Below are 55,601 nucleotides of genomic sequence, written 5' to 3'. Positions count from 1 at the left end.
GTCCACCGCGCCCCGGCCTCGGCGTCCCCGCCGCCGAAGCCCCGAGCCCGCCCCCGCCCCAACCCCCGTCCCGCCCGGCTCCCTCCGACGAGCACGGCCCCTGACTGTCGGTCCCCGACAGTAGGGTGGGGAACATGGCCGACCCCTCCAGCTACCGCCCCAAGCCGGGACAGATCCCCGACTCGCCCGGGGTCTACAAATTCCGCGACGAGCACCGCCGGGTGATCTACGTCGGGAAGGCGAAGTCCCTGCGCCAGCGGCTGGCCAACTACTTCCAGCCGCTGACGAGCCTGCACCCGCGCACGGCCACGATGGTCACCACGGCCGCCTCCGTGGAGTGGACCGTCGTCTCGACCGAGGTCGAGGCGCTGCAGCTGGAGTACTCCTGGATCAAGGAGTTCGACCCCCGGTTCAACGTCAAGTACCGGGACGACAAGAGCTATCCGTACCTCGCGGTGACCATGAACGAGGAGTTCCCCCGCGTCCAGGTCATGCGCGGCCACAAGAAGAAGGGCGTGCGCTACTTCGGTCCGTACGCGCACGCGTGGGCCATCCGCGAGACGGTCGACCTGATGCTCCGCGTCTTCCCCGTCCGCACCTGCTCCGCCGGTGTCTTCCGCAACGCCGCCTCCGCCGGACGCCCCTGCCTCCTCGGCTACATCGGCAAGTGCTCGGCGCCCTGTGTGGGCCGGGTCACGCCCGAGGAGCACCGGGAACTGGCCGAGGACTTCTCCGACTTCATGGCCGGCCGCACCGGCACGTACATCCGCCGCCTGGAGAAGCAGATGATGGCGGCGGCCGAGGAGATGGAGTACGAGAAGGCGGCCCGGCTCCGCGACGACATAGAGGCGCTGCGCCGCGCCATGGAGAAGAACGCGGTCGTCCTCGCCGACGCCACCGACGCCGACCTGATCGCGCTCGCCGAGGACGAGCTGGAGGCCGCCGTCCAGATCTTCCACGTCCGCGGCGGACGCGTGCGCGGCCAGCGCGGCTGGGTCACCGACAAGGTCGAGGCCGTGTCCACGGCCGGGCTCGTCGAGCACGCGCTCCAGCAGCTGTACGGCGAGGAGAGCGGCGACGCGGTCCCCAAGGAGGTGCTCGTCCCGACCCTCCCCGAGGATCTGGAGGCCGTCGCCCAGTGGCTCTCGGGCCGCCGCGGCTCGGGGGTCTCGCTGCGCGTCCCGCAGCGCGGCGACAAGAAGGACCTGATGGAGACGGTCGCGCGCAACGCTCAGCAGGCGCTGGTGCTGCACAAGACCAAGCGCGCCAGCGACCTGACCACCCGCTCCCGTGCCCTTGAGGAGATCGCCGAGGCCCTGGACCTGGACTCCGCGCCGCTGCGGATCGAGTGCTTCGACATCTCGCACCTCCAGGGCGAGGACGTCGTGGCCTCCATGGTCGTCTTCGAGGACGGGCTCCCGCGCAAGAGCGAGTACCGCCGCTTCCAGATCAAGGGCTTCGAGGGGCAGGACGACGTCCGCTCGATGCACGAGGTGATCAGCCGCCGCTTCCGCCGCTACCTCGCCGAGAAGGAGAAGACGGGGGAGTGGGGCCAGGAGGGCGTGCTCGTGGACGCCGAGGGCGACGCGGTCGACTCCGGGGGCGAGGCGGTGGGCGCCGGGAGGGGTGTGAACGGCAGCGGCCCGGCCGCCTCCGGTGAGGTGCCCGCGGACGACGGCCGCCCCAAGCGCTTCGCCTATCCGCCCCAGCTGGTGGTCGTCGACGGCGGGCAGCCCCAGGTCGCCGCCGCCCGCCGGGCCCTCGACGAGCTCGGCATCGACGACATCGCCGTCTGCGGCCTCGCCAAGCGCCTGGAGGAGGTCTGGCTGCCCGGCGACGACGACCCCGTCGTCCTGCCCCGCTCCAGTGAGGGTCTGTACCTCCTTCAGCGGGTACGTGACACGGCTCACGACTTCGCCATCCGCTACCAGCGCTCCAAGCGGAACAAGCGCATCAGGAACAGCCCCCTGGACGCGATCCCCGGCCTCGGGGACACCCGGAAACAGGCGCTCATCAAGCATTTCGGCTCGGTGAAGCGGCTCCGGCAGGCGACAATCGAGCAGATCTGCGAGGTCCCCGGCATGGGCCGCAAGACGGCCGAGGCCGTGGCGGTGGCCCTCGCGCAGGCGGCCCCGGCCGCACCCGCCGTGAACACGGCAACAGGAGAGATCATGGAAGACGACGGGGGCAGCACCGCATGACCGCGCACGACCGGCACGACGAGCACGACCAGCAGGAACAGCACCATCGAGAAGACGGAGCAGGACACGTGAGTACGGGCACGAAGGAGGCCGGCGAGACCGCCGACGCGGCGGCCATCCCCGAGCTGGTGATCATCTCCGGCATGTCCGGCGCCGGCCGGTCCACCGCGGCGAAGTGCCTGGAGGACCTCGGCTGGTTCGTCGTCGACAATCTGCCGCCCGCGCTGATCCCCACCATGGTGGAGCTCGGCGCCCGCTCCCAGGGCAACGTGGCCCGGATCGCGGTCGTCGTGGACGTCCGCGGCCGGCAGTTCTTCGACGCCCTGCGCGAGTCCCTCGCCGCCCTCGACGCCCAGCAGGTCACCCGGCGGATCGTCTTCCTGGAGTCCTCCGACGAGGCCCTCGTCCGGCGTTTCGAGTCGGTCCGCAGGCCCCACCCGCTCCAGGGCGACGGCCGCATCACCGACGGCATCGCCGCCGAGCGCGATCTGCTGCGTGAGCTGCGCGGCGACGCCGACCTGGTGATCGACACCTCCAGCCTCAACGTCCACGAGCTGCGCGCCAAGATGGACGCCCAGTTCGCCGGCGAGGAGGAGCCGGAGCTGCGGGCCACGGTCATGTCGTTCGGATTCAAGTACGGGCTGCCGGTCGACGCCGACCTCGTCGTCGACATGCGCTTCCTGCCCAACCCGCACTGGGTCCCCGAGCTGCGGCCGTTCACCGGACTCAACGAGGAGGTCTCGGCCTATGTCTTCAACCAGCCCGGGGCCAAGGAGTTCCTCGACCGCTACACCGAGCTGCTCCAGCTGATCGCCGCCGGCTACCGCCGCGAGGGCAAGCGGTACGTGACCATCGCCGTCGGCTGCACGGGCGGCAAGCACCGCTCCGTCGCCACGTCCGAGAAGCTCGCCGCACGCCTCGCGTCGGAAGGGGTCGAGACCGTCGTCGTCCACCGGGACATGGGGCGCGAGTGAAGCCGTACCGCCGGCGTACGTCCACGCTCTCGGTACGTACGCTCCGCAGGCGCGGCGCCCAGCCCAAGGTCGTCGCGCTGGGCGGCGGCATGGGCCTGTCGGCCTCCCTCGCCGCCCTGCGCCGGATCACCGGCGACCTCACCGCCGTCGTCACGGTCGCCGACGACGGCGGCTCCAGCGGCCGGCTCCGGGAGGAGCTGGGCGTGCTGCCCCCCGGCGACCTGCGCAAGGCGCTCGCCGCGCTCTGCGGGGACGACGACTGGGGCCAGACCTGGGCCCGGGTCATCCAGCACCGCTTCCAGTCCAAGGGCGACCTGCACGAGCACGCGGTCGGCAACCTGCTGATCGTCGCCCTGTGGGAGCAGCTCGGCGACCACGTCCTCGCCCTGGACCTGGTCGGCAAGCTCCTCGGCGCGCACGGCCGGGTGCTGCCGATGTCCGCCGTGCCACTGGAGCTCCAGGCCCTGGTCAAGGGGCACGATCCGGCGCGTCCGGAGGATGTCGACACCGTCCGTGGCCAGGCCACGGTGGCGCTCACGCCCGGGGAGGTGCAGTCCGTGCACCTCGTTCCGCACGACCCGCCCGCCGTGCCCGAGGCCGTGGCCGCGGTCAGGGACGCGGACTGGGTGGTCCTGGGCCCCGGCTCCTGGTTCTCCTCGGTGATCCCGCACCTGCTCGTGCCCGAGCTGCTCGACGCCCTGGTGGAGACCAAGGCCCGCCGGGTCCTCTCCCTCAACCTCGCACCGCAGCCCGGAGAAACCGAAGGGTTCTCACCGCAGCGTCATTTGGAGGTTTTGGGACGACACGCCCCTAAACTCGCCCTGGACGTGGTGCTGGCCGACGAGGCCGCCGTGCCCGACCGCGAGTCCCTCGCCGACGCCGCCAAGCGGCTCGGCGCCGCGGTCGAGCTGGCGCCGGTCGCCCGCGCCGACGGACTCCCGAAGCACGATCCGGAGCTGTTGGCCGCCGCGTACGACCGTATTTTTCGGATGCATGGAAGGATCGGCCCATGGCGATGACGGCAGCGGTGAAGGACGAGATCTCCCGGCTCCCCGTCACCCGGACCTGCTGCAGGAAGGCAGAGGTCTCGTCGATCCTGCGGTTCGCCGGCGGCCTGCACCTGGTGAGCGGGCGGATCGTGATCGAGGCGGAGCTGGACACCGCGATGGCGGCGCGGCGGCTCAAGCGGGACATCCTGGAGATCTTCGGGCACAGCTCGGAGCTGATCGTGATGGCCCCCGGCGGGCTGCGGCGCGGCTCCCGTTTCGTCGTACGGGTGGTGGCGGGCGGCGACCAGCTGGCGCGGCAGACCGGCCTGGTCGACGGCCGGGGCCGTCCGATCCGCGGGCTGCCCCCGCAGGTCGTCTCCGGTGCCACCTGCGACGCCGAGGCGGCCTGGCGCGGCGCCTTCCTGGCGCACGGCTCGCTGACCGAGCCGGGGCGCTCCTCCTCCCTGGAGGTGACCTGCCCCGGTCCGGAGGCCGCCCTCGCCCTCGTGGGCGCGGCGCGTCGGCTGTCCATCGCGGCGAAGGCCCGTGAGGTACGGGGCGTGGACCGGGTGGTCGTCCGGGACGGGGACGCCATCGGCGCCCTGCTGACCCGGCTCGGCGCGCACGAGTCGGTGCTGGCCTGGGAGGAGCGGCGGATGCGCCGCGAGGTCCGGGCGACCGCGAACCGGCTGGCCAACTTCGACGACGCCAACCTGCGCCGCTCGGCCCGCGCCGCGGTCGCCGCGGGCGCCCGGGTGCAGCGCGCCCTGGAGATCCTCGGCGAGGAGGTGCCCGAGCACCTCGCCGCCGCCGGCCGGCTGCGCATGGAGCACAAGCAGGCCTCCCTGGAGGAGCTGGGCGCGCTCGCCGACCCGCCGCTGACCAAGGACGCGGTGGCGGGCCGGATCCGCCGTCTGCTGGCCATGGCGGACAAGCGGGCCCAGGACCTGGGCATTCCGGGGACGGAGTCCAATCTGACCGAGGAGCTCGACGACAGCCTGGTCGGCTGAGGCCCTCATTGAAGCTCAACTCCGCGCTGCCGGTGCCTTTCTGAGGCACCGGCAGCGGGCGTTCGGCGTACCGTACGCCTCCTTGACACCCGCTGGGGCGCCCGTGAGCCTGGCGTCTGTTCACCTTCGTGGCAGACAACAGCAAGGGGGGCTCATGAGACGCAGAGCGAGATCGATCCTCGCCGCGGCTTCACTGCTGATCGCGGGACTGGCGATGGCACCCGTCGCCGGAGCGGAACCCCAGGACCCCGCCGGGGGCGCCGGCGACGACGCCCTCTCCGTATGGCATGCCAAGGTCAGCAAGGAGCAGGTGCCCCTGCTCCTCGAAGCGGGCACCGACGCCCATGAGCTGACGGAACAGGTGCCCGAGAAGGGCTCGGCCACCCTGGAGCTCTACCTGACCGACCGGCAGGCCGGGCAGCTGCGCGGCAAGGGTGTCGACATCGCCGAGCACACGCTGACCGCCCAGGCGGAGAAGCGGGTCGCAGGCGCCGGGGACGGCGTCTTCCGCCCGTACGGCGGAGCGAACGGGCTCAAGCAGGAGATCCTGGCCACCGCCCGGGCCCACCCCGGCCTCACCAAGGTCGTCTCCATCGGAAAGACGCTCAAGGGTCAGGACATCCTCGCCCTCAAGATCAGCAAGGGCGCCGAGAGGTCCAGGGACGGCTCCAAGCCCGCCACGCTGTACCTCTCCAACCAGCACGCCCGCGAGTGGATCACCCCCGAGATGACCCGGCGGCTGATGCACCACTTCCTCGACGGCTACGGCAGGGACGAGCGGATCACCCGGGTCGTCGACTCCACCGAGCTGTGGTTCGTGCTCTCCGCCAACCCGGACGGCTACGACTTCACCCACGCCGACCCCGACAACCGCCAGTGGCGCAAGAACCTCCGCGACAACAACGGCGACGGGCGGATCGAAGCGGGCGACGGCGTCGACCTCAACCGCAACTTCGCCTACAAGTGGGGCTACGACAACGAGGGCTCGTCGCCCGACCCGGCGGACGAGACCTTCCGCGGCGCCGGCCCGATGTCCGAGCCCGAGACCAAGGCGCTCGACGCCTTCCAGCGGCGCATCGGCTTCCAGTACGGCATCAACTACCACTCCGCCGCCCAGCTGCTGCTCTACGGCGTCGGCTGGCAGGTCGCCACCGACACCCCCGACGACGTGGCCCTCAAGGCGCTCGCCGGTACGCCGGAGAAGTCCGCCGTGCCCGGCTACCGCCCGCAGGTCTCCTCCGAGCTCTACACCACCAACGGCGAGGCCGACGGACACGCGGCCAACGTCAACGGGATGCAGATGTTCACCCCGGAGATGTCGACCTGCGCCACCGCCTCCCGAGTCGACCCGAACGACGCCTGGGAGCCCGCCGACTGCGCCTCCGTGTTCACCTTCCCCGACGACGAGAAGCTGATCCAGGCGGAGTTCGCCAAGAACATCCCCTTCGCGCTCGCCGTCGCCGAGAGCTCCGTCCGTCCGGACCGGCCCGTGTCCGTCACCGGCCTCGAAGCGCCCGACTTCACCCCGAACGCCTTCACCACCTCCTACGCCCGCGGCGGCGACCAGGAGGTCTCCGTCACCGCCCGCGCGTCCCTGCGCTCCAAGGAGCTCAGGTACCGCGTCAACGGCGGCCGGACCCACTCCGAGCGCCTGGAGGCCTGGGAGGGCGGCGAGACCTACGGCGGGGAGGACAACCTCTACTTCGACCAGTACCGGGCCGACGTCGAGGGCGCCGAACCGGGCGACACCGTCGAAGTCTGGTTCACCGCCCGCACCCGCGAGGGCAGGGCCACCTCCTCCGCCCCGTTCACCTACACCGTGGCCGAGCGGCCCCGCGGCGACGTCCTCGTCCTCGCGGAGGAGGGCGGCACGGCCGCCGCGCAGCACACCGCGGCCTATGTGCGGGCCCTTGCCGCCAACGGCCGCAAGGCCGCCGTCTGGGACGTCGCCACCCAGGGCGTCCCGCACCCGCTCGGCGTGCTGAGCCACTTCCGTACCGTCGTCTGGTACACCGGCGCCGAGCAGCCCTCAGGGCCCGTCACGCTGGCCGTGCGCGACTACCTCAACGAGGGCGGCAAGCTGGTCAACGCCGGCGAGAAGTCCGGCGGCCTCGTCGACATCGGCCGCGCCGACTCCAACGACTTCGCCCAGTACTTCCTCGGCGCCTACCACCGGGCCGGGCTGAAGAACCCGCCGGGCTTCGCGGGCTCGGGCGGTTTCACGGGCGCCTCGGCCGCCCTCGGGCCCGTCGCCGACAACCCGCTGGACAACGCCGGCGCGTACACCGTCACCTCCGACACGCTGAAGCCGGCCGATTTCCCGCACTTCGCCGACAGCGCCTCCGCCGGTGACTACCCGGGTGTCCGCACCCCCTTCGAGCCCTACGAGGGCTCCTACTTCGCCGCCGCGCGCCACTCCGACAACACCTGGAGCCGCCTCACCCGCACCGTCGACCTCACCGGCGTCGACGCCTCGGCGAAGCCCAGCCTGACCTTCCAGGTCAGCTACGACACCGAGCCCGGCTACGACAACCTCGTCGTCGAGGCCCACACCGTCGGCCAGGAGGACTGGACCACGCTGCCCGACACCAACGGCGGCACCTCCACCGCCGCCCCCGCCGACTGCGGCGAGGGCTACTACGTCCGCGGGCATCCCTTCCTCGGCCACTACCTGACCGTGGGCGAGGACGGCTGCGCCACCACCGGGACCACCGGCTCCTGGAACGCGTTCACGGGCCCGTCCAACGGCTGGCAGCAGGCCTCGATGGATCTGAGCGCCTACGCGGGCAAGAAGGTCGAGCTCTCGATCTCCTACGTCTCCGACCCGGGGACGGGCGAGACGGGTGCCTTCGTCGACGACACCAGGCTCGTCGTCGCCGGCACGGCGGCCGACGAGGAGGGCTTCGAGACCGCGCTGGGCGCCTGGTCCGTCCCCGGACCGCCGGCCGGCAGCCCCGGCAACGGCAGCGAGTGGGCCCGCGCCACGGGGCTCTTCCACTCCCAGGCCGCCGTCACCACACGTGACACCGTCCTCCTCGGTTTCGGCCTGGAACACGTACCGAGTGCGGCGCAGCGCACCGCACTGATCAGGAAGGCGCTCGGCGCGGTGCACGGCTGAGCGGCCACCCGCACCTTTGATCACAGTCCGTGATCGGGACGAAAGTCGCACCGTGGCCCGAACCCGTCGGTAGTAACGGGCCACGGTCCATTTATCGGTCTTACGGCTGCACACGATGTCACTCTGAGGCGACGGGAGAGGTAGGGTCGTAAGCGGTCGGGGACATCCCTAAAAGAAACTCGCCGGCGTCGAAACCGGCGTACCTAACGAGGAGATCGGTTCGTGACGATCCGCGTAGGCATCAACGGCTTTGGCCGCATCGGTCGCAACTACTTCCGCGCGCTCCTTGAGCAGGGTGCCGACATCGAGATCGTGGCTGTCAACGACCTGGGTGACACCGCGACCACTGCTCACCTGCTGAAGTACGACACGATCCTGGGACGCCTCAAGGCCGAGGTCACCCACACCGCCGACACCATCACCGTCGACGGCCACACCATCAAGGTGCTCTCCGAGCGCAACCCGGCCGACATCCCCTGGGGCGAGCTGGGCGTCGACATCGTCATCGAGTCGACCGGCATCTTCACCAAGAAGGCCGACGCCGAGAAGCACATCGCCGGTGGCGCGAAGAAGGTCCTCATCTCGGCTCCGGCCAAGGACGAGGACATCACCATCGTCATGGGCGTCAACCAGGACAAGTACGACGCGGCCAACCACCACGTCATCTCCAACGCCTCCTGCACCACCAACTGTGTGGCGCCGATGGCCAAGGTCCTCGACGAGAACTTCGGCATCGTCAAGGGCCTGATGACGACGGTCCACGCGTACACCAACGACCAGCGCATCCTGGACTTCCCGCACTCCGACCTGCGTCGCGCCCGCGCCGCCGCGGAGAACATCATCCCGACCACGACCGGTGCCGCCAAGGCCACCGCCCTGGTCCTCCCGCAGCTCAAGGGCAAGCTGGACGGCATCGCCATGCGCGTCCCGGTCCCGACCGGCTCGGCCACCGACCTGGTCGTGACGCTGCAGCGCGAGGTCACCAAGGACGAGGTCAACGCCGCGTTCAAGAAGGCCTCCGAGGACGGCGACCTCAAGGGCATCCTGTTCTACACCGAGGACCCGATCGTGTCCTCGGACATCGTCAGCGACCCGGCCTCCTGCACCTTCGACTCCTCCCTGACCATGGTCCAGGAGGGCAACTCGGTGAAGATCCTCGGCTGGTACGACAACGAGTGGGGTTACTCCAACCGCCTCGTCGACCTCACCGTCTTCGTCGGCGGCCAGCTCTGATCGCAGGCAGGCACCCCTTGATGTGAGCGCAGGGCTCGGACAGCGTAACGTCGCGCTGTACGAGCCCTGTCTCGTGTGCTCCACCGCGTTCCTAGGAGTCAGTAAGAGATGAAGACGATCGACGAGCTTCTCGCCGAAGGCGTCGCAGGCAAGCGGGTATTCGTCCGCGCCGACCTCAACGTGCCGCTGGAAAACGGCACCGGCATCGCCAGAATCACCGACGACGGCCGCATTCGCGCCGTCCTCCCGACGGTCAAGGCGCTCGCCGAGGCCGGCGCCCGCGTCGTGGTCGCCTCGCACCTGGGCCGCCCCAAGGGCGCCCCGGACCCGGCGTTCTCCCTCGCCCCGGCCGCCGCGCGCCTGGGCGAACTTCTCGGCGCCGACGTGGCCTTCGCGACCGACACGGTCGGCGATTCCGCCACCTCGACCGTCGCGGCCCTCGCCGACGGCCAGGTCGCCGTCCTGGAGAACCTCCGCTTCAACGCCGGCGAGACCTCCAAGGACGACGCCGAGCGCGGCGTGTTCGCGGACCGGCTCGCCGCCCTCGCCGACCTCTACGTCGGCGACGGCTTCGGCGCCGTGCACCGCAAGCACGCCTCCGTCTTCGACCTCCCGGCCCGGCTGCCGCACGCCGCCGGCTACCTGATCGCCACCGAGGTCGGCGTCCTGAAGAAGCTCACCTCCGACGTCAAGCGCCCCTATGTGGTCGTCCTGGGCGGCGCCAAGGTCTCCGACAAGCTCGCCGTGATCGACGAGCTCCTCGGCAAGGCCGACCGCCTCCTGATCGGCGGCGGCATGGCGTACACCTTCCTCCACGCCCAGGGCTACGAGGTCGGCATCTCCCTGCTCCAGAAGGACCAGGTGGAGGTCGTCAAGGAGTACATGAAGCGCGCCGAGGAGAACGGCGTCGAGCTGGTCCTCCCGGTCGACGTGCTGGTCTCCTCCGACTTCCCCGACCTGAAGACCAAGGCCCCGGCCGACTTCGACACCGTCGACGCGGACAAGATCCCGTCGACGAAGGAGGGCCTGGACATCGGCCCCCGGACGCGTGAGCTCTACGCCTCGAAGATCGCCGATGCCGAGACCGTGTTCTGGAACGGCCCCCTGGGCGTCTTCGAGCACCCCGACTACGCGGGCGGTACGACCGCCATCGCGCAGGCCCTCGTCGACAGCGACGCCTACACCGTCGTCGGCGGTGGCGACAGCGCCGCCGCGGTCCGGATCCTGGGCTTCGACGAGAACGCATTCGGCCACATTTCGACCGGCGGCGGCGCCAGCCTCGAATACCTCGAGGGCAAGACGCTCCCCGGCCTCGCCGCTCTGGAGGACTGAGAAAAAGTGAGTTCGCGTACCCCGCTGATGGCGGGCAACTGGAAGATGAACCTCAACCACCTCGAGGCCATCGCGCACGTCCAGAAGCTCGCCTTCGCGCTCGCCGACAAGGACTACGACGCCGTCGAGGTCGCGGTCCTGCCGCCCTTCACCGACCTGCGGTCCGTCCAGACCCTGGTCGACGGCGACAAGCTCAAGATCAAGTACGGCGCCCAGGACATCTCGGCGCACGACTCCGGTGCCTACACCGGTGAGATCTCGGGCGCCATGCTGGCCAAGCTGAAGTGTTCCTACGTCGCCGTCGGGCACTCCGAGCGCCGGCAGTACCACGCCGAGACGGACGAGATCTGCAACGCCAAGGTGAAGGCCGCGTACCAGCACGGCGTGACCCCGATCCTGTGCGTCGGCGAGGGCCTGGACGTCCGCAAGGCCGGTGAGCAGGTCTCCTACACCCTCGGCCAGCTCGACGGCGGCCTGAAGGACATCCCGGCCGAGCAGGCCGAGTCCATCGTGATCGCCTACGAGCCGGTGTGGGCCATCGGAACCGGTGAGGTCGCCACGCCCGAGGACGCGCAGGAGGTCTGCGGTGCGATCCGCGGCCGTCTCGCCGAGCTGTACTCCCAGGAGCTGGCCGACAAGGTCCGGATCCAGTACGGCGGCTCCGTGAAGGCCTCCAACGTGGCCGCGATCATGGCGCAGCCCGACGTCGACGGCGCCCTGGTGGGCGGCGCGGCGCTGGACGCGGACGAGTTCGTCAGGATCGTTCGGTTCCGCGACCAGTGATCCGGCGTGATCGGCCGATGCGGCGACCGGTGAGTATGCCGTAGCGACGATCCGTCGTACCCTTGCGGGGGCCGAGCAGGCGTGCAGCGCCTGTCGGCCCCCGTTGTTCGTCTCCATCCGGGAATTGCAGGAAGTAGGGTCCAGCCGTGGTTATGGGGTTCTCGATCGCCCTGATCGTCTTCAGCGCGCTGCTGATGCTGCTCGTGCTGATGCACAAGGGGAAGGGCGGCGGTCTCTCCGACATGTTCGGAGGCGGTATGCAGTCCTCCGTCGGTGGCTCCTCGGTCGCCGAGCGCAACCTGGACCGGATCACCGTCGTGATCGGTCTGCTGTGGTTCGCGTGCATTGTCGTACTCGCGCTTCTGGTGAAGTTGGACGTGTAACTCCAATCACTGGACGCGCGTTGGGCCTTACGTAGACTGGGGCATCTTCGAGCACCATCACGCAGGGAGTTACGACCGTGGCAAGTGGCAACGCGATCCGGGGAAGCCGGGTCGGAGCGGGGCCGATGGGGGAGGCCGAGCGGGGCGAGTCGGCACCGCGCCTCCGCATCTCCTTCTGGTGCTCGAACGGGCACGAGACGCAGCCGAGCTTCGCCAGTGACGCGCAGGTTCCGGACACGTGGGACTGCCCACGTTGCGGCTTCCCGGCAGGTCAGGACCGGGACAACCCGCCGGACCCGCCGCGCACCGAGCCGTACAAGACGCATCTCGCGTATGTGCGCGAGCGGCGCAGCGACGCGGACGGCGAGGCGATCCTCGCCGAGGCGCTCGCCAAGCTGCGAGGCGAAATCTGAGCGTGGTGTGAAGGTGTGACGAACGGGCCCTGCCCGCGAATTCGGTTCGCGGGCAGGGCCCGTTCGCGTGCGTTCCGCCGGCCGGCTCCGTGGCGTGCGCTGAGCCTTTTGCGCCCTTGTCCCATCAGATCAATTAGGTTGGAGTGGCAGCGGGGCAAGCAGGCAGGAAGAGAAGAAGTAGGCGATGTCCGAGATGAACGCAGAAGGCCGTACGAGGCTCAACCAGCTGCCCGAGTGGGCCGCCCTCGGCAAGCACCGCGAGCAGCTGGGCGAGACCCATCTGCGCGAGCTGTTCGCCGCCGATCCGAACCGTGGTACCGGATACGCCCTGCGGGTCGGCGACCTGTATCTGGACTACTCCAAGCACCTCGTGACCGACGAGACGCTGGCGCTCCTGCGCGAGCTGGCCGCCGCCACCGGCGTGGCCGAGCTGCGCGACGCCATGTTCCGCGGCGAGAGGATCAACACGACCGAGGACCGGGCGGTGCTGCACACCGCGCTGCGCGCCCCCCGCGAGGCCGTGATCGAGGTCGACGGCGAGAACGTCGTCCCGGCCGTCCACGCCGTCCTCGACAAGATGAGCGCGTTCGCCGACAAGGTCCGCGCGGGCGAGTGGACCGGCCACACCGGCCGGCCGATCAAGAACATCGTGAACATCGGCATCGGCGGCTCCGACCTCGGCCCCGCCATGGCCTACGAGGTCCTGCGGTCCTACACCCGGCGGGACCTGACATTCCGTTTCGTCTCGAACGTCGACGGCGCCGACCTCCACGAGGCCGTCCACGACCTCGACCCGGCCGAGACCCTCTTCATCGTCGCCTCGAAGACCTTCACCACCATCGAGACGATCACCAACGCCACCTCCGCCCGCAACTGGCTCCTCACCGGCCTGAGGGCCGGTCAGGGGGCCGTCGCCAAGCACTTCGTGGCCCTGTCGACCAATGCCGAGAAGGTCGAGGATTTCGGCATCGACACGGCCAACATGTTCGAGTTCTGGGACTGGGTCGGCGGGCGCTACTCCTACGACTCCGCCATCGGCCTCTCCCTGATGATCGCCATCGGCCCGGACCGCTTCCGCGAGATGCTCGACGGCTTCCACCTCGTCGACGAGCACTTCCGCACCGCCCCCGCCGAGGAGAACGCCCCGCTGCTCCTCGGCCTCCTCGGCGTCTGGTACGGCGCCTTCTTCGACGCCCAGTCGCACGCCGTCCTGCCGTACTCCCACTATCTGTCGAAGTTCACCGCCTACCTCCAGCAGCTCGACATGGAGTCCAACGGCAAGTCCGTCGACCGTGACGGCAAGCCGGTCGACTGGCAGACCGGACCGGTCGTCTGGGGTACGCCGGGCACCAACGGGCAGCACGCGTACTACCAGTTGATCCACCAGGGCACCAAGGTCATCCCGGCCGACTTCATCGGCTTCGCCGAGCCCGTCGCCGACCTGCTGCCCGGCCTGGTCGCCCAGCACGACCTGCTGATGGCCAACTTCTTCGCCCAGACCCAGGCGCTGGCCTTCGGCAAGACCCCCGACGAGGTACGGGCCGAGGGGGTGCCCGAGGAGCTGGTCCCGCACAAGACCTTCCGGGGCAACCACCCGACGACCACGATCCTCGCCAAGGAGCTCACCCCCTCCGTCCTGGGCCAGCTCGTCGCGCTCTACGAGCACAAGGTGTTCGTCCAGGGCGCGATCTGGAACATCGACTCCTTCGACCAGTGGGGGGTCGAGCTCGGCAAGGTCCTCGCCAAGAGGATCGAGCCGGTGCTGACGGAGGGCGAAGGCGGTGAGCAGCTCGACGGCTCGACCGCCGCCCTGGTCGCCGCCTACCGCTCGCTGCGCGGAAGGTAGGACCCATGACGGGGGAGAACGCGGTACGGGACGAGGTCGGGCTGCGGCCACCGAGGAACGCCGTGGACGTGCGGGCCGTCACCTGGTGGCGGAGTCAACTGCTGCTCACGGCGGCCCTGCCCGTGGTGGTGCTCGGCGTGCTCGGCGCCCTCGTCACGCCCGCCCGGTTCTGGCTGCTGCTCGCCGCCGGAGCCGTGGCGGTCGCGGGACTCGCCTGTACCGCGTTCTTCCCCGCCTGGTGGTTCCGGGTCCACCGATGGGAGGTCACCGAGGACGCCGTCTTCATCCGTACGGGTGCCTTCTGGCAGGAGTGGCGGATCGCCCCGATGTCCCGGATCCAGACCGTGGACACCGTACGCGGTCCGTTGGAGCAGCTCTTCCGGCTCTCCACCGTCACCGTGACCACCGCGTCCTCCAAGGGCGCCCTCCGGATCGAGGGTCTGGACCACGAGCTCGCCGCGGAGCTCGCCGAGCGGCTGACCCGGATCACCCAGGACACTCCCGGGGACGCGACATGACGCCGGCGCCGACGCAGGCGCCGACGCCGGTCCCCACGCCGACCGAGGAGTGGCGGCGCCTGGACCGCCGTACGGTCCTGGTCACCGTCGCCGTCCTCACGGGCGTCGCAGGCGGCGCCGGGCTGCCCACCGCACTCGGCCTGGCCGGCGCCATGCCGCTGTGGCGGGCCGTCGGCTGGGTGCTGGCCGGCACCGCCCTCCTCGTCGCGGGCGGCTCGGCCGCCGACTACGTCCGCTGGCGCCGCACCCGCTACCGCATCGGCGCCGAACGCGCCGAACTCCACACCGGCCTCCTGCTGGTCAAACGCCGGTCCCTGGCCCGCGAACGCATCCGCAGCGTCGACCTGACGGCCCATCCGCTGCTGCGCGTCCTCGGCCTGGTCAAGGTCCGCATCGGCACCGGCGAGAACGGCGGCGGCGAATCCACCCTGGAACTCGATCCCGTCACCAAGGCCGAGGGCGAACGGCTCCGCCGTGAACTCCTCGACCGCCCGGCCCCCGCCGCCCCCGACACCCGTCACGATGGCACCCTCGCCGCCCTCGACCCGCGCTGGATCCGCTACGCCCCGGTCTCTTTCGTCGCCCCGCTCCTCGGCGGCGCGGCGGCCGGGGCCGTGATGCAGGTCAGCGAGTGGTTCGGGGCGCAGGGCGAGGTCATCGCATGGATAGGGGACCGCTTCCAGGACACCTCGATCCTCTGGATGATCGTCGTTCTCGTCCTGCTCGCGACCCTCGCCGGCACCGTCGGCGCGCTCGGCCTCTGGGTCGAGATGTGGTGGAACCACCGTCTGGAGCGCGAGCCCGGCGGCACCCTGCGGGTCCGCCGCGGACTGTTCACCGCCCGCTCGATCTCCATCGAGGAGCGGCGGCTGCGCGGCGTCGAACTGGTCGAACCGCTGGGCGTACGGATGTGCGGGGCGGCCCGTGTCGACGCCGTCGCCACCGGACTGGTGCACGACGACGAGGACAAGCACGCCGACCACAAGACCCTGCTGCCGCCCGCCCCCCGCGCCGTCGCCGAGCGGGTCGCCGCCCAGGTGCTGCGCGAGCCCGAGGCCCCCACCGGAGCCCCGCTCACCGCCCACCCCCGCGCCGCCCGCACCAGGCGGCTGCGCTGGGCCCTGGGGAGCGTCCTCGTCCCGCTCGTGGTCCTCGCCGCCCTGGGAGCCGTCCTCACCCCCGTACTGCTCCCCATCGCGGCGGGCTGCGCCCTCGTGCTGACACCGCTCGCCGTGCTGCTCGCCCTCGACGCGTACCGCAGCCTGGGCCACGGCATCACAGGGGAGTACCTCGTGACCCGCTCCGGCACCGTCCGCCGGACCACCGTCGCCCTCCAGCGGAGCGGTGTCATCGGCTGGACCGTCAAACAGTCCTCTTTCCAGCGCCGGGCCGGTGTGCTCACCTTGACCGCGACGACGGCGGCGGGGGAGGGTGCTTACGACGTCCATGACGCGGGGGTGAGCGAAGGCCTCGGCTTCGCCGCCGATGCGGTCCCCGGTCTGCTGGCGCCCTTCCTCAGCGGACTCCTGTGTGAGAGGCCCGAAGGCTGACCCGTAATATGTGCCGCTGAACTCGGAGCTTGATCGCGGCGTGCCGCGCGCTCCCGCCGGTCCATTGTCGAACGGAGTCGTTTCTTGCGCACGCTGATACGCGAGGCAACCCTGCCTGCGGCCCCCGCCCCCGTGGCGGACGGACGAGCGGGAGGCCGGCTTCCCTCGTTGACGGGCATGCGCTGGGCGGCTGCGTTCCTGGTCTTCGCGTTCCACACGTACAAGTTCGGCTACTACGGCTCCGAGGACGAGAAGCTGGTGGCCTGGGCCACCCGGTCGGGCAGCGTCGGGGTCATGTTCTTCTTCGTCCTCTCCGGCTTCGTGCTGGCGTGGTCGGCGCGTTCGGGAGACCGGGCCCTGTCCTTCTTCCGCCGCCGAATGGCCCGGATCTACCCGATCCACCTGGTCACCGGCGCCGTCGCGCTCGTACTCGTCTTCACCGTGCTCCCCTGGCTGAGGGACGGCGAGCGGGAGGGCTTCACGGCGATAGCGGCCAACCTCCTGCTGGTGAGCTCCTGGAAGTTCGAGTGGTGGCAGACGGGCAACCCGGTCAGCTGGTCACTCGTCTGCGAGGCGTTCTTCTACGCCTGCTTCCCGCTGCTCTACATGGTGATGCGCCGCATGGGGGCGCGGGCCCTGGCCGCCGTGGCGGTCCTCTGCGTCGCCGCCGTGGTCGTCCAGCCGGACGTCTACAAGGCGCTGCACGTCGACGTGTTCCTCTACAGCTTCCCCCTCGCGCGACTCCCCGAATTCATTCTCGGTATCGCCGTGGCCCGGCTCGTCCAGCTCGACAGGTGGCGCGGCCCCGGTCTCGAAGGCGCCATGGCCCTCACGCTGATCGGCTACTTCGTGGCCCCGCTCGTGCCCTCCGGGCTCTCCTGGACCCCGCTGATCGGGCTCACCTGCCTGATCGCGGCGGGCGCCGTCGCCGATGTGAAGGGCGAGCCGTCGATGTGGCGCCGGCCGGTGATGGTGAAGCTGGGCGAGTGGTCGTTCGCCTTCTACATGGTGCACCTGCTGGTGATGCACACGCTGAGGATCTGGGTGGGGGAGAAGCCGAGGTTCGACACGATCGCGGCGTTCGGGCTCGCCGGTGTGGCCTTCGTCATCTCCCTCGTGCTGTCGGCTCTCCTCTACCGGCTGGTGGAGGAGCCCGGCAGGCGACTGCTCCTGGGCAAGACGCGTCTCTTGAGCCGCAGGAGCTGACGGACGGCGCACCCTGGAGCCGACGGCACGGACGACGGCACGGACGACGGAGGCCCGGTTCACCTCGCGGTGAACCGGGCCTCCGTGCGTGCGGATCAGGCCGAAGCGGGCGGGTAAAGACCGCGCGGAAGCTCCGAGGCCGCCGCGGCGTCCAGCAGCCAGAGCGTGCGGGAGCGGCCGTAGGCGCCCGCCGCCGGGGCCTGGAACTCGCCGGCGCCCGACAGCGCGATCGCCGCCGCCTTCGCCTTGTCCTCGCCCGCCGCCAGCAGCCAGACTTCACGGGCCGCCCGGATCGCCGGAAGCGTCAGCGAGACACGGGTCGGCGGCGGCTTGGGCGCGCCGTGCACCCCCACCACCGTCCGCTCGGTCTCGCGGACCGCCGGAAGCTCCGGGAAGAGCGAGGCCACATGGGTGTCGGGTCCGACCCCCAGCATCAGGACGTCGAAGGACGGAACCGAGCCGTGGTCCTCCGGCCCCGCGGCGGCGGCCAGTTCGGCGGCGTAGGCCGCGGCGGCCGCGTCCACGTCCTTCCCGTACGGGCCGTCCGACGCCGGCATCGCGTGCACCCGGGCCGGGTCCAGCGGCACGCTGTCGAGCAGCGCCTCGCGGGCCTGGGTGACATTGCGCTCCGGATCGCCCTCGGGCAGGAACCGCTCGTCGCCCCACCACAGATCGAGCCGCGACCAGTCGATCGCGTCCCGCGCGGGGGCCGAACCGAGCGCCGCGAGGAGCCCGTTGCCGTTGCGACCGCCGGTCAGGACCACGGACGCCGATCCGCGTGCGGCCTGGGCGTCCACGATCCGGGTGATCAGCCGGGCCGCGGCGGCCTGCGCCATCAGCTCCTTGTCGCGGTGGACCACCAGCTGCGGAGCGCTCACTTGGCCGCCGCCTTCTTGGCCGCGGGCTTCTTCGCCGACGAGGGAGCGGGGTCGGCGGCGGGAGCGGCCGGGGCCGGGACCACCTCGACCGGGTCGGGAGCCGTCACCGCGGCCTCCTCGTCCAGCCGGTCGAGCCCGTACCGCAGCGCCGAGGCGTAGGTGTCGTCCGGGTCGAGCCGCCGCAGCTCCTCAGCGATCAGCTCGGACGTCTCGCGGCGCTTGAGCGCCACGGCACGGTCCGGCTGCCCCTGGATGGAGAGCGTCGCCAGCGATCCGTCCGGCCGGTCGAGCACGATCGGCCCGCAGGTGGACTCCATCCGTACGGAAGTGAGCCCCGGGCCCGTCGACTTGGAGCGCCGAACCGGCACCTTCAGCCGGTCCGCCAGCCACATGGCGAGCAGTTCGACGCTGGGGTTGAACTCCTCGCCCTCCACCTCGGCCGAGGTGACGTCGCACACGACCTGGTCGAGCGCGGCGGCCAGCATCGAACGCCACGGGGTGATCCGGCTCCACGCCAGATCGGTGTCGCCCGGGGTGTACGTCTGCGCGCGGCCGGTCAGCTCGTGGATCGGCTGCTCGGCGGCGTAGGTGTCGGTGACCCGGCGCTGGGCGAGCGCGCCCAGCGGGTCCTTCGCCGGGTCGGCCGGGGAGTTGACCGGCCACCAGACGACGACGGGCGCGTCGGGAAGGAGCAGCGGAAGGACCACCGACTGGGCGTGCTCGGCGACCTCGCCGTACAGCCGGAGGACAACCGTTTCGCCGGTACTGGCGTCGGCGCCGAGGCGGACCTCGGCGTCGAGCCGTGCCTTCGCCCGGTCACGCGGCGAGCGCGCGGCCCGCTTGATGACCACCAGCGTCCGCGAGGGGTGCTCGCGGGACGCGTCGTTGGCCGCCTTGAGCGCGTCGTAGGCGTTCTCCTCGTCGGTGACGATGACGAGGGTGAGCACCATGCCGACGGCCGGCGTGCCGATGGCCCGCCGCCCGAGCACCAGCGCCTTGTTGATCTTGCTGGACGTGGTGTCCGTCAGGTCGGTCTTCATGGCCGGCGCCAGCTCCGTCCGTCTCGTGCGAGCATTTCGTCCGCCTCGACCGGCCCCCACGTACCCGCCTGGTACTGCGCGGGCTTGCCGTGCTTGTCCCAGTACTGCTCGATCGGGTCGAGGATCTTCCAGGACAGCTCGACCTCCTCGACCCGCGGGAAGAGGTTCGAGTCGCCGAGCAGCACATCGAGGATGAGCCGCTCGTACGCCTCGGGGCTGGACTCCGTGAAGGACTCGCCGTAGGCGAAGTCCATCGACACGTCCCGGACCTCCATGGAGGTGCCCGGCACCTTGGAGCCGAACCGCATCGTCACGCCCTCGTCCGGCTGCACCCGGATGACCAGGGCGTTCTGGCCCAGCTCCTCCGTCGCCGTCTTGTCGAACGGGGAGTGCGGCGCGCGCTGGAAGACGACCGCGATCTCGGTGACGCGGCGGCCGAGCCGCTTGCCGGTACGGAGATAGAAGGGGACGCCCGCCCAGCGGCGGTTGTCGATCTCCAGCTTGATGGCCGCGTAGGTGTCGGTCTTCGACTTGGGGTCGATCCCGTCCTCCTGCAGATAGCCGACGGCCTTCGCGCCGCCCTGCCACCCGGGGGCGTACTGGCCGCGCACGGTCGAAGCGCCCAGGTCCTTCGGCAGCTTCACCGCGCCGAGCACCTTGGTCTTCTCGGCCGCGAGCGCGTCCGCGTCGAAGGAGGCGGGCTCCTCCATCGCGGTCAGCGCGAGCAGCTGGAGGAGGTGGTTCTGGATGACGTCACGGGCGGCGCCGATGCCGTCGTAGTAGCCGGCGCGACCGCCGATGCCGATGTCCTCGGCCATGGTGATCTGGACGTGGTCGACGTACGACCGGTTCCAGATCGGCTCGAAGAGGGTGTTGGCGAAACGGAGCGCCAGGATGTTCTGGACGGTCTCCTTGCCGAGGTAGTGGTCGATCCGGAAGACCTCGTTGGGCGGGAAGACCTCGTGGACGACCTCGTTGAGCTCCTTGGCGGAGACCAGGTCGTGGCCGAAGGGCTTCTCGATGACCGCGCGGCGCCAGGAGCCGTTCTTCTGGTCGGCCAGGCCGTGCTTCTTCAGCTGCTGGACGACCTGGGGGAAGAACTTCGGCGGCACGGACAGGTAGAAGGCGAAGTTGCCTCCGGTGCCCTGCGCCTTGTCCAGCTCCTCGACGGTGGCCTTCAGCTGCTCGAAGGCGTCGTCGTCGTCGAAGTCGCCCTGGACGAAGCGCATCCCCTGGATGAGCTGCTGCCACACCTCCTCGCGGAACGGCGTACGGGCGTGCTGCTTGACGGCCTCGTAGACCTCCTGCGCGAAGTCCTCGTCCTGCCACTCGCGGCGGGCGAAGCCGATGAGCGAGAAGCCCGGCGGCAGCAGGCCGCGGTTGGCCAGGTCGTAGACGGCAGGCATCAGCTTCTTACGGGACAAATCGCCCGTGACGCCGAAGATCACCAGACCCGACGGCCCCGCGATACGCGGGAGCCGTCGGTCTGCGGCGTCACGGAGCGGGTTGGCTCCGTGGACTGCGCTCAAGGTGGTTACGCCTCCGAAGGTGCGAGGCGCTCAAGCTCCGCCTCGGTCGACTTGAGCAGGTCGTTCCAGGACGCCTCGAACTTCTCGACGCCCTCGTCCTCGAGCAGCTGCACCACGTCGTCGTACGAGATGCCGAGCTTCTCGACGGCGTCCAGTTCGGCGCGGGACTGCTCGTAGGTGCCGCGCACGGTGTCACCGGTGACCTCGCCGTGGTCGGCGGTGGCCTCCAGGGTCGCCTCGGGCATGGTGTTGACGGTGCCGGGCGCGACCAGGTCCACCACGTACAGGGTGTCCTTGTACGCCGGGTCCTTCACGCCGGTCGAGGCCCACAGCGGACGCTGCTTGTTGCCCTGCGCCTTGTCCAGCGCGGCCCAGCGCTCCGAGGAGAAGACCTCTTCGTACGCCTCGTAGGCCAGGCGGGCGTTGGCCAGCGCGGCCTTGCCCTTCAGCGCCTTGGCCTCGTCCGTGCCGATCGAGTCCAGACGCTTGTCGATCTCCGAGTCCACGCGGGAGACGAAGAAGGACGCCACGGAGTAGATCTTGGACAGGTCCAGGCCGCGCTCCTTGGCCTTCTCCAGACCGGCCAGGTAGGCGTCCATGACCTTGCGGTAGCGCTCCAGCGAGAAGATCAGCGTCACGTTGACGCTGATGCCGAGGCCGATGACCTCGGTGATCGCCGGAAGACCCGCCTCGGTGGCCGGGATCTTGATGAGCGTGTTGGGGCGGTCCACCAGCCAGGCGAGCTGCTTGGCCTCGGCGATCGTGGCGTCCGTACGGTGGGCGAGCCGCGGGTCGACCTCGATGGAGACCCGGCCGTCCTGGCCGTCGGTCGCGTCGAAGACCGGGCGCAGGATGTCGGCGGCGTCGCGGACGTCCGCCGTCGTGATCATGCGGATGGCCTCTTCGACGGTCACCTTGCGGGCGGCGAGGTCGGCCAGCTGCTGGTCGTAGCCGTGGCCTTCCGAGATGGCCTTCTGGAAGATGGACGGGTTGGTGGTGACACCGACCACGTGCTGCTGGTCGATCAGCTCGGCCAGGTTTCCGGACGTGATCCGCTGACGCGAAAGATCGTCCAGCCAGATCGCGACGCCTTCGTCGGAGAGGCGCTTGAGAGCGTCTGTCATGAGAATTGCATCTCCATTAAGTCGTACGTATGGGCGTCAGCGCGCGGCTGCGGCGAGAGATTCCCGGGCCGCGGCGACGATCGCCTCGGGGGTGAACCCGAACTCGCGGAAGAGGACCTTCGCGTCCGCCGAGGCACCGAAGTGCTCCAGCGAGACGATCCGGCCGGCGTCACCGACGTACTTGTGCCAGGTGAGACCGATGCCGGCCTCGACGGCCACCCGGGCCTTGACCGACGGCGGCAGGACGGCGTCCTTGTACCCCTGGTCCTGCTCCTCGAACCACTCCACCGACGGCATCGAGACCACACGGGTCGGGACACCGGCGGCCTGGAGCTGCTCGCGGGCCTCGACGGCCAGGTGCACCTCGGAGCCCGTACCGATCAGCACGACCTCGGCGTCACCGCCTTCGGCGTCGAACAGGACGTAACCACCCTTGGCGGTGTCCTCGTTCGGCGCGTAGGTCGGCACACCCTGACGGGTCAGGGCCAGACCGTGCGGGGCGCCCTTGCCGAACTCGCGCGTGTGGCGCCTGACGATCTCGCGCCAGGCGAGGGCGGTCTCGTTGGCGTCCGCCGGGCGGACGACGTTCAGACCGGGGATCGCGCGCAGCGACGCCAGGTGCTCCACCGGCTGGTGCGTCGGACCGTCCTCGCCCAGACCGATCGAGTCGTGGGTCCAGACGTACGTCACCGGCAGGTGCATCAGGGCCGACAGCCGCACCGCGTTGCGCATGTAGTCGGAGAACACCAGGAAGGTGCCGCCGTAGATGCGGGTGTTGCCGTGCAGCGCGATGCCGTTCATCTCCGCGGCCATGGAGTGCTCGCGGATGCCGAAGTGGATCGTGCGGCCGTACTTGTCGGCCTCCGGCAGCGGGTTGCCCTCGGGCAGGAACGACGAGGTCTTGTCGATCGTGGTGTTGTTCGAGCCCGCCAGGTCGGCCGAGCCGCCCCACAGCTCGGGGATGACCGCGCCGAGCGACTGCAGGACCTTGCCGGACGCCGCACGGGTGGCGACACCCTTGCCCGGCTCGAACACCGGGAGCTTCGACTCCCAGCCCTCGGGCAGCTCGTTCGCCTGGATCCGGTCGAACTCCGCCGCCCGCTCCGGGTTGGCCGTACGCCATTCGGCGAGCGACTTCTCCCAGGCGGCCCGGGCCTCGCGACCGCGGTCGCCCAGGGCGCGGGTGTGAGCGATGACCTCGTCGGTGACCTCGAAGGTCTGCTCCGGGTCGAAGCCGAGGACGCGCTTGGTGGCCGCGATCTCCTCGTCGCCCAGCGCCGAGCCGTGCGCGGCCTCGGTGTTCTGCGCGTTCGGGGCGGGCCAGGCGATGATCGAGCGCATCGCGATGAACGACGGGCGCTCGGTCTCGGCCTCGGCGGCCTTGATCGCCGCGAACAGGCCGGCCGGGTCCAGGTCGCCGTTGGCCTGCGGCTCGACCCGCTGCACGTGCCAGCCGTAGGCCTCGTACCGCTTCATCGTGTCCTCGGACACGGCGGTCTCGGTGTCGCCCTCGATCGAGATGTGGTTGTCGTCCCACAGCATGATCAGGTTGCCGAGCTTCTGGTGACCCGCCAGCGAGGACGCCTCGGCGGAGATGCCCTCCTGGAGGCAGCCGTCACCGGCGATCACGTAGATGTGGTGGTCGAACGGGGAGGTGCCGGCGGCCGCCTCCGGGTCGAAGAGCCCGCGCTCGTAGCGCGCGGCCATCGCCATGCCCACGGCGTTGGCGACACCCTGGCCGAGCGGGCCGGTCGTCGTCTCGACACCGGCGGTGTGCCCGTACTCCGGGTGACCCGGGGTCTTCGAGCCCCAGGTGCGGAACGCCTTCAGGTCGTCCAGCTCGAGCCCGAAGCCACCCAGGTACAGCTGGGTGTAGAGGGTCAGGGACGAGTGGCCGGCGGAGAGCACGAAACGGTCGCGCCCGACCCACTCGGGGTCGGCCGGGTCGTGCCGCATCACCTTCTGGAAGAGGGTGTACGCGGCGGGCGCCAGGCTCATGGCCGTACCGGGATGGCCGTTGCCGACCTTCTGTACGGCGTCCGCGGCCAGGATGCGGGCAGTGTCCACGGCCCGCTGGTCCAATTCGGTCCACTCGAGGTCTGTGGTGGTCGGCTTAGTGCTCACCCTGGGTCAGGGCTCCTCTCCACATGTTTTCAGATGGCCGGTGACTGAGGGTGTACCGGCGCTGTCGAGCCTACCCCCGACAGAACGCCCATCTTTTCGAGTGCATGTCCCTCAAATGAGCGGTCACGTCAAGAGTGCGGGCGACTCTGTCACTTCGCCTCCCGACCTCTGTCCACGCCTTGGGACGGGGCCCCTCAACACGACCCCACCCCCGCGAAGATCGGTGTATGGCCAACGTCTAGAGTGGCGTGGTACGCGCAAGTCTTCACCCCGTCTTCACCGGGGAGCTTGCTGGGAAATTCTCTGTCAGGGGTGTGCGTGACGGCCGTCGAGTCCCGACCCGCAGGGGTCGTCTTGACTCCCAGCCCGGGGGGCCATCGGCCGTTCGGGGCCCGCGTCAAGGCATTCGTGGCGCTGACCAAGCCGCGGATCATCGAGCTTCTTCTCATCACCACCGTTCCGGTGATGTTCCTCGCCGAGCAGGGCGTGCCCAACCTGTGGCTGGTCCTGGCCACCTGCCTGGGCGGCTATCTGTCGGCCGGCGGCGCCAACGCGCTGAACATGTACATCGACCGCGACATCGACGCGCTGATGGACCGCACCTCGCAGCGTCCGCTGGTCACCGGCATGGTCTCGCCGCGTGAGGGCCTGATCTTCGGCATCACCCTCGCCGTGGTCTCCACGCTCTGGTTCGGCCTGCTGGTCAACTGGCTCTCCGCCGCGCTCTCGCTCGGCGCCCTCCTCTTCTACGTGGTCGTCTACACGATGATCCTGAAGCGGCGGACCGCGCAGAACATCGTCTGGGGCGGCATCGCCGGCTGTCTGCCGGTGCTGATCGGCTGGTCGGCCGTCACGAACTCCATGTCGTGGGCCGCGGTCATCCTCTTCCTCGTCATCTTCTTCTGGACGCCGCCGCACTACTGGCCGCTGTCGATGAAGGTCAAGGAGGACTACGCACGCGTGGGCGTGCCGATGCTGCCGGTCATCGCCTCCAACAAGGTCGTCGCCAAGCAGATCGTGCTCTACAGCTGGGTGATGGTCGCCGTCTCACTGCTGCTGACGCCGCTCGGCTACACCGGCTGGTTCTACACCGCCGTGGCGCTGCTGACGGGCGGCTGGTGGCTCTGGGAGGCGCACGGGCTGCTGAACCGCGCCAAGGGCGGCGCGACGGGCGCGAAGCTCAAGGAGATGCGCCTCTTCCACTGGTCCATCACCTATGTCTCGCTGCTCTTCGTGGCGGTCGCGGTGGACCCCTTCCTGAGGTAGCAGCCGGATCCTGACCGACGGCCGGAGCGCGTGGGACACCCCACACGCCCCGGCCGTCGCCAGTGGATCTACCGCTCGGTAGCATCGATGTCATGGCAGACACGAAGCAGGCAGAGCGCAAGGCGGCCAAGCTCGCCCGGCAGATCCAGGCGTTCTCCAAGAAGCACGGCGGCGCCGAGGGGCAGCTCGCCTACATCGGCCAGATGGGCACCCGTATCGTCCTCGTCGGCGAGGACGGCGGCTGGGGCGACCTGGTGGCCCCCTCGCTCCCCGTCGCCCAGCAGGCTGCGGAGAAGGCCGGGCTGACCCTCCACGACGAGTTCGACGGAGACTTCGCCGCCAAGGTCGTGACCGGCCCGTACGAGTGGACCCGGATGGCCGGCATCCAGCTCGGCGGCCCCTCCAACAACTGAGGCGCCCCAGGGGCAACACCTCGCGTGGGGCTCACCCGTTAGGACGTGTGCAAGGACGTCCACGCAGGGAGCCCCCCGAATGATCGAGACCCCGAGCCTGGTGGACCAGTACTGCCACGGGGTGCTCCGTACGGAGCTCGGCCTCGGCACCTTCGAGGCACACCTCGGGCCGGCGCACCTCGGGCCGGCCGCCGGGCCGCCCGCGCCCGGCACCACCTTCTTCGACACCCAGACCGGTTTCGCGGTACGCCGCTGGTGCCCGCCGCTGCTCGGTCTGGAGCCGCACTGCCCGCCGGCCCGCTACCTCGCCCGCCGCCGGGAGCTGGGCGTCTTGGAGACCGGGCGCCGACTGCTGCGCGCCTCGGGGATCGCCACCTATCTGGTGGACACGGGAGCACCGGGGGATCTGACGGGCCCCGGCGAGATCGCCTCCACCGGCGACGCCGACGCCCTCGAGATCGTCCGGCTCGAACTCCTCGCGGAACAGGTCGCCGACACCTCCGGTACCGTCGAGGCCCTCCTGGCCAACCTCGCCGAAGCCGTCCACGGCGCCGCCGCGACCGCCGTCGCCTTCACCTCCGTCGCCGGGGTGGACCGAGTACTCGCGTACGCGCCCGAACCGCCCGGGCCGGGCGAGGTGCGCGGGGCGGCGGGGCGCTGGCTGGCACGGCGCCGGGCCGGAGGCCGGCTCACCGACCCCGTACTGCTGCGCCATCTGCTCTGGATCGCCGTCGGCTCGGGGCGGCCGCTCCAACTGCACATGGGCGCCGGGGATCCGACCGGCCTCGCCGACTTCGCCGCGGCCACCAGCGGACTCGGCGCCGACCTCGTGCTCCTGCACGGATACCCGTACCACCGCCAGACGGCCCGGCTGACCGGCGCCTTTCCCCATGTCTACGCGGATCTCGGCTCCGTGCTCGCCCTGACGGGCGCCCGGGCTGCGGCGGTCCTGGCCGAGATCCTGGAACTGGCGCCGTTCGGCAAGCTGCTCTTCTCCAGCGGGGCGCGCGCCCTGCCCGAACTGCACGTCGTCGCCGCGAGCGTCTTCCGTGGGGCGCTCGGTCGCGTGCTCGGCGAATGGGTCGGCGACGGTGCCTGGTCCCGTACGGACGCGCAGCGCGTCGCCACGATGATCGGGGCGGGCAATGCGCGCCGCGTCTACGGGCTCATCTGAGCACGGCCCGAGGACCCGAATCCGGGAAAAAATTCGACGCGGATTCGTGGACCGGGACGCCCGGACCGGCCCGCGGGGCCGGAATCCGCGACCGGACTACGCCGTGGCCAGCGCGGAATCCGCCTGGGCCGGGATCTCCGGCGAGGCCACCGGCCGCTCCCGCAGGCTCAGCGCGAGGCGCAGCACCGCGATCCACATCAGCGAGGATCCGAGCATGTGGGCGCCGACCAGGAGCTCGGGGACCCCGGTGAAGTACTGGAGGTAGCCGATCCCGCCCTGTGCGAGCAGCACGATCAGCAGGTCGCGGGCGCGCGCCCGGGTGTCGTCGGGGGCGTCCACCACCCGCAGCACCAGCCACATCGCGAGCGCGAGCGCGCAGACGACCCAGGCGGCGATGGCGTGGAGGTGCGCGGCGGCGGTCCAGTCCCACGGCATCCGCGGGACCTGGCTGCTGTCACCGGCGTGCTTGCCGGAGCCGGTGACCCCGGTGCCGAGCACCATCAGCAGTACGGAGACGGCGATGATCGCCCAGGAGAGCTTGCGGACCGGGCCCGGGACGCGCGGGCGGGGGGCGGAGTCGCCCTCGCGGGTGCGCTGCCAGGTGATCACCGCGACGGTGAGCAGTCCGTTGGCGGCCAGGAAGTGACCGGCGACCGTCCACGGGTTGAGGCCCATCCAGACCGTGACGCCGCCGAGGACCGCGTTGAGCATCACGACCCAGAACTGCGCCCAGCCGAGCCGGGTCAGTCCACGCCGCCACGGCTTGGTCGACCGGGCGGCGATGATCGCCCAGCCGACGGCCGCCGACAGCACGTACGTCAGCATCCGGTTGCCGAACTCGATCGCGCCGTGGATGCCCTGCTCGGGCGTGGCGAAGAGGCTGTCGTCCGTGCACTTGGGCCAGGTGTCGCACCCGAGACCGGAACCGGTCAGCCGCACCGTGCCACCCGTGACGATGATGATGACGCTCATCACGACGACGGAGAGGGCGGCGCGTCGGAGCGTCCGGGGGGACGGGGTCCAGCGCTGGGCGATGGAGGCGAGGGGGGTCTGCACGGGCCCTATCGTAGGCGCGGGCTTGTGCACGCTTTCACGAGGGGTGGGGTACGGGACGGGATGTCCCGGAACGTCACCCTTCGGTTACTCCCAGCGGAAGAACTTCGCCGCCGCGCCGAGCCCGAGCACCGCCCACACCGCCAGGACCAGCGCTTGGCCCCACGGCATCGGGGCGCCGCCCTGGAGCACGTCCCGCAGCCCGTCGGAGAGCGCCGAGATCGGGAGCAGCTCCAGGACCGAGCGGGCCGCGCCGGGGAACTTCTCCAGCGGCACGATCACGCCGCCGCCCACCAGGAGCAGCAGGAAGACCAGGTTGGCGGCGGCCAGCGTCGCCTCCGCCCGCAGGGTGCCGGCCATCAGCAGGCCGAGCCCCGAGAAGGCGGCCGTGCCGAGGACGAGCAGTACGAACACCGAGACGGGGTTCCCGCCCGGGGACCAGCCGAGCCCCAGCGCGATCGCCGTCAGGAGGGCGACCTGAAGGACCTCGGTGACCAGGACGGAGAGCGTCTTGGCGGTCATCAGGGCCCAGCGGGGGAGCGGTGAGGCGCCGAGCCGCTTGAGCACCCCGTAACGGCGCTCGAAACCGGTCGCGATGGCCTGGCCGGTGAAGGCGGTGGACATCACGGCGAGCGCGAGCACCCCCGGGGCGAGGAAGTCGACGGCCTTGTCCGCGCCCGTGTCGATGATGTCGACCGTCGAGAAGAGCACCAGCAGCAGCGAGGGGATGACCACGGTGAGGAGCAGCTGCTCGCCGTTGCGCAGCAGCATCCTCGTCTCCAGGGCCGTCTGCGCCGCGATCATCCGTCCGACGGGGGCCGCTCCCGGCCGGGGCGCGTAGGTACCCGTACCCGTGCTCATCCGCGCAGCTCCTTGCCGGTCAGTTCGAGGAAGACGTCTTCGAGGGTGTGGCGTTCCACCGAGATACGGTCCGGCATCACGCCGTGCTGGGCGCACCAGGTGGTCACGGTGGCGAGCAGCTGGGGTCCCACCTCGCCGCTGATCCGGTACGCCCCCGGGGTGAGCTCGGCGGCGGCCGTGCCGTCGGGCAGCGCCTTGAGCAGCGAGCCGAGGTCGAGCCCGGGACGGCCGGCGAAGCGCAGGGTGTTCTCGGCGCCGCCGCGGCAGAGCTGCTCGGGACTCCCCTGGGCGACGACCCGGCCGGCGTCGATGATGGCGACGTCGTCGGCGAGCTCCTCGGCCTCGTTCATGAAGTGCGTGGTGAGGACGACGGTGACGCCGTCGGCGCGCAGCTCGTGGACGAGGTCCCAGGTGGCGCGACGGGCCTGCGGGTCGAGTCCGGCGGTCGGCTCGTCCAGGAAGACGAGCTCGGGGCGGCCGACGACGGCCATGGCGAGCGCGAGGCGCTGCTGCTGGCCGCCGGAGAGTCTGCGGTAGGTCGTCCGGCCGCAGGAGCCGAGGCCGAGGCGCTCCATCAGGGCGTCCACGTCCAGCGGGTGGGCGTGCAGCCGTGCCATGTGGCGGAGCATCTCGTCGGCGCGGGCGCCGGAGTAGACGCCGCCGGACTGGAGCATCACGCCGACGCGCGGGCGCAGCGCGGCCGCGTCGGAGACCGGGTCGAGGCCGAGGACGCGGACGGTGCCCGCGTCGGCCTTCCGGTAGCCCTCGCAGGTCTCGATCGTGGTGGTCTTGCCGGCCCCGTTGGGACCGAGGACGGCGGTCACGGTGCCCGCCCGCACATCGAGGTCGAGGCCGTCGACGGCGGTCTTGGTTCCGTACCGCTTGACCAGGCCCCGGACCTGGACGACGGACTCGTATCGCATGCCGGAAGTCTAGAGAGGCCGTGCAAGGGGCCCCGGCGCGGGGCGGTGATCCGGCCGTCATTCGTCCTACAAATGATCGTTTCCGCAGGTCAGGTAAGCCTTACCTGAGTGATGCACGGCACCGTGCGTCGCGTGGGGAGTCGCTTGTCACTCTCGAAGGAATTACGCAACAATGGCGTTGTGAAAAACGTCGACGCGGCTCCGGTGGAGGAACTCGCGACCGGTGAGCGATCCACGCGCAACCGGGTCGCGCGGTCCATCCTGGACCACGGGCCGTCGACGGTCGCCGATCTCGCGCAGCGGCTCCGCCTCACCCAGGCGGCCGTGCGCCGGCACCTCGACTCGCTCGTCGCCGACAATGTCGTCGAAGCCCGCGAGAAGCGCGTCTACGGAGCCCGCACCCGCGGGCGCCCCGCCAAGGTATTCGCGCTCACCGACTGCGGCCGGGACGCCTTCGACCAGTCGTACGACTCGCTGGCCGTCGACGCCCTGCGCTGGATCGAGAAGAACGCCGGGGGAGAGGCGGCCGTCGCCGCCTTCGCCCGCGACCGGCTCGAAGCGCAGGCGGAGACGTACCGCGAGGCCGTCGAGGCGGCCGGCCCCGACGGGCGGACCGAGGCTCTCGCCAAGGCGCTGAGCGCCGACGGGTACGCTGCCACTGCGCGGAACGCGCCGGTCGGCGAGCAGCTCTGTCAGCATCACTGCCCGGTCGCCCACGTCGCCGAGCAGTATCCCCAGCTGTGCGAGGCGGAGACGGAAGTCTTCTCCCGCCTCTTGGGAACGCACGTCCAGCGTCTGGCCACCATCGCGCATGGTGACGGCGTCTGCACGACGTTCATCCCGCACAGCGCTCCCCAGACCACACCCCCATCAGCATCCGCAAGCACGGCCGGGAGGAACCCCGCATGACCACCGAGATCAGCCACCCCGAGCTCGAGGGCCTGGGTCGGTACGAGTACGGCTGGGCCGACTCGGACGCGGCCGGTGCCACCGCCAAGCGCGGTCTCTCCGAGGCCGTCGTCCGCGACATCTCCGGGAAGAAGAACGAGCCGGAGTGGATGCTGAAGCTGCGGCTGAAGGGTCTGCGCCTCTTCGACAAGAAGCCCATGCCCAGCTGGGGCTCCGACCTGTCGGGCATCGACTTCGACAACATCAAGTACTTCGTGCGGTCCACCGAGAAGCAGGCCGAGTCCTGGGAGGACCTGCCGGAGGACATCAAGAACACGTACGACAAGCTCGGCATCCCCGAGGCGGAGAAGCAGCGCCTCGTCGCCGGTGTCGCGGCCCAGTACGAGTCCGAGGTCGTCTACCACCAGATCCGTGAGGACCTGGAGGAGCAGGGCGTCATCTTCGTCGACACCGACACCGCGCTGAAGGAGCACGAGGAGCTCTTCCGCGAGTACTTCGGCACCGTCATCCCGGTCGGCGACAACAAGTTCGCCTCGCTGAACACGGCCGTGTGGTCCGGCGGATCGTTCATCTACGTGCCGAAGGGCGTGCACGTCGAGATCCCGCTGCAGGCCTACTTCCGTATCAACACGGAGAACATGGGCCAGTTCGAGCGGACGCTGATCATCGTCGACGAGGACGCCTACGTCCACTACGTCGAGGGCTGCACCGCCCCGATCTACTCCTCGGACTCCCTGCACTCCGCGGTCGTCGAGATCATCGTGAAGAAGGGCGGCCGCTGCCGCTACACGACGATCCAGAACTGGTCGAACAACGTCTACAACCTGGTCACCAAGCGTGCCGTGGCCTACGAGGGCGCGACCATGGAGTGGGTCGACGGCAACATCGGCTCCAAGGTCACCATGAAGTACCCGGCCGTCTACCTGATGGGCGAGCACGCCAGGGGCGAGACCCTGTCGATCGCCTTCGCGGGCGAGGGCCAGCACCAGGACGCCGGCGCCAAGATGGTCCACATGGCCCCGAACACCTCCTCCAACATCGTCTCCAAGTCGGTGGCGCGAGGCGGCGGCCGCACCTCCTACCGCGGTCTCATCGAGATCGGCGAGGGTGCCCCGGGCTCCAAGTCGAACGTCCTGTGCGACGCGCTGCTCGTCGACACGATCTCCCGCTCGGACACGTACCCCTACGTGGACGTCCGCGAGGACGACGTCTCCATGGGCCACGAGGCCACGGTCTCCAAGGTCTCCGAGGACCAGCTCTTCTACCTGATGAGCCGCGGTCTGACGGAGTTCGAGGCGATGGCGATGATCGTGCGCGGCTTCGTCGAGCCGATCGCCAAGGAGCTGCCGATGGAGTACGCCCTCGAGCTGAACCGGCTGATCGAGCTGCAGATGGAAGGCGCGGTGGGCTAACGGGCCCCGACCGCCCGGTCAACCCTCGTGCGGGGGTCCGCCCGTCGGACCCCCGCAGGCTTCCCGCAGCGAACGCACCGAACGCAGAAAGTGAGCACACCGACAGCCATGGCTGAGGCTCAGAACATTCCGGCGGGCTCCACCACCGCCGGCTCGATCGCGGTGGCCGCCGAGTCCACCGTCGCCACGCGCATGAGCGCGCCCCCGTCCTTCGACGTCGCGGACTTCCCCGTCCCGCACGGCCGTGAGGAGGAGTGGCGGTTCACCCCGCTGGAGCGCCTGCGCGGACTTCACGACGGCACCGCCACCGCCACCGGCGAGGGCGTCAAGGTCGAGATCGAGGCCCCCGAGGGCGTCACCGTGGAGACCGTCGGCCGTGACGACGCGCGCCTCGGCAAGGCGGGCAAGCCCGTCGACCGGGTCGCCGCCCAGGCGTACTCCTCCTTCGAGAAGGCCTCGGTCGTCACCGTCGCCAAGGAGGCCGTCCTCACCGAGCCCATCCGGATCGCCGTGCACGGCCAGGGCGGGGTCGCCTTCGGTCACCAGGTGATCGAGCTCGGTGCGTTCGCCGAGGCCGTCGTGGTCATCGACCACACGGGCGACGCGGTGCTCGCCGCCAACGTCGACTACCTCCTCGGCGACGGCGCCAAGCTCACCGTGGTCTCCGTCCAGGACTGGGACGAGAAGGCCGTCCACGTCGCCCAGCACAACGCGCTGGTCGGCCGCGACGCCTCCTTCAAGTCGGTCGTCGTCACCTTCGGCGGTGACGTGGTCCGCATCCACCCGCGCGTCGCGTACGCGGGCACCGGCGGCGAGGCCGAGCTGTTCGGCCTGTACTTCACCGACGCCGGCCAGCACCAGGAGCACCGCCTCCTGGTCGACCACAACACCCCGCACTGCAAGTCCAACGTGGCCTACAAGGGCGCGCTGCAGGGCCAGGACGCGCACGCCGTCTGGATCGGTGACGTCCTCATCCAGGCCAAGGCCGAGGGCACCGACACCTACGAGCTCAACCGGAACCTGGTCCTCACGGACGGTGCCCGGGTCGACTCCGTGCCGAACCTGGAGATCGAGACCGGCGAGATCGCCGGCGCCGGTCACGCCTCGGCCACCGGTCGCTTCGACGACGAGCAGCTCTTCTACCTGATGGCCCGCGGCATCCCGGAGACCGAGGCCCGCCGCCTCGTCGTCCGCGGCTTCTTCGCCGAGCTGGTCCAGCAGATCGGCCTGCCGGACGTCCAGGAGCGCCTCATCGCCAAGATCGAGGCCGAGCTGGAGGCGTCCGTCTGATGTCCTTCGTCCGAGTCTGCGCACTGAGCGAGCTGGAGACCGACACCCCCAAGCGGGTCGAGGTCGACGGCACGCCGGTGTCGGTCGTGCGGACCGAGGGCGAGGTGTTCGCGATCAACGACATCTGCTCGCACGCGAACGTCTCGCTCTCCGAGGGCGAAGTCGAGGACTGCGCCATCGAGTGCTGGCTGCACGGCTCCAGCTTCGACCTCCGCACCGGCAAGCCGTCCGGCCTTCCCGCGACGCGCCCCGTCCCCGTATACCCCGTACAGATCCAAGGGGACGATGTGCTCGTCTCCGTCACCCAGGAGTCCTGAGTCACCCATGGCAACGCTTGAAATCCGCGACCTGCACGTCTCCGTCGTAGCCGAGAACGGCACGAAGGAGATCCTCAAGGGCGTCGACCTGACCGTGAAGCAGGGCGAGACCCACGCCATCATGGGCCCCAACGGCTCCGGCAAGTCGACCCTCGCGTACTCGATCGCCGGGCACCCGAAGTACACGATCACCAGCGGCACCGTCACGCTCGACGGTGAGGACGTCCTGGAGATGTCGGTCGACGAGCGCGCCCGCGCCGGCATGTTCCTGGCCATGCAGTACCCGGTCGAGGTCCCCGGTGTCTCCGTCTCCAACTTCCTGCGCACGTCGGCGACGGCGATCCGCGGCGAGGCCCCCAAGCTGCGTACCTGGGTGAAGGAGGTCAAGTCCGCGATGGAGCAGCTCCAGATGGACCCGGCCTTCGCCGAGCGCAACGTCAACGAGGGCTTCTCCGGCGGTGAGAAGAAGCGCCACGAGATCCTCCAGATGGAGCTCCTCAAGCCGAAGATCGCGATCCTCGACGAGACCGACTCCGGCCTGGACGTCGACGCGCTGCGTCAGGTGTCCGACGGCGTCAACCGCGTCCGTGAGACCGGTGAGGTCGGCACGCTGCTGATCACGCACTACACGCGGATCCTCCGCTACATCAAGCCGGACTTCGTGCACGTCTTCTCCGGCGGCCGCATCGTCGAGTCCGGCGGCGCCGAGCTCGCCGACAAGCTGGAGAACGAGGGCTACGAGGCCTACAGCACGAAGGGTGGCGCATCCGCGTGACATCTGCCCATCAGGGGCTCTCCGGCCTCCTCGACACCGAGGCGATCCGCAAGGACTTCCCGCTCCTGGATCGCACGGTCCACGACGGCAAGAAGATCGTGTACCTGGACTCCGCGGCGACCTCGCAGAAGCCGCGCCAGGTGCTCGACGCGCTCAACACGTACTACGAGCGTCACAACGCCAATGTCCACCGCGGCGTCTACACGGTCGCCGAGGAGGCGACGGCGCTGTACGAGGGCGCCCGTGACAAGGTCGCGGCGTTCATCAACGCGCCGAGCCGCGACGAGGTGATCTTCACCAAGAACGCCTCCGAGTCGCTCAACCTCGTGGCCAACATGCTGGGCTGGGCCGACGAGCCCTACCGCGTGGACCACGAGACCGAGATCGCCATCACGGAGATGGAGCACCACTCCAACATCGTGCCGTGGCAGCTGCTCTCGCAGCGCACCGGCGCGAAGCTGAAGTGGTTCGGCCTCACCGACGACGGCCGTCTCGACCTCTCGAACATCGAAGAGGTCATCACCGAGAAGACCAAAATCGTCTCGTTCACGCTGGTCTCGAACCTGCTGGGCACGGTCAACCCGGTGGAGACGATCATCCGTCGCGCCCAGGAGGTCGGTGCGCTGGTCTGCATCGACGCCTCGCAGGCGGCCCCGCACATGGTGCTCGACGTGCAGGCGCTGCAGGCCGACTTCGTGGCCTTCACCGGCCACAAGATGGTCGGCCCGACCGGTATCGGCGTGCTGTGGGGACGGCAGGAGCTCCTGGAGGACCTGCCCCCGTTCCTCGGCGGCGGCGAGATGATCGAGACCGTCTCGATGCACTCCTCCACGTACGCGCCGGCTCCGCACAAGTTCGAGGCGGGTACGCCCCCGATCGCGCAGGCCGTCGGCCTCGGCGCGGCCGTGGACTACCTCTCGGCGATCGGCATGGAGAACATCGCGCGCCACGAGCACGCGATCACCGAGTACGCCGTCCGTCGCCTCCAGGAGGTTCCGGACCTGCGGATCATCGGCCCCACCACGGCCGAGGACCGCGGCGCGGCGATCTCCTTCGTGCTCGGCGACATCCACCCGCACGACGTGGGCCAGGTCCTCGACGAGCAGGGCATCGCGGTCCGGGTCGGCCACCACTGCGCGCGGCCGGTCTGCCTGCGTTACGGAATTCCTGCGACCACGCGGGCGTCGTTCTATCTGTACTCCACCCCGGCCGAGGTCGACGCCCTGGTCGAGGGTCTGGAGCACGTACGGAACTTCTTCGGCTAGGGGATCTCGTGAAGCTGGATTCGATGTACCAGGACGTCATCCTGGACCACTACAAGCACCCCCACGGGCGCGGTCTTCGGGACGGCGACGCCGAGGTGCACCACGTCAACCCGACGTGCGGCGACGAGATCACGCTCCGCGTGAAGTACGCCGGCTCGCGCATCGAGGACGTGTCGTACGAGGGCCAGGGTTGTTCGATCAGCCAGGCCTCGGCCTCGGTCCTGAACGAGCTGCTCGTCGGCAAGGAGCTGGCCGAGGCGCAGAAGATCCAGGGCACCTTCCTGGAGCTGATGCAGTCCAAGGGCCAGATCGAGCCGGACGACGCGATGGAGGAGATCCTGGAGGACGCGGTCGCGTTCGCCGGTGTCTCCAAGTACCCCGCCCGGGTCAAGTGCGCGCTGCTCAGCTGGATGGCGTGGAAGGACGCGACCGCCCAGGCACTGGGCGACGCGGAGAGGAAGTCGGCATGACCGAGAACGCTGGGGCCACGATGAAGCCGGCCTCCGAGGAAGAGATCCGCGAGGCGCTGTACGACGTCGTCGACCCCGAGCTGGGCATCGACGTGGTCAACCTCGGACTGATCTACGGCATCCACATCGACGACTCCAACATCGTCACGCTGGACATGACCCTGACGTCGGCGGCCTGTCCGCTGACCGATGTGATCGAGGACCAGGCGAAGGCCGCCACCGACGGCATCGCCAACGAGCTGAAGATCAACTGGGTCTGGATGCCGCCGTGGGGCCCGGACAAGATCACGGACGACGGCCGCGAGCAGCTGCGCGCGCTCGGCTTCAACGTCTGACCGTTTCGCGCTCACGAACGGCCATGCCCGCCAGGCACACTGGCGGGCATGGCCGTTCGCATGTATCACCTCGCCGTAGACGCTCACGACCTTTCCGCCCAGGCCCGTTTCTGGGCCGAGGTGCTCGACTGGAAGATCCTTTTCGAGGCCGAGGACGAGATCGTCATCGGCGCCGACGAGCACGCCTGGCCCGGGATGTGCTTCCTGCCGGTGCCCGAGTCCAAGACCGTCAAGAACCGGCTCCACATCGACCTCTCGCCCGACGACCGGGACGCGGAGGTCGAGCGGATCATCGGGCTCGGGGCGAAGCGGGTCGACGTCGGGCAGGGCGAGGACGCGACCTGGGTCGTCCTCGCCGACCCCGAGGGTAACGAGTTCTGCGTACTGCGCCCGAAGCGGTCGCTCACTGAGTGAGGAGGTCCCTCACGGAGTGAACGTGGGCGCCGTCGGGGCCGTCGTCCGGGCCGCCGCCTCGGCGAGGACCGGGCCGAGGTTCTCCTTCCGGATGCGCTGGTCGACGTAGAGCAGAGCGGCGACCAGCGGCGGAAAGACGGAGCAGACGGCCTGCGCCGCCATCGAGCCGATGACGACGATCACCAGGACCGGGGCGAGGGAGATCAGGACCTCGCCGGGGGAGCCCGGGGAGTCCGCGCCTTCGAGCGAGGCGGGCAGGGAGATCAGCACGCTGAACACCTGCTGGATCGCCCCGTTCACCACCGCGGCCAGGACGCCCGCGACCAGCAGCGAACCGAAGATCCGCCACCACGAGCCCTGGACCAGCCGGGACGAGCGGCGCATCGAGGCCGTCGCGCCCTGTCCCTCGAAGACCGCGGCCGACGCGGCCAGGCTGAACTTCACCCAGAGCCAGGTGGCGAGCGGGGCGGTCAGCAGGGTGGCCAGCACGGCTCCCCCGAACGACAGCACCACCAGTGCCACCGGGCCCGACCCTGAGAGGGCCACCAGCAGACCGGCGAACGTGGCCACGAACACGATGAGCGGGACCGGCACGGTCAGCAGCACCGTCAGGAAGACCGTGCCCAGGACTGCCGGCGTCCGTGACCAGGCACGGCGCCAGATCGTGCCGAAGGTCGTGCGGCGACCGAGGACCGCCTCCTGAACGACGGCCGGACAGGCCGCGTACACCACGGCGCTCGCGACCAGCATCCCGATCACGGCGATCAGCCACACACAGCCGAAGGCGATCAGCAGAGGCCGGCCGTCCTCCCAGGTCGGGTCCTGTCCGTCCGCCAGGTCGAAGATCCCGGGCAGATGGTCCGCGACGATCGCGTACGCGGCCCCGAGGGCAGCCGCGAGCAGCAGAATCGCCGCGCCGTAGGCGGCCGCGGCCACGCCGAACAGAGGCTTCCAGTAGCGGCCGATGGTGGCGAAGGCGCCGGTCAGGATCTCGCTGAGACCCAGCGGCGCCAGGGGTATCACGCCGGGCTTCGGCGGGGGCGGCGGGGGAGCGTAGCCATGGCCATAGCCGTACGGCCCCGAGGGATGTGTCATGGGGGACACCGTAGCGGCACGGGTTGTGTACGAGCGTACACAAGCTTGTGTACGCTCGTACACATGGGTTACGGATTGCTGGCGGGCGCCATCGCGGCCGAGATCATCGCGACGACCTCCATGAAGTACAGCGAGGGCTTCTCCAAGCTCTGGCCCTCGGTCGTCACCGGCGCGGGCTATCTGATCGCCTTCGCCCTGCTCGCCCAGGCGCTGAAGACCCTCCAGGTCGGCACCGCGTACGCGATCTGGTCCGGCGTCGGCACCGCCGCCGTCGCCGCCATCGGGATCCTCTTCATGAACGAGACCCTCAGCGTCGCCAAGATCGCCGGAATCCTCCTGATCATCGCCGGCGTCCTCGTCCTCAACATGGGCGGAGCGCACTGATGCCGCGCGCCCGCCGCCACGACCCCGAGCGGCGGCAGCGGATCGTCGACGCCGCGCTGCGCGTGGCCGCCGCCCGGGGCATCGCCGGACTCAGCCACCGCACGGTCGCCGCCGAGGCCGACGTACCGCTCGGCTCCACCACGTACCACTTCTCCTCCCTCGACGAACTCCTCGTCGCCGCGCTCCGGCAGGCGAACGAGGGATTCGGCCGGGCACTGCGCGAGAGCGGCGCGCTCGCCGGCCCCACGGCGGACCTCGCAGGCGAACTTGCCGCCCTGATGGGGCAGTGGATCGGCGGCGAGCGGACCGGAGTGGAGCTGGAGTACGAGCTGTACCTGGCCGCCCTGCGCCGCCCCGCACTCCGGCCGGTCGCCGCGGAGTGGACCGACGGCGTCACCGAGGCCCTGTCCCGACGGACGGATCCGGTCACGGCCCGCGCCCTGGTCGCCCTCATGGACGGCATCTGCCTCCAGGTCCTGCTCACGGACGGGGCCTACGACGAGGGGTACGCGCGCGAGATGCTGAGACGGCTGCTCGCCCCGACGGAACCGCCGAGGCTGCGCGCCCCGACGGAACCGCCGAGGCTGCGCGCCCCGACGGAACCGCCGAACGGGGCGCCCGTGGCCTCGTCGGATCCGCCGGACGGCTCGACCGACACCTGAGACCGGTTGGCCCGTGCGGGGCCGCGACCGTTAGGTTTTCCGTCATGACCACTGCTCCTCGCACCACCGGCGCCGTCGCCGCCGGCCTTGCCACCATCGCCGGTGACGGCACCGTTCTCGACACCTGGTTCCCCGCCCCCGAGCTGACCGACGCGCCCGGGCCGGCCGGGACGGAGCGGCTCACCCCCGAAGCCGCCGTCAACGCCCTCGGAGAGGGCGCCGCCAAGGCCCTCGGCGTGGACGCCCGCCGCGGCGTCGAGGTGGTCGCCGTCCGTACGGTCGTCTCCTCCCTCGACGACAAGCCGCTCGACGCCCACGACGTGTACCTGCGCCTGCACCTGCTCAGCCACCGTCTGGTCAAGCCGCACGGCCAGAGCCTCGACGGCATGTTCGGCCTCCTCGCCAACGTCGCCTGGACCTCGCTCGGCCCCGTCGCCGTCGACGACATCGACAAGGTGCGCCTCAACGCGCGCGCCGAGGGCCTGCACCTCCAGGTGACCTCCATCGACAAGTTCCCCCGGATGACCGACTACGTCGCGCCCGCCGGGGTCCGGATCGCCGACGCCGACCGTGTCCGGCTCGGCGCGCACCTCGCCGCCGGTACGACCGTCATGCACGAGGGCTTCGTCAACTTCAACGCCGGCACCCTCGGCACGTCGATGGTCGAGGGCCGGATCTCCGCCGGTGTCGTCGTCGGCGACGGCTCCGACATCGGTGGCGGCGCCTCCACGATGGGCACCCTCTCCGGTGGCGGCAACGTGATCATCTCCATCGGCGAGCGCTGCCTGGTGGGCGCCGAGGCCGGCGTCGGCATCGCCCTGGGCGACGAGTGCGTCGTCGAGGCCGGTCTGTACGTCACGGCCGGTACCCGCGTCTCGATGCCGGACGGCGAGATCGTCAAGGCCCGCGAGCTCTCCGGCGCCTCGAACATCCTCTTCCGCCGCAACTCGGTCACCGGCGCCGTCGAGGCCCGCCCGAACAACGCGGTGTGGGGCGGACTCAACGAGATCCTCCACAGCCACAACTGAGCGTGACCGATGCGTGTGACCCTGCGTTAACAGGCCGACGCAGAGTCACACGTAACGGACAAGGCGAGGAGTCGACATGAGGACGAGGCCCACCATCGTCGGTGCGCTGATCATCGCGGCCGTCCTGCTGCCCGGCGGGGCCGCCTTCGCGGACGAGACGCACACGCACACGCAGAACGGCCCCAGCGTCACGAACGGTCCCGTCCTCTCGCTCCACACCGGCCAGATCGACGACCCGCTGGAGGACGTCCTGGAGCACGCCACCGTCGTCGGCCGTACGGACGTTCAGGACTGAGCGGCTCCGCTACGACCGAACCAGCTCCTCGTACGCCGCCCGCAGCCCGTCGACCGTCTCCCGGTCGGCGGGCTGCAGCGGTTCCCGTACGAAGCCGCCGCCGTCGAGGAGCGCCTTCGCGGTCACCGTCCCCGGCAGGCCCGAGGCCATCATCAGTTCGGTGAGCGGCAGCGTGAGCGCGTGGAGGCGGGCCGCCTCGGCCGTCTCCCCCGCGTCGAAGGCGTCCAGCACCGCCCGCATCCGGCGAGGCACCACGTTCGCCACCGTACTGACGTAGCCGGCGCCGCCCACCGCGTACAGCGGAAGGTTCAGCTCCTCGCAGCCGGAGTAGTAGGCGAGGGAGGTACGGGCGATCACCTTCGCGCTGCCGAGCAGGTCGTAGGCGCAGTCCTTGACCGCGACGATCCGAGGATGCTCCGCCAGCCGCAGCATCGTCTCCGGCTCGATCCGGGTGCCGGTGCGGCCGGGGATGTCGTACAGCATCACCGGCAGTCCGGTCGCGTCCGCCACCCGCAGGAAGTGCGTCTCGACGGCGGCCTGCGGAGGGCGGCTGTAGTACGGCGTGACGACGAGGAGCCCGTCGGCGCCCGCCTCCTCGGCCTGCCGGGCGAGGGCGACCGTGTGCCGGGTGTCGGCGGTACCGACGCCGCTGAGGACGGCGGACCCCGGCCCGACGCTCTCGCGCACCGCGCGGATCAGCGCCGCCTTCTCCTCGTCCGTCGTGGTCGGGGACTCGCCGGTCGTGCCGTTGAGGACGAGGCCGTCGCACCCCTCGGAGACGAGACGGGCGGCGAGCTCCCCGGCGCGGTCGAGATCGAGCGCACCGGTGGCGGTGAAAGGGGTGATCATCGCGCACAGAGCGCGGCCGAAAGGGCGTTCAGTGGTCATCGGGGCAGTCTCGGCCGAGCCGACTGTCAAGGTCCACTTAGATCTGCTTGGGGTGAGGGGTAAGCAGCCCTGAAGGATGGCTCTCTGGCATGATCGACCGGGCGCGACAGGGGGACAAGGAGCACACACACCATGAGCGAACAGCGCGTCGCACTCGTCACCGGCTCTTCCTCGGGCATCGGGGCCGCCGTCGCCCGACGCCTCGCCGAGGCCGGCATCAGGGTCGTCGTCAACTCCGCGCGGTCCGTGGAGGCCGGCAGGGCGCTCGCCGCCGAACTGCCCGACGCCCGCTACCTCCAGGCGGACGTCTCCGACGAGACCGAGGCCCGCCGCCTCGTCGAGCGGACCGTCGAGACCTACGGCCGTCTCGACATCCTGGTCAACAGCGCGGGCACCACCCGGTTCATCCCGCACGACGACCTGGAGGCCGCCTCGCCCGAGGTCTGGCGCCACCTCTACGACGTCAACGTCATCGGCGTCTGGCAGACCGTCACCGCGGCCGTCCCGCACCTGCGGGCCAGCGGCGCCGGCTGCGTCGTGAACATCTCCTCGCAGGCCGGAGTCCGGCCGGGCGGCAGCTCCATCCCGTACGCCGTCTCCAAGGCCGCCGTCAACCACATGACCAAGCTGCTCGCCAAGACCCTCGGCCCGGACGTACGGGTCAACGCGGTCGCTCCCGGCCTGATCGACACCCCCTGGTTCGACGGCGTCGAAGGCGCCGAGGAGGCCAAGGCGCACGTGGCCGGGGTCCTCCCGCTGCGCCGGGTGGGCCGGCCCGAGGACATCGCGCAGGCGGTCTTCGACCTGACCAACGCCTCGTACATCACCGGAGAGGTGCTGCTCGTCGACGGCGGTGGACACCTGCTCGGCTAGCCGGGCGGCCGGAGCACGAGCTTGAACCCGTCGTGGCTGCGTGCGAAGCCCAGGGAGGCGTAGAAGCGGTGGGCTTCCGTCCGCCGCTTGTCGCTGGTCAACTGGACGAGCGCGCAGCCACGTTCGCCCGCCCGCTCCACGGCCCGTCGGATCAGCTCCCGGCCGAGCCCGCCGCCACGCCGGTCCGCCCTGATCCGAACCGCCTCGATCAGTGCGCGCTCGGCTCCGCCCTTGCCGAGGCCGGGGATGTAGGTCGCCTGCAGAGAGCCCACGACGGTGCCGTCCTCGTCCACCAGGACCAGGATCTCGTTGCGCGGGTCGCCCTCGATGTCGGCGAAGGCCCGCTCGTACGCCTCGGTGACGGAGGCGGGGTCCACGACCTTCTCCTCGTCGGCGAGCAGGGCGAGGACGGCGGGGAGTTCGGCCCGGGTCGCGGCACGGAAGATCATGACCGGAGTCTGCCACGGGGCGGGTCCGGTCCGGCCGGCCCGGCGAGCCCGGCCACCCCCGGTCTGTTCGGGGGCGGCCGGGGGCCGGGGGCCGGGGGCGGCGCCTACGGGCGGAAGCGCAGCACCTGCGGGTCGTGGTCGCTGTCCTGCTCGGCGAACTCCGCGTTGATGTGGACGCTGTCGTACTCGAAGTGGTGGACGCCCGGGCTGGTCAGGATCTGGTCGAGAACCTGGCTGTTGCCCTGGAAGACGTACGAGTAGCGCTCGCTGCGCGGCAGCGACTTCACGGCCGGGTAGAGCGCCCCGCCGTCCGTCAGCGCCTTCGTCGTCTCGGAGAACTCGAAGTCGTTGATGTCGCCGAGGACCAGCACGTCGGCCTGCTTCTCGACCGCGAGGACGTCCTTCACGAAGGCGTTGACGGCCTGCGCCTGGAGGAGGCGCTTCGCCTCGGAGGAACGGACCGGCGGCTGGTGGTGCGAGGCGATGCCCTCGTCACCGCCCTTCGAACCGAAGTGGTTGGCGATCACGAAGACCGTACGGCCGCGGAAGGTGAACTCGCCCGCCAGCGGCTTGCGGCTGTTCTCCCAGGCGGTGTTCGCCGGGTCGATCCGGCCGGGGGAGAGGGTCAGCGCCGCGCCGCCCTTCTCGCCGCGGACCACGCCGGTCGCGGTCGTCGCGTCGCCGGCCGACCGGTCGGTGAAGGAGACCCGCTCCGGGTTGAAGAGGAAGGCCTGACGGATGTTGCCGCCGGGCTCGCCGCCGTCCTTGTTGCTCACCGGGTCGACCGAGCGCCACTCGTACGCCGGGCCGCCCGCCGCCACGATCGCGTCCGTGAACTTCTTCAGCGTCTGGTCGGCCGCGACCGTTCCGTCGTTCTTGGCGCCGTTGTTGTCCTGGATCTCCTCCAGGGCGAGGATGTCGGGCGAGGCGAGGTTCTTCACCACGGCCGCGGCGAGCGCGTCGAACTTCTCCTGCGGGTCGGACGGGTCGAGGTTCTCGACGTTGTACGTCGCGACCGCCAGCTCGTTCTTGTGCTGCTTGTCCGTGGTCTCGCGCTCGAGGCCGTGGTCCACGACGGTGCCCAGGGTACGGGCGACGAGCTTGTAGCCGCCGAACTGGTCGAAGTCCATCGGACCCTCGCTCGAACCGGTCAGCCAGTCGCCGACGTTCGCGGTCGGGAAGGGCTGCTGGGCGAGCGGGACCAGCGACTGGACCTTGAGGCGGCCGCTGTTCTGCGCGGTGTACGAGCCGTAGACCGTGCCGCCGCGACGGTTGTCGTTCTCGTGGGGCTTCACCGTCACCCACAGCTCGGCGTGCTCGGTGGAGGCGCCGACGACCCGGGAGGAGCCGATCCGGACGTTGGCGCCCTCCAGGGACTCGTAGTAGTCCAGGGCGTACGACTCCGGGTCCAGGGTGAGGCCGTTGACGGAACCGCCGGCGGCCGGGTCGCCCTCGGGGGCGTACGCGTCCGGGACGGACGAGGCGGAGATCGTCACCGGGGCCGGGACCGGGTTGCCGGAGGAGACCACGGTGACGGTCGGCCGGGAGATCTGGGTCAGCGACTGGTTGCCCGAGTTCAGGCCGCCGGGGACGTACTCGCCGACGGTGCCCTTCACGCTCACCGCGTCGCCGACGGCGACGGTCGGGAGGGAGCTGGTGAAGACGAACAGGCCCTCGCTGGTGGCCGGGTTGCCGTCGCCCTGCGGGTCCTGGATCCAGAAGCCACGGGAGCCGTACGTCCGTACACCGGTCACGATGCCCGTGACGCCGGTGACCTGCTGCCCGACGAGCGGCGAGATGCGCGTGGTGCCCTGGATGTCGTGGACGCGGACGCCGGCGGCGGCGTCCGCCGAGGTGTCCGCCGAGGTGTTCGCCGAGGTGTCCGCCGAGGCGGCGGATCCGGCGAGGAGACCGGCGGCGAGCGCGGCGGACACGACGGCGGCGACGGCCGCGGTTCTCGGTATGGAGGAAGGCATCAAGGGGCTCCGGAGGTGCTTGGAGGATCGGTCGGGGGTCTACGCGCGTCAATCTCTTGGTTGGGCGGGTCCCTTGTCAAGGGTCGACGGGTGTACGAAGGCTGACCGCTCCGTGAACCGGCGGGCCACGCCGGAAATGCGTCTACGCTGAAGGCCGTTCGCCCCCTAGAGCGCTTCGAGGAGAAGACCCCAGATGGCACTGGATCGCCCCACTCTGCCCCCCGTTCAGCTGCACGCGGACGCGGAGCTGGCGCGGGACGCCCTGGCCACCCCCCTGCTGGCCCGCGCCGCACGGCTCGCCCGCTGGGCCGGCCCCGAGACCCCGGTCGGCCCGGGCGGCGAACTCGTCGACGAAGAACTGCCCGCGGCGGCCGAGGTGTTGGGCCTCGCGGCGGACGAGGACGGTGAGGCGTACGCGAGCGAGGCGTGGCGGGTCGCCGTGGACACCGGCCTGGTGGAGGTCGGGGACGGCGACGAGGACGCCCCCGGTGCGGTGACCGCCGGCGAGAACCTCTCACTCCTCACCGGTGGGGCGCCGCTCGACGTCCTCGGGATCTGGCTCGACGCCCTTGACGTGGTGCTCGCCGACGCCACGGCCCCCGTGCTCGACGACCTGGCGGAGGTCATCGGCGAGGACGGCGAGATCGACTTCGAGCGCCTGGACTGGAACCCGGAGGAGGAAGCGGAGTTCCTGGAGGGGGTGCTCGGCAATCTGTACCTGCTGACGGTCAGCGAGGGCGGCACGGGCGAGAGCCCGGTGCCCCTGCCGGCGCTCGCGGCGTCGATGATCGTCCCGGACGACATGGGCGAGCCGACCGACGACGTGCTGGAGCAGGTCTCCGAGGCGATGATGCGGCTGGACGACCAGTTCCGGCTGCTCGAACCGATCGGGCTCGTCGAGTACCAGCCCGTCGACGAGGCGCTGATGGTCGAGGAGGGTGAGGAACCCGCTCCGTCGGCCGGCGCGTTCGGCGGTGAGCGCGGTGGGGAGCTCGGTGAGGAGCTCGACGACGAGGACGTCACGCGGTACGGCATGGTCAGGCTGACGCCGCTCGGGCTCTACGGCGTACGCGCCCGGATGCTGGAGGCGGGCGTGAACGCGCCGGCCGTCGGCGAACTGGCCGACAAGGGCGCGGACGTGCTCCTCGACGGCCTCACCGCCTACCCCGAGAGCGCGGCGCGCGCCGAGACCGCGGGCTGGCTCGCGGGGCGGGGCGCGGTGGAGGCGGCGCGGGAGCTGCTGGCCGCGGCCCGGGGCGCCGACGCCGGTTCGCCGCTGCGCCGGCTCCACTGCCAGCAGGCCCTCGCCCTGGTCGGCCCGGAGGCGGAGCCGGCGGTACGGGAGGTGCTCGACGACGCGGAGCTGGGCGGGCTGGCCCGGGTCTGGCTGGCGGAGCGGGGAGCGGCGGACGTTCCGGCGCCGCCGGAGTCGATGATCTTCTGGCTGGCGATCGACACGATCGCGGCGCAGTTGGACGCGGAGGGGGACCTGGAGGAGCTCCAGGACCTGGTGGAGGGTCTGACGGGCCAGCACGGCGGCTTCTTCGAGGCGGCATGGCGGGTCGATCACCCGGCGACGGCGGAGGTCCTGGAGGCGATGGGCCGGCTGCACCGGGACAAGAGGGCGGCGAAGGAGGCCCGCAAGGCGGCGTTCAAGGCGAGGTCGCGCGTACGGGGTTGACGCCTCGGCCCCTGGGGCCCATCCCGGGGCCTCGGCCCGTTGGGGGCGGTGGTTTCGCGGCGTCGTGGATGGCCCCGCCGGTCGGGGGATTCCCCCACCCCGCCCCTCCTCGAAACCCTGACGAGACTGGGGGCTCCGCCCCCGGCCCCCCGGGTGCGCCCGCTTCGCGGCGCGGTGGCGGTGGTGCCTGGTGCTTCGCCCGGCCCCTGGGTGGCGCCTGGTGCTTCGCCTTGCCCCCCGTACCCCCGTGCCGGGTTCGTTGTGCGGCGCAACGACTGCGCCCCTCGGGGGCCGAGGGGCCCGGGAGTTGGTCAGGTGCGGAGGTGGGAGGCGCCGTTGAGGTCCAGGATCGTGCCGGAGGACCATTCGGCCTCCGGGGAGGCCAGCCAGAGGACCGCCGCCGCGATCTCCTGGGGGGTGGCCACGCGGTGGAACGGGCTCTGGGCGCGGATGTCGTCGCCTTCCGGGCCCGTCAGGCGCGGAGCCACGCGTTCCGTCGCGAAGAAGCCCGGGGCGACGGAGGCCACGCCGATGCCGTGCGGGGCGAGCGAGACCGCCAGGGACTGACCCAGCGCGTGGACGGCCGCCTTCGTCGCCCCGTACGCGGGGTGGTCCGGCTCGCCGCGGAACGCGCCGCGGGAGCCGATGTTCACGATCCTCCCGCCCCCGCCCTGGTCGATCATCCGCCGCGCCGCCAGATGGCTCAGGTTCGCCGTGGCGAGCAGGTTCACGGCCACGTGCCGCTGCCAGACGGCGACCCACTCCTCGTACGGCGTCTCGGGCAGCGGGTGCCGGATGTTGACCGCCGCGTTGTTCACCAGCACGTCGATCCCGCCGAGCGCCTCCGCCGCCGCCTCGGCCACCGCCGCCGCGCCCGCCGGATCGGACAGGTCGCCGCCGGACAACGCGTGGCCGCTGCCTTCGAGGGAGGCGAGGGTCTCGCGGGCCTCGTCCGCCCGGGAGCCGTAGTGGACGGCGACCCGGTCGCCGTTGGCGGCGAACGCCTGCGCCACCGCGCGGCCGAGGCCACGGGACGCCCCGCTGACGAGGACACGACGCCCGGAGGGAGCCAGGTTCATGGAAGAGCGCCTCTCTGTCGACTCTCCGTTTATACGTGGCCGGCCGACCCTGGCCGCCCCGGGGTACTGACATCTAACATGTCAGTTCATGGAAGCACTGCGGCCGGTGAACCGGACCCTTCTGCGTGACCGGGCGTACGACGCCCTGCGCGACGCCATCGTGCGGGGCGACCTCGCACCCGGTTCCGTGGTCAAGGACGCCGATCTCGCCGAGCGGCTCGGGCTCTCGCGCGCACCCGTGCGCGAGGCCCTGGCCCGGCTCGGCGACGAGGGGCTCGTCGAGAGCAAGCCGCAGAGCTACACCCGGGTCACCCGGCTGGTCAGCCGGGTCGTCCGGGACGCCGCCGCCGTCGTACGGGTGATGCACGAACTCGCCGCCCGCACCGCCGTGCCGCTGCTCGGCCCCGACGGGATCCGGGCCATGCGCGAGGCCAACGCGCGGTTCGCCGCCGCCGTGCGCTCCGCCGACGTCGAGGCCGCCCTGCGCGCCGACGACGAGCTGCACGACGTGCTCGTGCGCGCCAGCGGCAACCACGCCCTCGCCGCCACCATCACCCGCTACACGCCCCTCATCCGCCGCGTCGAACGGCGGCTCTTCGGTGACGCGGGAAGCTGCGGCTCGGCCGCACTCCACGACCGGCTGATCGAGGCGTGCGCGGCGGGTGACGCGGAGGAGGCGGTCCGGGTGACGACGGAGATCTGGCGCGCCCTCGAACACCTCGCCGACGACGCCACGGAGCCCGCCCCGCCCCGCCCATCCCCCGAGCCGGGCGGGCAGCCGTCCGTCCCTGCACCGGAGTTCCGACCGCAGGACCGTTGACCGACCGACCGACCGACCGACCGACCGACCCACTCCGACCCGCTTCCGACCGCCTTCGACCGCCTCGACCCAGGAGCCGCCATGCCGATCACCGACTTCGACCGCTATCCGCTGCTCTTCGGGCCGTCCCCGGTCCACCCCCTCGAACGCCTCACGCACCACCTCGGCGGCGCGACCCTGTGGGCCAAGCGCGAGGACTGCAACTCCGGAGTGGCGTACGGCGGGAACAAGACCCGCAAACTGGAGTACCTGGTCGCGGACGCTCTCGCCCAGGGCTGCGACACCCTCGTCTCCATCGGCGGCGTCCAGTCCAACCACACCCGCCAGGTCGCCGCCGTCGCCGCCCGCGCCGGGCTGAAGTGCGTACTCGTCCAGGAGAGCTGGGTCGACTGGCCGGACTCCGTCTACGACAAGGTCGGCAACATCCTCGTCAGCCGCCTCGTGGGTGCCGACGTACGCCTGGTGAAGGCCGGGTTCGGCATCGGTTTCAAGGAGAGCTGGGAGCTGGCCCTGCGCGAGGTCGAGGAGAGCGGCGGCAGGCCGTACGCCATCCCCGCCGGCGCCTCCGACCACCCGCTCGGCGGGCTCGGCTTCGCCAACTGGGCCTATGAGGTGGCCGAGCAGGAGCGGCAGCTGGGCGTCTTCTTCGACACCGTCGTGGTGTGCTCGGTGACCGGCTCCACCCAGGCCGGTATGGTCGCGGGCTTCGCCGCCCTCGCCGAGGACGGCGGACCGGCCCGCCGGATCATCGGCATCGACGCCTCCGCCGCGCCCGAGCCGACCCATGAGCAGATCACCCGGATCGCCCGGAACACCGCCGCCCTGATCGGTGTGGAGCGTGACCTCACGGCGGCGGACGTCGAGCTCGACGCCCGCTACCACGCGGGGGTCTACGGCGTTCCGGACGAGACCACCCTCGACGCGATGCGGCTCGCCGCCCGTACGGAGGGCATGGTCACCGACCCCGTCTACGAGGGGAAGTCGATGGCGGGTCTGGTCGACCTGGTGGCGCGGGGCGAGATCGGCCGCGACGCGACCGTCCTCTACGTCCACCTCGGCGGCCAGCCCGCCCTCAACGCGTACAGCGCGCTGTTCTAGCCACGGCCCGCGCGCGACGGCCGGCCGCTCAGAGCGCCTGGGCGGCCGGCTTCACCATGCCCCGGACGGTCCGCGACTTCACGAACTCGCCCATCGCCGTCATCTCCCACTCGCCCGAGAACTGCTTGATCAGCTTGGCCATCATCACGCCCGTCTGCGGCTCGGCCGTGGTCAGGTCGAAGCGGACCAGCTCCTCGCCGGTCGCCGCGTCCATCAGGCGGCAGTAGGCCTTGGCGACCTCGGTGAACTTCTGGCCGGAGAAGGAGTTGACCGTGAAGACCAGGCCGGTGGCGTCGGCGGGGAGCCGGCCGAGGTCGACGACGATGACCTCGTCGTCGCCCGCGCCCTCGCCGGTCAGGTTGTCACCGGAGTGCTTGATCGATCCGTTCAGGATGGACAGCTTGCCGAAGTAGCAGCTGTCCAGGTGGTTGCGCTGAGGGCCGTAGGCGATGACGGAGGCGTCGAGGTCGATGTCCTTGCCGCGGTACGCGGGCTCCCAGCCCAGGCCCATCTTGACCTGGGAGAGCAGCGGGCGGCCGCCCTTGACCAGGGAGACCGTCTGGTTCTTCTGGAGGTTGACCCGGCCCTTGTCCAGGTTGATCTTGCCCGTGGAGACGGGGGCGGCGGGTGCCACGGGGGGAGCGGACGGCGGAGGAGGCGTCGTGGCGGCGACCCGCGGATCCACGGCGGGGGCCGCGGGCGCGGGCGGCGCCGCCACCGGGGCCGCCGCGGGGGTGGCGGCCGGCTCCTCGTCGACCGAGACGCCGAAGTCGGTGGCGATGCCGGCGAGCCCGTTGGCGTACCCCTGGCCCACCGCACGGGCCTTCCAGGCGCCACCCCGGAGGTAGACCTCCACGATCACGAGCGCCGTCTCCGCACCGAGCCGGGGCGGCGTGAACGTGGCGAGGACGGTGCCGTCGTCGGCGTTGCGGATCGTCGCCGTGGGCTCGATGCCCTGGAACGTCTGGCCGGCCGCGTCGGGGCTCGCGGTGACGACGATCTTCTCGATGCCGGGCGGCACCGCGGCGGTGTCCACCACGATCGCGTCCGGCGCCGCGCCGCCGCCGGAGCGGTAGGTCACGCCCGGGCCGGTGGGCTGGTTGTAGAAGATGAAGTCGTCGTCCGAGCGCACCTTGCCGTCGGCGGTGAGCAGCAGGCCCGAGACGTCGAGTCGCACCGGGGCGGCGACGTCCACCGCCACGCGCGCGGCGGAGAGAGGGATGTTCGAGCCGGGGGTCATAGCGGTCATGTCAGGGGTAACGAGCGGGACCGCTTTGCCGTTCCCTTACCTTCCGCCACTCTGATGACCCTCGGCCGCTGATGAGCCCCTCGGCCCCTGATGACCCCTTGGGGCCCCTGACGTCCTTCGGCCACCCCGGTCACCTCCGGCCGCCCTGGTGACGGGGATGGTTCCGGGCCATGCGCTCATTGCCGAACTTGTACGCGCCCGTCCAGCGCGCCATGACCAGCTGGGCGTCCCCGGACACCACCTCCCCGAGGAACTTCTCGGCGCGCGAACCCCGCAGGGTGCCTGCGGCGCGCCCGTGGTGGGTGAGGACGACCGTGCCGTCCGCGCGCTGCTCGTAACGGAATCCATGGGGGCGTGGCATGGCGGGCATCCTGCCGTTTCCGGGCAGGTCCGTCATGCGAATATTCTTTCGGCTCGTGGGTGGGAGCTCTTTTCGTACGCGGGACGTGGACGAGGCGCGGCAGGAGATCGACGCGCGGTACTACGCCAACTTCATGGACGTCATCGAACGGCGGGAACGGCCCTTCGCCGCCCGCTTCGACACCGTCACGCTCGGGCCGCTGGTCATCGGCGACCTGACCTGCGGGGCGGATGTCCGGATGCGCTTCGGCGAGCTCGGCGCCTTCCATGTCAACGCCCCGCTCGCCGGAACCATGGAGCTGCGTCAGGGCGGCCGTTCCCCGGTGGTCGCGACGGCGGCCGAGGCGGTGGTGCTCGGCCCGGCGGGAGACACCTTCCTGGACCGGTGGAGCGGGGACTGCAGGACGCTCTCGGTCAAGATCGGCGCGACCGCGCTGACCGACCGGCTCGAACGCCTCCTCGGCCGCCCGCCCCGCGGGCCGCTCGCCTTCGAGCCGCGCCTGGACATCTCGCGCGGGCCGGGGTTGAGCTGGGTGCGCCTCGCCCGCCGAGTGGCGGACGAGGCCCTCGCAGGGGACAGCCTGGCCCACCACCCGCTGGTGGCCGCGCCTCTGCAGGAAGCGCTGCTCAACGGGCTGCTCCTGGCCGCAGAGCACCCCTGGCGCGAGGAGCTCGCCCACCCGGGGGAGCCGCTGCGCCCCGCGCCCGTGAAGCGTGCGATGGACGCGGTCCTGGCCTGCCCCGAGCACCCGTTCACCACCACCGAACTCGCCGACCGGGCCCGGGTCGGCGTGCGCCGGCTCCAGGAGTCGTTCCGGGAGTACGTGGGGATGTCGCCGATGGCGTACGTACGGGAGATCCGGCTGGACCGGGTCCACGAGGAGCTGCGGGGCGCGGGGCCGGGCGAGCTGAGCGTGAGCGAGGTGGCCTGGCGCTGGGGGTTCGCCCATCTGGGACGGTTCGCGGCGCAGTACAGGACCCGGTTCGGCGAGACGCCCTCGCAGACGCTGCGGTCGGGGGGATGACAGCCGCGTGCGAGGCCCGCAGGCGGGGCCGGTGGCGGCCGAGCCTGCGAGGCCCGACAGGCGCGGTCGGTGGCGGCCGAGCCGCTGCGCGCGGTCCGCGCACGCAGCTTGCCGCGCCCGCCGCTGGTCACGCAGGCCGCGCCCGACCTCCTCGCCGATGTCCGCACCCGCCGCGTTTTGTGGACAGCCGGTGCGCCGAGCGGATCGCGGTCCGCTGCCGGAGGTCCTAGCGTTCCGTCTGTCGCGTGTGCCCGTGCATGCCGTGACCCGGGCCCCGGCCGGCGCCCCCGCATCAGTCCGGCCGGGCCTGTGTATCCGTCGGGGCGTCAGTACGGCCAGCGCGGCGGCTCGGTGCAGAAGTGGCCGCCCAGGTTCGCGGCCGCCGGGTCGTCGTCCGACAGGGGGCCGTGTTCGGCGATGAGCCGTTCCGCGTACGGTTCGGAGTCGTCCCGCGGTTCGTAGCCGAGCGCCCGAGCCGAGGAAAGGTCCCACCACAGCCGGGTGTTGGCGGAGGAGCCGTACACCACGGTGTGCCCCACGTTCTCGGCGGTGAGCGCCGCGTGGAAGAGGCGGGCGCAGTCCGCCGGGCTCAGCCACATCGACAGCATGCGGACCGAGGTCGGCTCGGGGAAGCAGGAGCCGACCCGTACCGAGACGGTCTCCATCCGGTGCATGTCCCAGTAGAACTGGGCCAGATCCTCGCCGAAGCACTTGGACAGGCCGTAGAAGGTGTCGGGCCGGTGCGGGGTGTCGACGGGGATCAACGGGTCGTCCCCGCGCGGGCGCGGGGTGAAGCCGACGGCGTGGTTGCTGGAGGCGAAGACGATCCGGCGCACTCCCTCCTCGCGCGCGGCCTCGTAGAGGTGGTGCAGGCCGGTGATGTTGGCGGCGAGGATCTTCTCGAAGGTGGACTCCAGGGAGATCCCGGCGAGGTGGATGATCGCGTCGACGCCCCGGACGGCCTCCCGCAGCGCCTTCCGGTCGGCGAGGTCGGCGACGATGGCGTCGGGTGCGCCGTCGACGGGTGCCAGGTCGAGCAGCCGCAGCTCGTATCCGTACGCGGGCAGCAGCTCACGCATCAGCGTGCCGACGCCGCCGGCGGCGCCGGTGAGCAGGACGGTGCGGGGTGTAGGCATGTACGTCAATCTCCGTCCGTGGATCGCATTCACAACCATGGACAAGGTAGGGAGCCGCCTCATGGACCGTCAAGAGCGTGCGAGGAGGCGGGTTTGCGCCTTGACCGGCGCTTTGGGGCTGCTCTAGCGTGATGCTGTTCATGAATATGGACGACAATCAGAACTGTGCACGACGGACTTCTCTGGGAGCGCCCGTGACCTCAGCCCCGCCCGCCGCCCCGCTCGCCGACCGGCTCGACGGCCTGCTGTTCTTCCCCGTCACCGCCTTCGGACCGGACGGCACCGTCGACCTCGACACCTTCCGCACCCATGTACGGGACGGCATCGAGGCGGGCGCCGCCGCCGTGTTCGCCTGCTGCGGCACCGGCGAGTTCCACGCCCTCACCCCCGAGGAGTTCCGCGCCTGCGTGGCCGCCGCCGTCGAGGAGGCCGCCGGCCGCGTCCCCGTCCTGGCCGGCGCCGGTTACGGAACGGCGCTCGCGATCCAGTACGCCCGGCTCGCCGAGGAGGCCGGCGCCGACGGTCTCCTCGCCATGCCCCCGTACCTCGTCGTCGCCGACCAGGCCGGGCTGCTGCGCCACTACACCGCACTCGCCGCCGCCACCTCGCTCGACGTCATCGTCTACCAGCGCGACAACGCGATCCTCACCCCCGAGACCGCCGTCGCCCTCGCCCGCACCGAGGGGATCATCGGCCTCAAGGACGGCCTCGGCGACCTCGACCTGATGCAGCGGATCGTCAGCGCCGTGCGCGCCGAGGGCCTCGGCCTGCTCTACTTCAACGGCCTGCCCACCGCCGAACTCACCGGACTCGCCTACCGGGGCATCGGCGTCACCCTCTACTCCTCCGCCGTCTTCTGCTTCGCCCCCGACATCGCCCTCGCCTTCCACAGGGCCCTCGCCTCCGGCGACGACGCGACCGTGGAGCGGCTCATCGACGGCTTCTACCGGCCGCTGGTCGAACTCCGGGCGAAGGGGCGCGGCTACGCGGTCTCGCTCGTCAAGGCCGCCGTACGCATGCGGGGCCTGGACGTCGGGGAGGTACGGCCGCCGCTGAGCGAGCCCGCCCCCGAACACCTGAAGGAACTCGCCACCGTCATCGAGCGCGGGCGGGCTCTGCTGGCGACCGGGGAGGAGAGCGCGTGAGGGCGGGAACCTTCGTCTATCCCTGGGACGTCGTCGGCGACCCCGCCGCGCCGGGCCTCCTCGCGGAGCTCGGGGTCCAGCAGGTCACGCTCGCCTCCGCGTACCACTCCACGCGCGCCCTCACGCCCCGGCATCCGGGCCGCCGGATCGTCACCGCCGAGCACGCCGCCGTGCTCTATCCGCCGGACACCGCCCGCTGGTCCGGGCGCGACCTGCGGCCGTACCCGGCGGGCGAGTGGGCGCCGGGCGACGCGTACGGCGAGGCCGCCCACGCGCTCGCCGACGCGGGCCTGGAGGTCCACAGCTGGGTCGTCCTCGCCCACAACTCCCGGCTCGGCGCGGAGCGTCCGCAGACCTCGGTCGTCAACGTCTACGGCGACCGCTACCCCTGGGCGCCCTGCATCGCGCAACCCGCCGTACGCGCGTACCTCGTCGCCCTCGCTGCCGAGGCGGCGGTACGGCCCGGGGCGGCCGGCACGGAGCTGGAGTCCTGCGGCTGGTACGGCTTCGCCCACCTCCACGCCCACGACAAGACCGCGGGGGTGCCGCTCGGCGACCGCGAGCAGTACCTGATGTCGCTCTGCTTCTGCCCGGCCTGCCGACAGGGGTACGGGGAGGAGGGCGTCGACCCCGACGAGCTGGCGGCGGCCGTGCGGGACGCGCTCCGACCGGTCTGGGCGGCCGGGGGCCCGGCGGGGCCGCTCGACGCCCTCGACGCCGGCGTCCTCGCCTGGCGCACGCGGACCGCCCGTGCCCTCCAGGAGGCCGCCGTGGCCGCCGTCCGGGCGGCCGCCCCGCCCGGCTTCCGCGTCCTGCTCCACGCGGACCCGCTTCCATACCGCTGCGGCGCCAACGTGGGCACCGACCCGGCGCACGTCCTCCGGGTCGCGGACGGTGTCGTCACCCCGGCCCCCTCGGTGGCCCCGTTCGCGGCGCAGGCGGGCCCGGAGTCCGTCGTCGCGGCCAACTTCCCGGTGGTGACGGGCATGGGAGGCTCCCCGCGGACCCTCGCCGACGACGCCAAGCGCGCGGCGGACGCGGGAGCGACCGAACTCCGCCTCTACCACGCGGGTCTGGCGTCGACCGACGACCTGGAGGCGGTACGGGCCGCACTGCGCAGCCTCCACTGACGGCCCGGCCCGGCCGTCCGGGACGCCCGTCGAACGGGCGCGCGCCGCGGGTGGCCGTCGGCCCCCGGCGGCCTGCTGCGGCACTGCCGCAGCCCCGCGG

The 55,601-nt window shown here is 71.0% G+C and carries 53 protein-coding genes; 37 read left to right on the top strand and 16 right to left on the bottom strand.

Annotation, left to right across the window (positions count from 1 at the left end; genetic code table 11):
* Positions 1-134: 134 nt before the first annotated feature.
* From uvrC to J7E93_RS20240, 14 genes are all read left to right on the top strand, one after another.
* Complete coding sequence (uvrC, locus tag J7E93_RS20305; RefSeq protein WP_215071330.1) at positions 135-2,201, top strand: excinuclease ABC subunit UvrC; 2,067 nt, start codon at positions 135-137, stop codon at positions 2,199-2,201.
* Positions 2,198-3,175 carry an RNase adapter RapZ gene (gene rapZ / locus J7E93_RS20300; protein WP_215071329.1) on the top strand — a complete coding sequence of 326 codons (978 nt, stop codon included), beginning with the start codon at positions 2,198-2,200 and terminating at the stop codon, positions 3,173-3,175. Before uvrC ends, rapZ begins: the two co-directional genes overlap by 4 nt.
* Positions 3,172-4,194, top strand: coding sequence for a uridine diphosphate-N-acetylglucosamine-binding protein YvcK (yvcK, locus tag J7E93_RS20295; RefSeq protein ID WP_215071328.1), 1,023 nt, complete (start codon positions 3,172-3,174; stop codon positions 4,192-4,194). The genes rapZ and yvcK overlap by 4 nt, the downstream gene beginning before the upstream one ends.
* Positions 4,185-5,174 (top strand): DNA-binding protein WhiA, encoded by a 990-nt coding sequence (gene whiA / locus J7E93_RS20290; protein ID WP_030205188.1) that lies wholly within the window; start codon positions 4,185-4,187, stop codon positions 5,172-5,174. Before yvcK ends, whiA begins: the two co-directional genes overlap by 10 nt.
* 154 nt (positions 5,175-5,328) lie before the next feature.
* Positions 5,329-8,292: a M14 family metallopeptidase gene (locus tag J7E93_RS20285; RefSeq protein WP_215071327.1), complete on the top strand. Its 2,964-nt coding sequence runs from the start codon at positions 5,329-5,331 to the stop codon at positions 8,290-8,292.
* A 222-nt stretch (positions 8,293-8,514) separates the two neighbouring features.
* Entirely contained in the window at positions 8,515-9,525 is a 1,011-nt protein-coding gene (gene gap / locus J7E93_RS20280; RefSeq protein WP_215071326.1) for a type I glyceraldehyde-3-phosphate dehydrogenase, read from the top strand.
* 108 nt (positions 9,526-9,633) lie between these two features.
* Positions 9,634-10,857, top strand: a complete 1,224-nt coding sequence (gene pgk / locus J7E93_RS20275; RefSeq protein ID WP_215071325.1) for a phosphoglycerate kinase — start codon at positions 9,634-9,636, stop codon at positions 10,855-10,857.
* A gap of 6 nt (positions 10,858-10,863) precedes the next feature.
* Positions 10,864-11,640, top strand: a complete 777-nt coding sequence (tpiA, locus tag J7E93_RS20270; protein ID WP_215071324.1) for a triose-phosphate isomerase — start codon at positions 10,864-10,866, stop codon at positions 11,638-11,640.
* Between the two features lie 152 nt (positions 11,641-11,792).
* Positions 11,793-12,023, top strand: coding sequence for a preprotein translocase subunit SecG (secG, locus tag J7E93_RS20265; protein WP_215071335.1), 231 nt, complete (start codon positions 11,793-11,795; stop codon positions 12,021-12,023).
* Between the two features lie 77 nt (positions 12,024-12,100).
* Complete coding sequence (locus J7E93_RS20260) at positions 12,101-12,436, top strand: RNA polymerase-binding protein RbpA (RefSeq protein WP_003957010.1); 336 nt, start codon at positions 12,101-12,103, stop codon at positions 12,434-12,436.
* A gap of 193 nt (positions 12,437-12,629) precedes the next feature.
* On the top strand, positions 12,630-14,282 hold the full coding sequence (pgi, locus tag J7E93_RS20255) for a glucose-6-phosphate isomerase (protein ID WP_215071334.1): 1,653 nt from the start codon (positions 12,630-12,632) through the stop codon (positions 14,280-14,282).
* A 5-nt stretch (positions 14,283-14,287) separates the two neighbouring features.
* Complete coding sequence (locus tag J7E93_RS20250; protein WP_215071323.1) at positions 14,288-14,800, top strand: PH domain-containing protein; 513 nt, start codon at positions 14,288-14,290, stop codon at positions 14,798-14,800.
* Entirely contained in the window at positions 14,797-16,350 is a 1,554-nt protein-coding gene (locus J7E93_RS20245) for a PH domain-containing protein (RefSeq protein WP_215071322.1), read from the top strand. Before J7E93_RS20250 ends, J7E93_RS20245 begins: the two co-directional genes overlap by 4 nt.
* Before the next feature lie 177 nt (positions 16,351-16,527).
* The gene (locus tag J7E93_RS20240; protein WP_251066815.1) at positions 16,528-17,556 is read left to right on the top strand and encodes an acyltransferase; all 1,029 of its coding nucleotides are present in this window, start codon (positions 16,528-16,530) and stop codon (positions 17,554-17,556) included.
* A gap of 95 nt (positions 17,557-17,651) precedes the next feature.
* Here the strand turns inward: J7E93_RS20240 and pgl are convergent, their stop codons facing one another.
* The 5 genes from pgl to tkt are packed head-to-tail and all read right to left on the bottom strand — an operon-like array spanning position 17,652 to position 24,251.
* Positions 17,652-18,434: a 6-phosphogluconolactonase gene (gene pgl / locus J7E93_RS20235; RefSeq protein ID WP_215071320.1), complete on the bottom strand. Its 783-nt coding sequence runs from the start codon at positions 18,432-18,434 to the stop codon at positions 17,652-17,654.
* Positions 18,431-19,474: a glucose-6-phosphate dehydrogenase assembly protein OpcA gene (gene opcA, locus J7E93_RS20230; RefSeq protein WP_215071319.1), complete on the bottom strand. Its 1,044-nt coding sequence runs from the start codon at positions 19,472-19,474 to the stop codon at positions 18,431-18,433. The genes pgl and opcA overlap by 4 nt, the downstream gene beginning before the upstream one ends.
* Positions 19,471-21,003 carry a glucose-6-phosphate dehydrogenase gene (gene zwf, locus J7E93_RS20225; protein WP_215071318.1) on the bottom strand — a complete coding sequence of 511 codons (1,533 nt, stop codon included), beginning with the start codon at positions 21,001-21,003 and terminating at the stop codon, positions 19,471-19,473. Before zwf ends, opcA begins: the two co-directional genes overlap by 4 nt.
* A 5-nt stretch (positions 21,004-21,008) precedes the next feature.
* Entirely contained in the window at positions 21,009-22,127 is a 1,119-nt protein-coding gene (tal, locus tag J7E93_RS20220) for a transaldolase (RefSeq protein ID WP_215071317.1), read from the bottom strand.
* A gap of 36 nt (positions 22,128-22,163) precedes the next feature.
* Positions 22,164-24,251 carry a transketolase gene (gene tkt, locus J7E93_RS20215; RefSeq protein WP_215071316.1) on the bottom strand — a complete coding sequence of 696 codons (2,088 nt, stop codon included), beginning with the start codon at positions 24,249-24,251 and terminating at the stop codon, positions 22,164-22,166.
* A 312-nt stretch (positions 24,252-24,563) separates the two neighbouring features.
* Between tkt and J7E93_RS20210 the strand changes: the two genes are divergently transcribed.
* From J7E93_RS20210 to J7E93_RS20200, 3 genes are all read left to right on the top strand, one after another.
* Entirely contained in the window at positions 24,564-25,517 is a 954-nt protein-coding gene (locus J7E93_RS20210; protein ID WP_374105407.1) for a heme o synthase, read from the top strand.
* 92 nt (positions 25,518-25,609) lie between these two features.
* Entirely contained in the window at positions 25,610-25,930 is a 321-nt protein-coding gene (locus J7E93_RS20205; protein ID WP_215071314.1) for a hypothetical protein, read from the top strand.
* A gap of 79 nt (positions 25,931-26,009) precedes the next feature.
* The gene (locus tag J7E93_RS20200; RefSeq protein ID WP_215071313.1) at positions 26,010-27,104 is read left to right on the top strand and encodes an amidohydrolase family protein; all 1,095 of its coding nucleotides are present in this window, start codon (positions 26,010-26,012) and stop codon (positions 27,102-27,104) included.
* A 96-nt stretch (positions 27,105-27,200) separates the two neighbouring features.
* On the opposite strand, the gene J7E93_RS20195 is transcribed toward J7E93_RS20200, so the two are convergent.
* The 3 genes from J7E93_RS20195 to J7E93_RS20185 form a co-directional block, all read right to left on the bottom strand.
* A complete protein-coding gene (locus tag J7E93_RS20195) occupies positions 27,201-28,169 on the bottom strand; it encodes a COX15/CtaA family protein (protein ID WP_308368727.1) in 969 nt (322 codons plus the stop codon).
* 75 nt (positions 28,170-28,244) lie between these two features.
* Positions 28,245-29,018: an ABC transporter permease gene (locus tag J7E93_RS20190; protein WP_215071311.1), complete on the bottom strand. Its 774-nt coding sequence runs from the start codon at positions 29,016-29,018 to the stop codon at positions 28,245-28,247.
* Positions 29,015-29,941, bottom strand: a complete 927-nt coding sequence (locus J7E93_RS20185) for an ABC transporter ATP-binding protein (RefSeq protein ID WP_215071310.1) — start codon at positions 29,939-29,941, stop codon at positions 29,015-29,017. The genes J7E93_RS20190 and J7E93_RS20185 overlap by 4 nt, the downstream gene beginning before the upstream one ends.
* Before the next feature lie 180 nt (positions 29,942-30,121).
* Between J7E93_RS20185 and J7E93_RS20180 the strand changes: the two genes are divergently transcribed.
* The 9 genes from J7E93_RS20180 (at position 30,122) to J7E93_RS20140 (ending at position 37,128) form a co-directional block, all read left to right on the top strand.
* On the top strand, positions 30,122-30,850 hold the full coding sequence (locus J7E93_RS20180) for a metalloregulator ArsR/SmtB family transcription factor (protein WP_215071309.1): 729 nt from the start codon (positions 30,122-30,124) through the stop codon (positions 30,848-30,850).
* Complete coding sequence (gene sufB / locus J7E93_RS20175; protein WP_215071308.1) at positions 30,847-32,262, top strand: Fe-S cluster assembly protein SufB; 1,416 nt, start codon at positions 30,847-30,849, stop codon at positions 32,260-32,262. Before J7E93_RS20180 ends, sufB begins: the two co-directional genes overlap by 4 nt.
* A 108-nt stretch (positions 32,263-32,370) precedes the next feature.
* The gene (sufD, locus tag J7E93_RS20170) at positions 32,371-33,552 is read left to right on the top strand and encodes a Fe-S cluster assembly protein SufD (RefSeq protein WP_215071307.1); all 1,182 of its coding nucleotides are present in this window, start codon (positions 32,371-32,373) and stop codon (positions 33,550-33,552) included.
* Entirely contained in the window at positions 33,552-33,869 is a 318-nt protein-coding gene (locus J7E93_RS20165; protein WP_215071306.1) for a bifunctional 3-phenylpropionate/cinnamic acid dioxygenase ferredoxin subunit, read from the top strand. The genes sufD and J7E93_RS20165 overlap by 1 nt, the downstream gene beginning before the upstream one ends.
* 7 nt (positions 33,870-33,876) lie before the next feature.
* Complete coding sequence (gene sufC / locus J7E93_RS20160) at positions 33,877-34,644, top strand: Fe-S cluster assembly ATPase SufC (RefSeq protein ID WP_030205925.1); 768 nt, start codon at positions 33,877-33,879, stop codon at positions 34,642-34,644.
* The gene (locus J7E93_RS20155; protein WP_215071305.1) at positions 34,641-35,909 is read left to right on the top strand and encodes a cysteine desulfurase; all 1,269 of its coding nucleotides are present in this window, start codon (positions 34,641-34,643) and stop codon (positions 35,907-35,909) included. The genes sufC and J7E93_RS20155 overlap by 4 nt, the downstream gene beginning before the upstream one ends.
* Before the next feature lie 8 nt (positions 35,910-35,917).
* Positions 35,918-36,379 (top strand): Fe-S cluster assembly sulfur transfer protein SufU, encoded by a 462-nt coding sequence (sufU, locus tag J7E93_RS20150; RefSeq protein ID WP_215071304.1) that lies wholly within the window; start codon positions 35,918-35,920, stop codon positions 36,377-36,379.
* Complete coding sequence (locus J7E93_RS20145; protein WP_215071303.1) at positions 36,376-36,714, top strand: metal-sulfur cluster assembly factor; 339 nt, start codon at positions 36,376-36,378, stop codon at positions 36,712-36,714. The genes sufU and J7E93_RS20145 overlap by 4 nt, the downstream gene beginning before the upstream one ends.
* A 48-nt stretch (positions 36,715-36,762) precedes the next feature.
* Complete coding sequence (locus J7E93_RS20140; RefSeq protein ID WP_215071302.1) at positions 36,763-37,128, top strand: VOC family protein; 366 nt, start codon at positions 36,763-36,765, stop codon at positions 37,126-37,128.
* 9 nt (positions 37,129-37,137) lie between these two features.
* Here J7E93_RS20140 and J7E93_RS20135 read toward each other — a convergent pair whose 3' ends face one another.
* Positions 37,138-38,223 (bottom strand): oxidoreductase, encoded by a 1,086-nt coding sequence (locus tag J7E93_RS20135; RefSeq protein ID WP_215071301.1) that lies wholly within the window; start codon positions 38,221-38,223, stop codon positions 37,138-37,140.
* 63 nt (positions 38,224-38,286) lie between these two features.
* Here J7E93_RS20135 and J7E93_RS20130 point away from each other — a divergent pair, with 63 nt between their 5' ends.
* The 4 genes from J7E93_RS20130 to J7E93_RS20115 all read left to right on the top strand — a co-directional run bounded on the left by J7E93_RS20130 (position 38,287) and on the right by J7E93_RS20115 (position 40,592).
* A complete protein-coding gene (locus tag J7E93_RS20130) occupies positions 38,287-38,607 on the top strand; it encodes a multidrug efflux SMR transporter (protein WP_215071300.1) in 321 nt (106 codons plus the stop codon).
* Positions 38,607-39,269, top strand: coding sequence for a TetR/AcrR family transcriptional regulator (locus J7E93_RS20125; protein WP_215071299.1), 663 nt, complete (start codon positions 38,607-38,609; stop codon positions 39,267-39,269). Before J7E93_RS20130 ends, J7E93_RS20125 begins: the two co-directional genes overlap by 1 nt.
* Before the next feature lie 44 nt (positions 39,270-39,313).
* Positions 39,314-40,297: a 2,3,4,5-tetrahydropyridine-2,6-dicarboxylate N-succinyltransferase gene (dapD, locus tag J7E93_RS20120; RefSeq protein ID WP_215071298.1), complete on the top strand. Its 984-nt coding sequence runs from the start codon at positions 39,314-39,316 to the stop codon at positions 40,295-40,297.
* Positions 40,298-40,373: 76 nt separating this feature from the next.
* Positions 40,374-40,592, top strand: a complete 219-nt coding sequence (locus J7E93_RS20115) for a hypothetical protein (protein WP_215071297.1) — start codon at positions 40,374-40,376, stop codon at positions 40,590-40,592.
* 9 nt (positions 40,593-40,601) lie between these two features.
* Here the strand turns inward: J7E93_RS20115 and dapA are convergent, their stop codons facing one another.
* Positions 40,602-41,480, bottom strand: coding sequence for a 4-hydroxy-tetrahydrodipicolinate synthase (gene dapA, locus J7E93_RS20110; RefSeq protein WP_215071296.1), 879 nt, complete (start codon positions 41,478-41,480; stop codon positions 40,602-40,604).
* Positions 41,481-41,612: 132 nt separating this feature from the next.
* Between dapA and J7E93_RS20105 the strand changes: the two genes are divergently transcribed.
* A complete protein-coding gene (locus tag J7E93_RS20105; protein ID WP_215071295.1) occupies positions 41,613-42,353 on the top strand; it encodes an SDR family NAD(P)-dependent oxidoreductase in 741 nt (246 codons plus the stop codon).
* On the opposite strand, the gene J7E93_RS20100 is transcribed toward J7E93_RS20105, so the two are convergent.
* Complete coding sequence (locus J7E93_RS20100) at positions 42,350-42,802, bottom strand: GNAT family N-acetyltransferase (protein WP_215071294.1); 453 nt, start codon at positions 42,800-42,802, stop codon at positions 42,350-42,352. The two genes, J7E93_RS20105 and J7E93_RS20100, sit on opposite strands and share 4 nt — an antisense overlap.
* Before the next feature lie 104 nt (positions 42,803-42,906).
* Positions 42,907-44,778 carry an endonuclease/exonuclease/phosphatase family protein gene (locus J7E93_RS20095; RefSeq protein ID WP_215071293.1) on the bottom strand — a complete coding sequence of 624 codons (1,872 nt, stop codon included), beginning with the start codon at positions 44,776-44,778 and terminating at the stop codon, positions 42,907-42,909.
* 193 nt (positions 44,779-44,971) lie between these two features.
* Here J7E93_RS20095 and J7E93_RS20090 point away from each other — a divergent pair, with 193 nt between their 5' ends.
* Positions 44,972-46,459 (top strand): hypothetical protein, encoded by a 1,488-nt coding sequence (locus tag J7E93_RS20090; protein WP_215071292.1) that lies wholly within the window; start codon positions 44,972-44,974, stop codon positions 46,457-46,459.
* 311 nt (positions 46,460-46,770) lie between these two features.
* Here J7E93_RS20090 and J7E93_RS20085 read toward each other — a convergent pair whose 3' ends face one another.
* On the bottom strand, positions 46,771-47,538 hold the full coding sequence (locus J7E93_RS20085; RefSeq protein WP_215071291.1) for an SDR family NAD(P)-dependent oxidoreductase: 768 nt from the start codon (positions 47,536-47,538) through the stop codon (positions 46,771-46,773).
* A gap of 88 nt (positions 47,539-47,626) precedes the next feature.
* Between J7E93_RS20085 and J7E93_RS20080 the strand changes: the two genes are divergently transcribed.
* Both J7E93_RS20080 and J7E93_RS20075 read left to right on the top strand, forming a co-directional pair.
* Positions 47,627-48,358, top strand: coding sequence for a GntR family transcriptional regulator (locus tag J7E93_RS20080; protein WP_215071290.1), 732 nt, complete (start codon positions 47,627-47,629; stop codon positions 48,356-48,358).
* Between the two features lie 81 nt (positions 48,359-48,439).
* Complete coding sequence (locus J7E93_RS20075; protein ID WP_215071289.1) at positions 48,440-49,456, top strand: 1-aminocyclopropane-1-carboxylate deaminase; 1,017 nt, start codon at positions 48,440-48,442, stop codon at positions 49,454-49,456.
* Positions 49,457-49,484: 28 nt separating this feature from the next.
* Here J7E93_RS20075 and J7E93_RS20070 read toward each other — a convergent pair whose 3' ends face one another.
* Both J7E93_RS20070 and J7E93_RS20065 read right to left on the bottom strand, forming a co-directional pair.
* A complete protein-coding gene (locus J7E93_RS20070; RefSeq protein WP_215071288.1) occupies positions 49,485-50,705 on the bottom strand; it encodes a TerD family protein in 1,221 nt (406 codons plus the stop codon).
* Positions 50,706-50,835: 130 nt separating this feature from the next.
* Positions 50,836-51,066 carry a hypothetical protein gene (locus J7E93_RS20065; RefSeq protein WP_215071333.1) on the bottom strand — a complete coding sequence of 77 codons (231 nt, stop codon included), beginning with the start codon at positions 51,064-51,066 and terminating at the stop codon, positions 50,836-50,838.
* A gap of 55 nt (positions 51,067-51,121) precedes the next feature.
* Between J7E93_RS20065 and J7E93_RS20060 the strand changes: the two genes are divergently transcribed.
* Positions 51,122-52,090 carry an AraC family transcriptional regulator gene (locus J7E93_RS20060; RefSeq protein WP_308368726.1) on the top strand — a complete coding sequence of 323 codons (969 nt, stop codon included), beginning with the start codon at positions 51,122-51,124 and terminating at the stop codon, positions 52,088-52,090.
* A gap of 326 nt (positions 52,091-52,416) precedes the next feature.
* Here the strand turns inward: J7E93_RS20060 and J7E93_RS20055 are convergent, their stop codons facing one another.
* Complete coding sequence (locus tag J7E93_RS20055) at positions 52,417-53,226, bottom strand: NAD(P)-dependent oxidoreductase (protein ID WP_215071287.1); 810 nt, start codon at positions 53,224-53,226, stop codon at positions 52,417-52,419.
* A 194-nt stretch (positions 53,227-53,420) separates the two neighbouring features.
* Here J7E93_RS20055 and J7E93_RS20050 point away from each other — a divergent pair, with 194 nt between their 5' ends.
* Together J7E93_RS20050 and J7E93_RS20045 are read left to right on the top strand one after the other, a co-directional pair.
* Positions 53,421-54,371 carry a 5-dehydro-4-deoxyglucarate dehydratase gene (locus tag J7E93_RS20050; protein WP_308368725.1) on the top strand — a complete coding sequence of 317 codons (951 nt, stop codon included), beginning with the start codon at positions 53,421-53,423 and terminating at the stop codon, positions 54,369-54,371.
* Positions 54,368-55,501 (top strand): hypothetical protein, encoded by a 1,134-nt coding sequence (locus J7E93_RS20045; protein ID WP_215071286.1) that lies wholly within the window; start codon positions 54,368-54,370, stop codon positions 55,499-55,501. The genes J7E93_RS20050 and J7E93_RS20045 overlap by 4 nt, the downstream gene beginning before the upstream one ends.
* Positions 55,502-55,601 lie beyond the last annotated feature (100 nt).

This window comes from Streptomyces sp. ISL-36, from assembly GCF_018614205.1.
Lineage (GTDB): Bacteria > Actinomycetota > Actinomycetes > Streptomycetales > Streptomycetaceae > Streptomyces.
This window is presented reverse-complemented; position numbering and strand designations above follow the sequence as displayed.

What these genes read in the sequence shown, in the direction of transcription:
- uvrC (WP_215071330.1), top strand. Translation starts at nt 135, where the DNA reads ATGGCCGACCCCTCCAGCTACCGCCCCAAGCCGGGACAGATCCCCGAC.
- rapZ (WP_215071329.1), top strand. Translation starts at nt 2,198, where the DNA reads ATGACCGCGCACGACCGGCACGACGAGCACGACCAGCAGGAACAGCAC.
- whiA (WP_030205188.1), top strand. Translation starts at nt 4,185, where the DNA reads ATGGCGATGACGGCAGCGGTGAAGGACGAGATCTCCCGGCTCCCCGTC.
- J7E93_RS20285 (WP_215071327.1), top strand. Translation starts at nt 5,329, where the DNA reads ATGAGACGCAGAGCGAGATCGATCCTCGCCGCGGCTTCACTGCTGATC.
- pgk (WP_215071325.1), top strand. Translation starts at nt 9,634, where the DNA reads ATGAAGACGATCGACGAGCTTCTCGCCGAAGGCGTCGCAGGCAAGCGG.
- secG (WP_215071335.1), top strand. Translation starts at nt 11,793, where the DNA reads ATGGGGTTCTCGATCGCCCTGATCGTCTTCAGCGCGCTGCTGATGCTG.
- pgi (WP_215071334.1), top strand. Translation starts at nt 12,630, where the DNA reads ATGAACGCAGAAGGCCGTACGAGGCTCAACCAGCTGCCCGAGTGGGCC.
- J7E93_RS20250 (WP_215071323.1), top strand. Translation starts at nt 14,288, where the DNA reads ATGACGGGGGAGAACGCGGTACGGGACGAGGTCGGGCTGCGGCCACCG.
- J7E93_RS20245 (WP_215071322.1), top strand. Translation starts at nt 14,797, where the DNA reads ATGACGCCGGCGCCGACGCAGGCGCCGACGCCGGTCCCCACGCCGACC.
- J7E93_RS20240 (WP_251066815.1), top strand. Translation starts at nt 16,528, where the DNA reads ATGCGCTGGGCGGCTGCGTTCCTGGTCTTCGCGTTCCACACGTACAAG.
- opcA (WP_215071319.1), bottom strand. Translation starts at nt 19,474, where the DNA reads ATGAAGACCGACCTGACGGACACCACGTCCAGCAAGATCAACAAGGCG.
- tal (WP_215071317.1), bottom strand. Translation starts at nt 22,127, where the DNA reads ATGACAGACGCTCTCAAGCGCCTCTCCGACGAAGGCGTCGCGATCTGG.
- J7E93_RS20205 (WP_215071314.1), top strand. Translation starts at nt 25,610, where the DNA reads ATGGCAGACACGAAGCAGGCAGAGCGCAAGGCGGCCAAGCTCGCCCGG.
- J7E93_RS20200 (WP_215071313.1), top strand. Translation starts at nt 26,010, where the DNA reads ATGATCGAGACCCCGAGCCTGGTGGACCAGTACTGCCACGGGGTGCTC.
- J7E93_RS20190 (WP_215071311.1), bottom strand. Translation starts at nt 29,018, where the DNA reads ATGAGCACGGGTACGGGTACCTACGCGCCCCGGCCGGGAGCGGCCCCC.
- J7E93_RS20185 (WP_215071310.1), bottom strand. Translation starts at nt 29,941, where the DNA reads ATGCGATACGAGTCCGTCGTCCAGGTCCGGGGCCTGGTCAAGCGGTAC.
- sufB (WP_215071308.1), top strand. Translation starts at nt 30,847, where the DNA reads ATGACCACCGAGATCAGCCACCCCGAGCTCGAGGGCCTGGGTCGGTAC.
- sufD (WP_215071307.1), top strand. Translation starts at nt 32,371, where the DNA reads ATGGCTGAGGCTCAGAACATTCCGGCGGGCTCCACCACCGCCGGCTCG.
- J7E93_RS20165 (WP_215071306.1), top strand. Translation starts at nt 33,552, where the DNA reads ATGTCCTTCGTCCGAGTCTGCGCACTGAGCGAGCTGGAGACCGACACC.
- sufC (WP_030205925.1), top strand. Translation starts at nt 33,877, where the DNA reads ATGGCAACGCTTGAAATCCGCGACCTGCACGTCTCCGTCGTAGCCGAG.
- J7E93_RS20145 (WP_215071303.1), top strand. Translation starts at nt 36,376, where the DNA reads ATGACCGAGAACGCTGGGGCCACGATGAAGCCGGCCTCCGAGGAAGAG.
- J7E93_RS20140 (WP_215071302.1), top strand. Translation starts at nt 36,763, where the DNA reads ATGGCCGTTCGCATGTATCACCTCGCCGTAGACGCTCACGACCTTTCC.
- J7E93_RS20135 (WP_215071301.1), bottom strand. Translation starts at nt 38,223, where the DNA reads ATGACACATCCCTCGGGGCCGTACGGCTATGGCCATGGCTACGCTCCC.
- J7E93_RS20130 (WP_215071300.1), top strand. Translation starts at nt 38,287, where the DNA reads ATGGGTTACGGATTGCTGGCGGGCGCCATCGCGGCCGAGATCATCGCG.
- J7E93_RS20125 (WP_215071299.1), top strand. Translation starts at nt 38,607, where the DNA reads ATGCCGCGCGCCCGCCGCCACGACCCCGAGCGGCGGCAGCGGATCGTC.
- dapD (WP_215071298.1), top strand. Translation starts at nt 39,314, where the DNA reads ATGACCACTGCTCCTCGCACCACCGGCGCCGTCGCCGCCGGCCTTGCC.
- J7E93_RS20115 (WP_215071297.1), top strand. Translation starts at nt 40,374, where the DNA reads ATGAGGACGAGGCCCACCATCGTCGGTGCGCTGATCATCGCGGCCGTC.
- dapA (WP_215071296.1), bottom strand. Translation starts at nt 41,480, where the DNA reads ATGACCACTGAACGCCCTTTCGGCCGCGCTCTGTGCGCGATGATCACC.
- J7E93_RS20105 (WP_215071295.1), top strand. Translation starts at nt 41,613, where the DNA reads ATGAGCGAACAGCGCGTCGCACTCGTCACCGGCTCTTCCTCGGGCATC.
- J7E93_RS20100 (WP_215071294.1), bottom strand. Translation starts at nt 42,802, where the DNA reads ATGATCTTCCGTGCCGCGACCCGGGCCGAACTCCCCGCCGTCCTCGCC.
- J7E93_RS20095 (WP_215071293.1), bottom strand. Translation starts at nt 44,778, where the DNA reads ATGCCTTCCTCCATACCGAGAACCGCGGCCGTCGCCGCCGTCGTGTCC.
- J7E93_RS20090 (WP_215071292.1), top strand. Translation starts at nt 44,972, where the DNA reads ATGGCACTGGATCGCCCCACTCTGCCCCCCGTTCAGCTGCACGCGGAC.
- J7E93_RS20085 (WP_215071291.1), bottom strand. Translation starts at nt 47,538, where the DNA reads ATGAACCTGGCTCCCTCCGGGCGTCGTGTCCTCGTCAGCGGGGCGTCC.
- J7E93_RS20080 (WP_215071290.1), top strand. Translation starts at nt 47,627, where the DNA reads ATGGAAGCACTGCGGCCGGTGAACCGGACCCTTCTGCGTGACCGGGCG.
- J7E93_RS20075 (WP_215071289.1), top strand. Translation starts at nt 48,440, where the DNA reads ATGCCGATCACCGACTTCGACCGCTATCCGCTGCTCTTCGGGCCGTCC.
- J7E93_RS20070 (WP_215071288.1), bottom strand. Translation starts at nt 50,705, where the DNA reads ATGACCGCTATGACCCCCGGCTCGAACATCCCTCTCTCCGCCGCGCGC.
- J7E93_RS20065 (WP_215071333.1), bottom strand. Translation starts at nt 51,066, where the DNA reads ATGCCACGCCCCCATGGATTCCGTTACGAGCAGCGCGCGGACGGCACG.
- J7E93_RS20055 (WP_215071287.1), bottom strand. Translation starts at nt 53,226, where the DNA reads ATGCCTACACCCCGCACCGTCCTGCTCACCGGCGCCGCCGGCGGCGTC.